The following is a 57,671-nucleotide window of genomic DNA, read 5'->3' on the forward strand; positions in this document are numbered from 1 at the left end:
GAATATCTTCAAGCGTCGCTCCAGCAGATAGCGCAAGCGCGCTTGCCGCTAACGCATTCGCAATATTATGACGACCCGGTAATGGAAGAGTGACTTCCACACAACCTTCTGGTGTGTGTAAGGTGAAGTTTGTGATGAATTGCTTAACTACGATCTCGGTAGGATAAAAATCGGCATTGCGTTGTGCAGATAAAGAGAACGACCATTGTGTTTGGCGAGCATTTAAATGATGTTGCCAAAGAGGTAAGTCATTACTATCAAGATTAATAATGGCTGTACCTTGTTCTTTTAAATGGGTAAAGATTTCACCTTTTGCCTGAGCAATACCTTCCAGTGAACCGAAACCTTCAATGTGTGCAGAAAAGAGGTTATTTACCAATGCACTATCCGGTTTTACCATATTCACGGTATAGGCGATCTCACCGATATGATTTGCGCCTAATTCGATAACTGCAAAACGGTGTTCAGGCGTTAAACGAAAAAGCGTTAAAGGTACGCCAATATCGTTATTTAAATTACCATGGGTATATAAGGTTTCACCACAGTGACGCAAAATAGAAGCTGTCATCTCTTTAACGGAAGTTTTTCCAGAAGAGCCTGTCAGCGCAACAATCTTGGCATGGCTTAGCGAACGAATATGTGCTGCAATTTCACCCATTGCTAGATGGGTATCTTTCACAATGATTTGTGGACAATCGACATCGATTTCACGATTAACTAAAACTGCAACAGCTCCCTTTTCTTTTACATCAGCAATAAAATCATGCGCATCAAAACGCTCACCAGCTAATGCAATAAACAGGCAATCTTCATCAATTTTACGGCTATCTGTTGAAATCGATTTAATGATAAGTTGATCCGCTTGGCTTTGAGCAATATGGCTCAATGTGCCTTTGCTAATTTGTGCAATATTTCCTAAAGACAGAGGGATCACGCTATCACCCCCAATAACCGAGCAACAGTTAATCTGTCTGAATAATCAAGACGACGCGAGCCAACCAACTGATAGTCTTCATGCCCTTTACCTGCGACTAAAATCATATCATTGGTATCTGCTTGCATAATCACGTTAGTAACTGCTTCAGCGCGACCTTCAATAGCAATCGCACGACCAGGATCCATTAAACCCGAAAGAATATCTTGGATAATCGCTTGAGGCTCTTCACTACGAGGGTTGTCATCGGTGATAACAACTTTATCAGCCAGCTCTTCTGCGACTGCTCCCATTAGTGGGCGCTTACCTTTGTCTCTATCTCCACCACAACCAAATACACACCACAGTTTACCTGTGCAGTGTAAACGAGCAGCTTGAAGTGCTTTTTCTAACGCATCAGGAGTATGAGCATAATCAACAATAACTGTAGGGCGATTATCCGCACTAAAGACTTCCATGCGACCACAAACAGGTGTGAGTGCAGATGAAGCATTAATCACGGCATTTAATGGGTATCCTAATGCCAATAATGTGGCTAAAGCACATAAAAGATTACTAACATTAAAAGCGCCCATAAGTGGGCTTTCAATTTCACCATCACCCCAGCTAGAACTAAAGTGAATGGTTGCTCCCGCATCATGATAATTAATTCGGGTTGTTTTAACAAAACGGCCTTGCCAATTTTGTGGCAATTTATTTTCCATTGTCACAGCAACAGCGTCAGGTAAACAAGATAACCATTTTTGACCGACAGCATCATCCGCATTGATGATTTTTTCACCACTAGAATGAGTGGAAAACAGTAACCATTTTGCTTCTTCGTAGTTAGCCATATCACCATGGTAATCAAGATGATCACGGCTTAAATTCGTAAATACACTCGCCACAAAAGGCAATGCACTCACTCGACCTTGAACTAAACCATGAGAAGAAACTTCCATAGCTGTTAATGTCGCGCCTTGATTTAATAATTGCTGTAACTCTAATTGAATATCAACCGCAGATCCTGTGGTGTTCATCGCAGGAACAACATGACCTAAAAGTCCGTTACCTACTGTTCCCATCACAGCACTGTTTTCACCTAAACCTTGTGCCCACTGTGCTAACAATTGTGTTGTTGTCGTTTTTCCGTTAGTCCCAGTAACACCAATCAGTTTCAGCTTTTCCGCAGGTTGATGATAAAAATGTCCCGCTAATTTTGATAACTCTGCATTAAGATTATCAATATAAATCACTGGAATGCCGTGACTTTCACGAATTTCACCATGCGTTGCAACATCTTGTGCTTCCGCTAATACCGCCGAAACACCTTGAGCAATAGCTTGAGGAATATAGCGTCTGCCATCAGTTTCATGACCTTTAATAGCGATAAAAAGATCACCGCTCGCCGCTTTTCGGCTGTCGAGTGTCATGTCTTTGAGCGTCAATGACGGTGCTTGTATCCTGAGTGCCCCTAATAGGTCACTTAAGTTAGGATCGGCCACTTGTATCCTCTTCTTTTTTAATTACAAATTCACTTTTATCGTCTGGCGTCAATGCATCAGGTTCTACGTTCATTGTGCGTAAAACTGCACCCATTATTGTGCCAAACACCGGTGCGGATACTGCGCCCCCATAGTACTTACCTGCTTTAGGTTCATTGATTATCACAACCAACGCAAAGCGAGGACGACTTGCAGGTGCAACACCCGCCGCATAAGAGATATATTGATTGATATATTTTCCGTCTGGCCCTACTTTCTTCGCTGTCCCTGTTTTAATCGCAACACGATAACCTTTAATTGCCGCACTCACACCACCACCACCGGGTAATGCAACGCTTTCCATCATATGTACGACTGTTTTCATCAGAGGTTCTGGGAAAACTCGTGTTCCGGGAACCGGAGGGTCAACTTTCGTAATAGAGAGAGGACGATAAATACCAAAACTACCAATCGTTGCGTAGACACGCGCTAACTGTAACGGCGTTACCATTAGCCCATATCCAAATGAGAAGGTGGCCCTTTCAAGATCGGACCACCGTTGTTTTTTTATTGGAAATATGCCACTACTTTCACCAACTAGCCCCAAGTTAGTTGGCTTCCCGAATCCAAATCGTGAATAAACATCCACAAGTTCAGATGCAGGCATCGCTAACGCCAGTCTTGAAACACCAACGTTACTCGATTTCTGTAATATTCCTGTTATCGACAACTCATGATATAACGCCACATCTTTTATCTGATGCCCGCTAATACGATAAGGAACAGTATTAATAACACTATTTTCTTTAATAATATGATTATGAAGTGCACTCATCACAACCATTGGTTTTACGGTAGAGCCGGGTTCAAAAATATCGGTGATAGCACGATTACGCATCGCATCTTTAGGCGTTCCCGTTAAATTATTTGGGTTGTATGATGGACTGTTAGCCATCGCCAGCACTTCACCAGTATTTACATCAACTAAAACAGCGGTTCCTGACTCTGCTTTATTCTTAATAACCGCATTGGTTAATTCGCGATAAACCACAGATTGCAAACGTTCATCGATACTTAGCATCAGGTTATGAGCTGCTTGGCTATCTGTTTGAGCGATATTCTCGATAACACGGTTAAAACCATCTTTACGAACAACACGCTCACCGGGAGCCCCTGTCAGCCACTGGTTAAAACTTTTTTCAACACCTTCAATGCCATCACCATCAATATTTGTTACACCAATGATGTGAGCAGTTACTTCACCTGATGGATAATAGCGTTTTGATTCTTGACGCATATTAATCCCAGTGATTTTTAGTTTACTAATATAATCACTAATTTCAGGATTCACTTGGCGAGCCAAATAGATAAAACGAGCGGAAGGCGTTGCGACAATTTTTTGCTCGATTTGATTCACTGGCATTTTCAGTGCATCAGCAAGTGCTAACCAACGAGAGTCTGTCATGTCAGGATTAGCATCTAATACAACTTTAGGATCTGCCCAAATAGCAAAAACAGGCACGCTAACAGCAAGAGGGCGGCCCATTCTATCGCTGATCATGCCTCTTGCTGTTGGTACTTTTTGTACCCGTAGAGAACGCATATCCCCTTCACGAATAAGGGGATCGGGATTAATAATTTGTAAATAGGCAACACGGATTAATAGCGCGGCTAAAGCGATACCAATACCACCGCAAAGCAACGCAAAACGCCAACTCACAAATCCTGTTTTTTCTTCAGGCTTGCGTAGTTTGGCATTTGACTTTGTCTTTGCTTTCGCTTTTGCCGAACGTGAAAATTTCATACTTGCCTTAATTATTTAGTAACCACGATGTTCTCTTTTGTTGGGTCAACATGGATCATCCCCAAACTATCACTTGAAAAACGCTCTACTCGGCTATGGTCAGCCAGCGCGTTTTCTTCAAGAATGAGATTGCGCCATTCGATCTCCAATACGTTTTTCTCCAGCACTAAACGCTCTTTCTCTGCCGTCAATAAACGTGTCTTATGTGCTGTCGTCACGACATACACCGCAGAAATAATCACAGCAATCAGTAAAAATACAGGTAGTTTGCCATGACGCAGTAAATCCTGCCCTATAACTCCCGGTAGTGAGTGTCGTTCAGTAGACATTTATTCCTCAATACGTTGTGCTACACGCAATACAGAGCTTCGTGCCCGTGGATTTTCTTCAACTTCTACGCCTGTCGGTTTCATCTTGTGAATACTCGATAAGCGAGCACTTCCTAACTCTTTTATCTGCGCTTGTGTGAGAGGAATACCAGCAGGAACAACAGGTCCCTTACTCTCATCTCGAATAAAACGCTTCACCAATCGGTCTTCCAACGAATGGAAACTAATTACTGACAAACGTCCTTCAGGCGCTAAAACAGAAACCGCACCTTTTAATGCTTTTTCAATTTCATCTAATTCGCTATTAATATAGATGCGAATTGCCTGAAAACTGCGTGTTGCTGGGTGTTTATGCCGCTCTTTTACTGGGCTTGCATCGCTAATTAAATCAGCCAATTGCTTGGTTCGAGTCAAAGGCTCTTCTGTTTTGTTACGTGCAACAATGGCACGAGCAATACGCTTAGCAAAACGTTCTTCACCAAAGGTTTTCAATACCCATGTGATGTCGTCTTCTGCTGCTGTCATCAGCCATTGTGCAGCTGATTGCCCTGACGTTGGGTCCATACGCATATCAAGAGGCCCATCACGCATAAAAGAAAAGCCACGTTCAGGATCATCAAGTTGAGGAGAAGAGACTCCTAGATCCAGTAATACGCCGTCAATTTTTCCCGCTAAACCAAGCTCATTAACATACTGTTCAATATTTGAAAATGGCCCATGAACAATAGAAAATCGAGCATCATCAATTTCATTAGCAACTGCTATGGCTTGTGGATCTCTGTCTATCGCAATCAAGCGACCTTGTTCACCCAATTGCGATAAAATTAGACGAGAGTGCCCCCCGCGACCAAATGTTCCGTCAATATAGATACCTGAAGGTTTAATATTCAGGCCATTCACTGCTTCATCCAGTAATACACTGGTATGGCTAAAATTATTCGTTGTCATTATTTAAAGTGATAAATCCAATAGTCGTGTCGATAACGGTTCCTGTGAGGTTTGCTCGGCTACAATGTCTTTTTCGATCTGTTTGTACCAGACCTGTTCATCCCACAATTCAAATTTATTGAATTGACCGACTAACATGACCTCTTTTGTTAGCCCCGCATGCTGTCTTAGCGTGCTAGCTAACAAAAGACGTCCTGCGCTATCCATTTGGCATTCGCTGGCGTGACCTAATAACAAACGTTGCACTCGACGTTCCGCTGGATTCATAGAGGACAAAGCCGCTAATTTTAACTCAATCTTTTCCCATTCTGGAAGGGTATAAAGCAATAAACACGGCTGATTGAGATCAATGGTACAAACCATTTGACCTTCAGAAATCTCACTCAGCGTTGTTCGATAACGGGAAGGAACTGTTATTCGCCCTTTGCTGTCAAGATTAACGAGTGTTGCTCCACGAAACATCCTCATTACCCCCAGCTTTGTAATTTACACCACATTATCCCACAAATCCCCACAAATAGAGTTTACGGATGGTATGAAAACGTTGTCAAGCCAGATATAGGAAGCTTTATTTATATTTACAGTAAATCGATAAGCACACCGAAATGTTTAAATTATCGACAAAAAGAAAAAGACAAAATTAACCCTATGATTAATAGAGATTATTTTTCAAATTCTATTTTTAATCTCGAAAAGTAATTATTTATAGCGATTACAAGGAAGAAAACCAGATAAAGAAATCATAATAAGTAAATTATGATTTTTATTATAAAAAACTAATTTATTGCAGTTCATTTACCTTTGGCCAGCATAATAATTTGAGGTTTCTTTTATATAAATAAAAATAGCAAGACGAAAAAAAATAATTCAATATCATGAAGATAGTTATTTATTTTTTTCTTCAGTTTCCCAAAATAAAATTAATTACTCATTAAATTTAAGCAATATCATTTATGGGTATGTTAAAAATTAATCTACTAACTTAGCAAAATGCGAGAAATAGTAAAAAAAGTCTTAAGATTAATCTCAAATTTAATATTCTCTAAGCAATTCGACATTCTTAAATCAAATAAAACATCCCCGTTTTAATTTAATAAAACAGGGATGAGTATAAATGCAGATAATTACCAGCAGAGTGACATCAATTAACGTGCACGTCCCAAACTGCCTCGACGACATAAATCACGACGAATACGTGTAATTCCTGCTTGTGGTTTTTGTTCTTCTTCAAGACTCGCAAGAACAAGTTCTAACACACGTTCTGCAATATCACGATGTCGTTGAGCGACAGATAAAACAGGACATTCAAGGAAATCCAATAACTCATGATCACCAAAAGTCGCAATAACCAATTGTGTTGGTAAACGACCACTGCGTTGTAACGTCACATCCATAACCCCTTGTAATAAAGCAAAAGAGGTAGTGAATAACGCATCAGGCATTGGATTGTTATTTAACCATTCAGAAAAAGCAGCCGCAGCAGCTTCTCGTTCATAGCTATTTGCATATAGGTAGGTCACTTCTCTAGGATCATCTTTCCATACATTACGAAAACCTTGTTCACGTAAAAAACTCACAGAGAGTTCAGGAAGTGCGCCTAAATAGAGTACAGATTGCGAAGGGAATGCTTTTAATTCTGTTGCCAGCATTTTGGCGTCTTCTAAGTCATCGCCAACAACACTGATAAAATGTTCACTTTCTAACGCTCGGTCTAACGCAATAATCGGTAATGAGCGATTTGCCCAACGCTGATAGAAAGGATGCTCTGGTGGCAATGCTGTTGAAACAATAATGGCATCAACTTGACGTTGCAGTAAGTGCTCAACACAACGAATTTCGTTGTCTGGTTGGTCTTCTGAACAGGCAATCAGTAATTGATAACCGCGTTGACGCGCTTGTCGTTCAAGGTAATTTGCGATCCTGGTATAACTGGTATTTTCCAAATCAGGAATAACCAAACCAATAGAACGCGTACGACCAGCACGTAATCCCGCGGCAACAGCGTTCGGGTGGTAATTATGCTCTCTGACCACCGCCATCACTTTTTCAACAGTCTTGTCACTTACACGGTACTGTTTCGCTTTACCATTAATGACATAACTTGCTGTTGTTCGTGAAACACCAGCCAAGCGGGCGATTTCATCCAGTTTCACATTAGCCTCTTTTAATTATTAAATGTGTTATTTATTACATATTGCTATGAATTTCAGTCATCATGCTGATCTGAGTTTGTATTTTAACACAATTTACTGATAAAACCGTATGCGTCAACGTTTCCGTTTATGTCTTTTATCAATTATTTCAATCATCGTTATCTATCAATAAGTAATTTCAAAAGAAAAAAGCACCATTTAGGTGCTTTTTCATCAATTAAAATTAATCTTGATACATTAATTCGATTTCATTTCGATAACGTTCAAAAATAATTTTGCGGCGAAGTTTCAATGTTGGTGTTAATTCACCAGACTCCATTGAAAAGCCTTCTGCAAGAAGCGTAAAGCGCTTAACTTGATGAAAACTTGCAAAGTTTTTTTGCATTTCACGTAAACGTTCATCAAATAGCTCTTTAATTTTAGTATGGCGTAATAATTCCATACGATCTTGATATTTTAAATTTAATGCACGCGCATGTTCTTCTAATGCATCAAAACAAGGCACAATAAGTGCAGAAACAAATTTACGTGTATCTGCGATCACCGCAATATGCTCAATAAAGCGGTCTTGCCCTAATGTTCCCTCGATCATTTGTGGCGCAATGTATTTGCCATTTGACGTTTTCATTAAATCTTTTAAACGTTCCGTGATAAATAACATGCCATCACTATCAAGTGCGCCAGCGTCTCCGGTGCGCAACCATCCATCTTCTGTAAAGGCAGCCGCCGTATCTTCAGGCTTATTGAAATATCCTTTCATGACAATGCTGCCACGTACTTGGATTTCGTTTTCTGCGCCAATACGCACTTCGACACCCGGCAATGGGGTACCAATAGAACCTAATTTATATTTGTTCTCTTCCCAGCATGAAACTGTGGCACAGGTTTCTGTCATACCATAGCCATATTTAATATTAATACCGGCTGCCAAGAAGAAGCGGATCACAGCATCATCTAAACGAGCACCTGCCGCTGGTAAAAAGCGAACTCGCCCACCTAAAATTTGACGCACTGGATTTAACACTTTTTTATCTGCAAAGCGATAACATAAGCGGGAAATAAAGCCCTGTTGACGCTGATTCAGTTGTGCTTCACGCTGTTTTTCACCCTGCTTTATTGCCCATTTAAAGATAAATTGACGAAACATTGAAGCTTGAGACACTTTATCTTGAATAGCGCTATACACTTTTTCATAAAAGCGAGGAACGGCACACATCACAGTAGGTTTAACCGCACTCATTGCCTCTCTGACCGCATGAGTGTCTGTTAAATACACGTTAACCGCACCTGTGTGCATCACATAGAAGCTCCACGCGCGTTCAAAAACGTGAGAAAGAGGTAAGAAACAGAGAGAAACATCTTTATCAGATAATGAGAGACGCTCATCATGTAGATAAAGTTGTGATGCCAAACTTGTATAGTCAAGCATAACGCCTTTAGGTTCACCTGTGGTTCCTGATGTATAAATCAGAGTAAACAGATCATCTAAATTGCATTCATTAATACGCTGTTTTAACACATCATCATGCTGAAATTGTAGCTGGTTAATTAAATTTTTCAGATAGCATGAAGGTATATTTTCGTTTAACACAACATCGGAGCTAAACACAATGATATGTTCAAGCTGAGGGCATAATGCTAATAATTCAGAAACAATATCGTATTGCTTTTGGTCGCCAACAAAAAGAATACGAATATTCGCATCATTTAAAATGTAAGCGGCTTGTTCAACACTACTTGTTGCATAAAGAGGAACAGTTACTGCACGTAGCTGCAAAGAAGCAATATCAGCTAAAGACCAATCAATAGTATTTTGAGAAAAGATCCCAATGTTTTCTTGAACATCCACACCCATTTCTAACAATGCATTTGAGAGCGCGCGTGTTTTCTTTTCAACCAACTCCCATGACATTTCGATATTGCGCTTAGCATCCCACTGACGATAAGCAATTTTATTCCCGCTGTGCAAAAATTGCATCTGCAATCTTCTAATTATATGATAATCATGAAGATTATTATTAGTTATCATAATTTTCCTGCTATTTATGGAAAAGCGACCGTGTTATGAAACCGAAATGGAGAAAATGTCTCCCTTACAATTTCAGCTTACACCTGTTCGCTGACTCGAATAAAAGTCTAAGTGATCCGCCAAAATAAAGGAATTCAATTTTACATAAATTTGTAAAATTGTGAGTTATGAAAAGTTTTGTCAAAAAAGGCTATCTCATCACTGTGAGAAAACTAAATATTATGATCTTATTTTTTATGGAAAGCAGAAAAGAAAAGCTGATAAATAACAAGAGGTAATTGTCATAACTTAATCAATGACAATATAAAGGGGGGAATATTATTGAAAAAAAATAGGTTTAATGCCATATAATACGAATAAGAGTCATTATTACAAAGAAAGGGCAAAAATAGTGACAGCAATCCAATTTAGTTTACCTAACTGCATAAACGCCATTTTGGTCATTAGCCGAATAGCTAACGTTATCTGCCACTATTTCTGCATAATTAGTAATAGATACTAATTATGAGTAAAAACACTCTAGTTTTGACAAACTTCACTTAATAAATTTTTCATCCATAAGTGGCCTTTATCGCGTGCGGTTGACTCATGCCAAATCAAGTAACATGGACGCTCTGTTTTTTCCCAAGGTAACGACACAGCTTTAATATCTAATTGCTCAGAATAACTCTCAACTAACCATTTTGGTGCAATAGCGACCAAATAAGTTCTAGATACAATATTTAATACACTATTTAAATCGGTTCCTTGATAAGTGATTAAATCTTCCAACTGAGTATCTTTATAATAAGGTGCACTAAATGAACCAATATCATCTAAAGAAACAATGGAATGTTGCTCATTTAATAACATTTCTTGAGTTACACTCTCTTTAATACGAGGATGTTTATTAGAAACGACCAAAACAACTTCATCATTAAATAGTGGTTGTGAATGAAACTCAGCCTTTTCAAATTCCTTATAGCTAATAAAGAACTCAACTTCTTGATATTTTAATTGGTGTTCTATATTGCTATTTAAATAAGACTTAATATTAACGTTAATATTAGGTGTTTCATTTTTAATTTGCTCAACTATTTTTGGCGCTAGTTTTATATCTAGAGGACTACAAATAGATAAATTAAATATACGATCACTTTGTTCTGGTTCAAATCCTGCTCCGGGAAGCTCATTATGAACCAATTGTAAGGCTTGTCTTACTGGACCAAAAAGTTGTTTAGCTCTTAATGTAGGTTGAATACCGCGTCCATAGCGAACAAATAATTCGTCATTAAACATAACCTTAAGGCGAGAAACAGCATTACTTACTGCGGGTTGTGACATGCCCAGTACTTGTGCAGCACGGGTAACATTTTGCATTTGCATAACAGCATCAAATACCGTTAATAAATTAAGATCAACATTACGTAAATGCATATCTGCTGATTCTCTGCTGGTAACTGTTGCTGATGTGTAATCCGTCATTTCTTACTCCACTATGTTATCATAATAGCCAAAAATATTATTAACTAATATATTATTAATAATAAATAAGCTTTAACTATTACTTAAACTATTTATTAAAATTTATTATTCATCATCCATGCATACAACTAAACACATAAGTTTCATATCAATAAAAAAACACATTTAATATAAAAATAAAATTAATATTAAAATTACATGTATAGAAAATGATTATATCAATATATATTACAACCTGTTTTACTTTCTGCCTTGCAAATAATAAAACAAAGTATGATAAAAATCATAATAAAATAATGTACTTTCATTCCTAAAATAGGTATCAGATATCTATTATCTTTTATAATACAATGATTTTTATTCTTACATTCAAAACGTTGCTCACATTTATCAATCATTCCTCCCCTAACACTTTCTTTTTTCTCTATCAATTAGCTGATTAAAAAAAAAGCAAACAATTGTTTAATTTTTCATTTCACTCTTTTTCAAACAACGTATGGAACATTAACCTAATCAATGAATGCTTGATAGTTATAATCATTAGTAAAAATTTAGATATTAGTCAGAATCACTATGAAAAATTTATAAATAAAACTGACAAATGAATTAATAAATTCCAATGCTTGACATCTTTATTGGTATTAGGTATCAATTAATACAGATTATTGAGAACTTATCTAAGGATGTTTCATGTTAAACGCAATTTTACTATCAAGCCTACTACTACTCGCAACTTTTATGCGCGGTCGGCTTATGGGTAAAAAGTGAAACACACCTGCCCTTAGAGAGAAACCCGCGCTAGTCGCGGGTTTTTTTATACCTGGGAGAGCGCAAACAGCCAATAAAAAGAGAAAGGAACAGATTATGAGCAATGACGTGATTATTTTTGATACCACATTGAGAGATGGTGAACAAGCATTGCAGGCGAGCTTAAGCGTAAAAGAGAAGTTACAAATTGCTTACGCTTTAGAGCGTTTAGGTGTGGATATCATTGAAGCGGGCTTTCCTGTTTCTTCTCCTGGTGATTTTGAATCCGTACAAACCATTGCACGCGAAATCAAAAATAGCCGTATTTGTGCATTAGCTCGCTGCGTTGATAACGATATTGATGTTGCCGCAGAATCTTTAAAAGTCGCAGAGGCTTTTCGTATCCACGTATTTTTGGCAACCTCGGCATTGCATGCTGAACATAAATTGAAGAAATCGTTCGAAGATATTATTGAAATGGGCGTGAACTCAATAAAACGCGCTCGTCGCTATACCGATGATGTGGAATTTTCTTGTGAAGATGCGGGTCGTACTCATATCGATAATTTATGTCGAATTGTTGAAAGCGCAATTAATGCTGGTGCAACCACCATTAATATTCCAGACACCGTAGGTTATACAACGCCTTATCAGTTTGGTGGAATTATCACCAACTTATTTGAGCGTGTTCCCAATATTGATAAAGCCATTATTTCTGTTCACTGTCATGACGATTTGGGCATGGCGGTCGCTAACTCAATTACCGCAGTACAAGCAGGTGCAAGACAAGTAGAAGGGACAATTAATGGCTTAGGCGAGCGTGCAGGTAACTGCGCATTAGAAGAAGTCATTATGGCGATAAAAGTCCGTGAGCAAATGATGAATGTTCAGACACGGATTAATCACAAAGAAATTTATCGTACCAGTCAATTAGTCAGCCAATTATGTAATACGCCAATTCATGCTAATAAATCTGTTGTTGGCTCCAATGCATTCGCGCATTCATCGGGTATTCACCAAGATGGCGTGTTGAAGAACCGCGAAACCTACGAAATCATGACACCGGAATCTATCGGATTAAAAGAGGTACAACTGAATTTAACTTCTCGCTCAGGTCGTGCCGCAGTTAAACATCGTATGGAAGAGATGGGTTATCGTGAAACAGATTATAACTTGGATACTTTATATTCTGCCTTCTTACGTTTGGCTGATAAAAAAGGCCAAGTCTTTGATTACGATTTGGAAGCTTTAGCATTTATGGGACAACAGCAACAAGAGCCTGATGAGTTTGTAATGAATTATTTTAACACTCAATCTGGTTCATCAACCGTTGCTACCGCAAGCGTCAGCATTACTCATGGTGATAAAGAAATTACTGAAGCAGCAACTGGTAATGGTCCTGTCGATGCAGTTTATCAAGCCATCTCTCGTGCAACAGGTTATCCATTGAAATTAGTCACTTACCAATTAACAGCGAAAGGTGAAGGCAGAGACGCCTTAGGGCAAGTTGATATCGTCGTTGAATATCAAGGACGTAAATTTCATGGGATGGGTTTAGAAACTGACATCGTAGGTTCATCAGCAAATGCCATGATCCACGTTATTAATAGTATTTGGCGCTCAGAGCAAGTCGAAATAGAAAAACGCAAACAACACACAACACAAGAAGCGGTTTAATTATGTCAAAAAATTATCATATTGCAGTATTACCCGGAGATGGTATTGGCCCTGAAGTCATGGCTCAAGCACAGAAAGTGATGAAGGCAGTTAGTGAGCGTTTCTCACTCAATATCACAACAAAAGAATACGATATCGGTGGAATTGCCATTGATAATCATGGTAGCCCGTTACCCGCAGATACCTTAGCAGGCTGTGAACAAGCTGATGCGATTTTATTTGGTTCCGTCGGTGGTCCTAAATGGGAACATTTACCCGCAAATGAACAGCCAGAACGTGGTGCTTTATTACCATTACGTAAGCATTTTAAATTGTTCTGCAATTTACGCCCTGCTCGCTTATATGAAGGTTTAGAAGCCTACTGCCCATTACGGGCTGATATCGCACAACGTGGTTTTGATATTTTATGTGTACGCGAATTAACAGGTGGTATTTATTTCGGTCAACCTAAAGGTCGTGAAGGCGAAGGCGCACAAGAGCGTGCTTTTGATACTGAAATTTATCATCGTTATGAAATTGAACGTATTGCACGCTTTGCATTTGAATCGGCACGTAAACGCCGTCATAAAGTAACCTCAATTGATAAAGCTAACGTATTACAAAGCTCTATTTTATGGCGTGAAGTTGTAACTGAGATCGCAAAAGAATACCCAGATGTTGAAATTCAACATATGTATATTGATAACGCAACAATGCAGTTAATTAAAGATCCTTCTCAGTTTGATGTGTTGCTGTGCTCCAATATTTTTGGCGATATTTTATCTGATGAATGCGCAATGATCACCGGCTCTATGGGAATGTTGCCATCTGCCAGTGTTAACGAAGAACGCTTTGGTTTATATGAACCCGCAGGAGGTTCAGCTCCTGATATAGCTGGTAAAAACATCGCTAACCCTATTGCACAAATTCTGTCGGCAGCACTGTTATTACGTTATAGCTTTAATGAAGATAATGCAGCTCAAACCATTGAAGATGCTATCACACAAGTATTAGCAAAAGGCTATCGCACCGCAGATTTAGCGGGTGATGGTAACGCAATCACAACCGCCGAAATGGGTGATCGTATCGCTCAGTATATTCGTGAAGGGGCATAACATGGGTAAAACATTATATCAAAAAATTTATGATGCACATGTTGTCAGAGAAGTGAGTGATGAAACACCCATTTTGTATATCGATAGACATTTAGTGCATGAAGTAACATCGCCTCAAGCCTTTGATGGATTAAGAACAAAAGGTCGCCCTGTTCGTCAACCGAATAAAACCTTTGCAACGATGGATCACAACGTATCAACACAAACTAAAGATATAAATGCTTGTGGTGATATGGCAAGAATTCAAATGCAAGAGTTGATGAAAAACTGCCAAGAATTTGGTGTCACCCTGTATGACTTAAACCATCCTTATCAAGGAATTGTTCACGTAATGGGGCCAGAACAAGGCTTAACCTTACCGGGAATGACCATTGTTTGCGGTGATTCACATACAGCAACTCATGGTGCTTTTGGTTCATTAGCTTTTGGGATTGGTACTTCAGAAGTTGAACATGTTTTAGCAACTCAGACCTTAAAACAGTCTCGTGCCAAAACATTAAAAATTGAAGTTCAGGGTAAAACCGCCATTGGGATCACGGCAAAAGATATCGTATTAGCGATTATTGGCAAATTAGGCAGTGCGGGTGGTACAGGCTATATCGTTGAATTTGCGGGTGAAGCGATTGAAGCCTTAAGCATGGAAGGTCGAATGACCTTATGTAACATGGCGATTGAAATGGGGGCTAAAGCAGGTTTAGTAGCACCTGATGACACCACTTTTGACTACTTAAAAGGACGTCAATTTGCGCCTAAAGATCAGTCATGGGATGAAGCCGTCGCTTATTGGAGAACCTTAAAGTCTGATAATGATGCAACTTTCGATGCCACAGTTACAATTAATGCGGCAGAAATTGCCCCACAAGTTACGTGGGGCACCAACCCGGGGCAGGTTATTGCTATTGATCAAATAGTCCCGTTATTAAACAGCTTTAATGATCCCGTTGAACGAGCTTCTGCTGAAAAAGCCTTGGCTTATATGGGATTAAGTGAAGGCGTCAACTTAACCGATGTCGCTATCGATAAAGTTTTTATTGGCTCTTGTACTAACTCTCGTATTGAAGATTTACGAGCTGCTGCGGAAATTGCAAAAGGCCATAAAGTTGCGTCTCATGTTCAAGCGATTGTAGTTCCAGGATCAGGCCCTGTTAAAGCCCAAGCAGAAGCTGAAGGCTTAGATAAAATCTTTATTGAAGCAGGTTTTGAATGGCGCTTACCGGGCTGTTCAATGTGTTTAGCCATGAATAACGACCGATTAAATCCGGGTGAACGCTGTGCATCCACCAGTAATCGTAACTTTGAAGGCCGCCAAGGTCGTGGAGGTCGGACACATTTAGTCAGTCCTGCAATGGCAGCAGCTGCTGCTATTAATGGTCATTTTGCAGATGTTCGTACATTTGCAGTGGCATCTTAAAGGAGAACATGATGAATAAATTTACTCAACACACGGGTATTGCGGTTCCTTTAGATGCGGCAAATGTGGATACCGACGCCATTATTCCTAAGCAATTTTTGCAGAAAGTGACGCGTACTGGTTTTGGTAAGCACCTGTTTCATGATTGGCGTTTTTTGGATGACGAAGGCACTCAGCCTGATCCTACATTTATTTTAAATCAGCCAATTTACCAAGGGGCTTCTATTTTATTAGCACGAGAAAACTTTGGTTGTGGATCATCTCGTGAACACGCACCTTGGGCATTAACTGATTATGGTTTTCACGCCGTTATCGCCCCCAGTTTTGCTGATATTTTTTACGGAAATTCATTTAACAATCAATTATTACCAATTAAATTAAGTGATGATGAAGTCTCACAATTATTTAATTGGGTAAAAGAACATGCTGGTACACCAATTACCGTAGATTTAGTAGCACAAGAAGTCATAGCGGGTGAATTGCGTTTCTCTTTCGAAATCGACTCATTTCGCCGCCACTGCATGATTGAAGGATTAGACAGCATTGGATTAACGCTACAACACCAAGATGATATTAGTGCTTACGAGGCAAAACAACCCACCTTTATGCGCTAACTAAAGCAATTTTTCACCATCTTCTACTTTCTGTGATGTTTACTTTGTCATTCTTGCCGTAAATTCGTTTACGGCTTTTTTTTGCTCCAACAAAAAATGCCTATAAATAGCCAATAAAAAAGCCAGTGATCAGTATCACTGGCCGGTAATCACCGAATGCTCAAATGGGGGAGTCTGTCAGTATTCGTAATTTGTGATAACTAACATGAGAGCTAACTTTAAACACAGACATTATCGGTCTAATATAAGGAAATTAAAATTGATCACTTTATCAAGGGATTTCCTCTTTTATGACCTCACCCCGCTTAGAGTTACAATTTATTCGCTTATGGCAAGCCTTTCAGGGAAAAGCAACTGAAACAACATTACAAGAATTAGCACAAACCCTGCACTGTACACGTCGTCATGTCCGCTCTTTATTAAATAAGATGCAAGAAATAGGTTGGATAAATTGGCAAGCAGAAGTCGGTCGAGGTAAAAAATCCACGCTTATTTTTCACTCTAATGCACTTGAGATCCAACAAAATCGCGCAGAAAGACTGATAGAAGAGAATGATATTGAAAAGCTTGTCGCACTGATGGGCGATAAAGATTCTGTACGCCAAATGGTGCTCTCACAAATTGAAAAAAGCTTTCATCCCGGTCAACAACTACTGCGTATTATTTACTATCGTCCTTTTAGAAATTTATTACCGGGAACACCATTAAGACGTTCTGAATTACATTTAATGAGTCAGATATTTAACTCATTAGTCCACTTAAAAGAGGAAAATGGGGAAATCGAAGCCGAATTAGCTCATCATTGGCAAATGATCACAGAGCAACATTGGCGATTTTATTTACGTCCTTCTATCTATTTTCATCATGGCCGTGAACTCACTCTTGAAGATATCAGCACTTCTTTAATGAGAATGAAACACTGCAACCCTCTTTATGCACATATAGAACAAATTTCCTCGCCTCAACCTTATGTGCTCGATATTTTCTTAAGCGAAGCAGATAAGCAATTTGCAACGCTATTAGGCAGTCCACAAGCTGTTATTTTGCCACAAGAATGGGCATCACTCCCCTCTTTTGCACAACGCCCTATTGGTACAGGCGCTTATCAAGTTATCGCTAATGATAAACATAAGCTGCAAATCAAAGCGTTTAATCGTTATTTTGGCTTACGGGCATTATTAGATGAAATTGATATTTGGGTAGTTCCTGAATTGAATAACAAGATGGTTTGTTCAACTATTCATTTAACAGATGATGATACCAATAAAGATTCACTAGAAAGTCGTAAAGAGGAAGGATGTTATTTTCTGCTCTATGATAGTCGCTCAAAGCAGTGCCAACAGACTGAAATAAGGGAATGGTTAAGCAGTGTATTAACTCCTGTTAATATGCTGACACATTGTGATCCTTTCTATCAACGCCATTGGTCCCCTGCTTATGGGTTATTACTTCATTGGCATCACAGTAAATTAATACGCCAACATCCTAAACCTACTTCATTAACAAAACTCACTGTCACTCTTTATAAAGAGCATCATGAATACAGCACTATTGCCGATTTAATCAAAAGTATTTTATCTCAGTATGATATTGAACTGACTATTCAAGTACTTGATTATGAACAATGGTATTACGGTGACGCTAATAGTGATATTTGGTTAGCAACAGTAAATTTTTATAAGCCTTTAGAGTTCTCAATTTTTGCTGCACTTTATGAATTACCACTCTTTCACCAATGCTTGGGAGCCTCTTTTTCACAAGAGCTCACATTATGGCACCAAAAATCTTTGCCACTTGAAGAGTGGTGTCGCCAGCTAACACAAGATATTTGGCTTTATCCTCTATTTCACCATTTACTAGAGCTACAAGGGCAGAGAACCATACGAGGTGTCAAAATGAATACTTTTGGCTGGTTTGATTTTAAATCAGCGTGGTTTACACCTGATATCGATACACCAAGGTTAAAATAGGTTATCGTCTCTTTTCAGTGTTCAAATTAGCCATTATTTATGTTAATTCACAGAAACCTTGAAAGTTATAAACACCCACATAAATGCTTAGGGGATTTATTCACTTTTTCTGTGGATATCTATGTGAAAAAGAGTGAGATAATCAGGGTATAGTTTTTGTATTGTTAGAAAGGCTGTTGATACAAATTTTAAAATATCACTTATAATTCAAATTAGTAGACAAATTTTAATGCCTATTTCAGCGATTGGATAAAACAATTAAAACACACACCCGCTTAAATCGAACAAAAAATAGCCACAGGGTGTTTTATCCACAGGTTATGTCGATTAGTTAGACAAAATAGAAGAATTTTGGCAAATATCAGCAAAAGTCAAGGCTGTAAATCAGAACAGTGATCTCACTTTCTGTAAGTTATCCCATAAAGCTGTGGATAACCTAGTGTAAAAGCCTGTTTATGATTTCAGGATAACCGTGCACAACTTAAAATTATAAATTTCAATTGTCGAATTAACTCAAAAAAATGATGATATATCATGCTATTATGATTTAAATAAAATAAAGCTAAATACGTTATCAACAACCTGTTTTTTCTGTCTATTTTTTATACAAGAAGATAATAATTATGTTTACGCCACCAGTAGCCCCCGAAAATGAGCAAGTTTTATTCGAACGAGCAAAAGCGCTTGCGGGTTATACTTTTGGTGAACTTGCCGCTTTTGCACAGCTTCCTATCCCAATTGATCTTAAAAGAGATAAAGGCTGGGTAGGTATGTTGTTGGAATATTATTTAGGTGCAAGTGCAGGTAGCAAACCTGAGCAAGACTTCAGTGAATTGGGCATTGAACTCAAAACAATTCCAATTGATAGATCCGGTATGCCTTTAGAAACTACTTTTGTCTGTGTCGCAGCATTAACCGGAAACAGCGGTATTACATGGGAAAATAGCCATGTAAAACGCAAGCTCTCAAAAGTGTTATGGGTACCTGTTGAAGGAGAGAGGGAAATACCATTAGCACAACGTCGCGTCGCTTCTCCGTTACTTTGGAGCCCTAATAGTACGGAAGAAGAGCTATTACGCCATGATTGGGAAGAGCTAATGGACATGATTGTGTTAGGTAAAGTAGAAAGCATTACTGCACGCCACGGACAAGTCTTGCAAATCCGTCCAAAAGCCGCGAATAGTAAAGCATTAACTGAGGCTATTGGTGAAAATGGACAACGTATTATGACTCTCCCCAGAGGCTTCTATTTGAAAAAGAATTTTACAGCCCCACTGCTTGCCCGTTATTTTCAGCTTTAATTTTTAACTTTCAGAAGTGCTTAGCATATACATAAATAAAATACAAAAAAGCGATATCTGTGAGATATCGCTTTATCTTTATTTTCAGTGAGTTACAGAAATTATTTCTTTGCTGCTTGCAGATATAACATATCAAGCGCAATCGTAGCCCCTGCCAGTGCGGTTATATCTGATTGATCATACGCTGGAGAAACTTCAACTAAATCCATACCGACAATATTTAACGGTTGTAATGCACGTAAGATCTTCAGTGCTTTATCTGTTGTTAATCCACCGACAACCGGTGTTCCTGTTCCTGGTGCAAATGCAGGATCAAGACAATCGATATCAAAAGTCAGGTAAACAGGTAAGTCGCCAACAATACCTTTGATCTGATCGACAAGATCAGTCACACCACGATCATTCACTTGCGCCGCATCCAATACAGTGAAACCATTATCACTGTCATGATCAGTACGAATACCAATTTGAACAGAGTGGTTAGGATCGATTAATCCTTCATTTGGTGCATGGAAGAACATGGTACCATGGTCAAATTTACTGCCGTTACCATAAGTATCGGTATGTGCATCAAAATGAACTAATGCCATTTTACCAAAATGTTTTGCATGGGCACGTAATAAAGGCAATGTGACAAAGTGGTCACCACCAAACGTTAAACATTTTTTACCTGCCGCTAATAACTTCTCTGTATGAGCTTGTAATTTATCGCTCATATCTTGTGCATCACCGAAGTTAAAAACTAAGTCACCACAATCGACAACGCTTAAACGTTCACGCATATCGAAATCCCACGGCCAGCGGTTACCTTCCCACGCTAAATTCGTTGAGATTTGACGAATAGCGCCCGGTCCATGACGAGTACCTGCACGGCCTGATGTTGCCATATCAAAAGGTACACCCGTAATAACCCAATCTGCATCACTGCTGTAAGGCTGAAAATTCAGTGGAAAACGTAAAAAACCAAATGCATTAGAGATCAATGAATTATCAGTCTCATTACCTAACGTACTATTTTTCATGCTATTACCTCTGTTACCTATAAAAAATAAGCAACATACAATCAATATGATAGATAAAGAGTGGTGTTTAAAACATCACTCTTGCATTGGAAAATAAAGAATTACTCTTCTTCTTCCAGATACGTATAACCGTATAAACCACTTTCAAATTCAGTCAGGAATTGCTCTTGTAACGCCTCGTCTAACTGTGCATTTTTTACTTGCGTACGGAAACGCTCTAGTAGCACGGCTGGATTTAACTTAACGTATTGGAGCATATCAGCAACCGTATCACCCTCTTCACTGAGTTGATAAGTCAAATTTCCTTTTTCATCAAGATAAACGTCTACGGCGGCGGTATCACCAAATAAGTTATGCATATTGCCTAAAATTTCCTGATAAGCCCCTACCATAAAGAAACCGATCATTGGTGGATATTCAGGATCATAAGCTGGCATTGGCATTGTTGTTTCAACACCATCACCATCAACATAATGGTCAATAATACCATCTGAGTCACAAGTGATATCGAGTAACACTGCGCGACGATCAAGAGGTTTATCTAATCCTTCAATAGGTAATACAGGGAATAACTGGTCGATACCCCATGCATCAGGTAAAGATTGGAACAGTGAGAAGTTAACATAGAACTTATCTGACATACGTTCTTGTAACTCATCAATAATAGGACGATGAGCACGATTACTTGGATCTAAATCGTACTGAATACGACGACAGATATTCAAATACAGCTCTTCTGCCCATGCACGCTCTGTCAGGCTTAACATGCCGTGAACATATTGAGTATGCACATCGTGTAAATCTAATTGGCTATCGTGTAACCATTCACGTAATGAACGGCTATGCCCCTTAGTTTGCATCTCTTCCCATGTTTCCCAAAGACTTGCAATCGGTCTTGCTGCATCATCTTCAGGTGGTGTAATTGCCGTAAATTCATTACGTTCAACACCAATCACATTAGAAATTAATACGGTATGGTGTGCCGTTAATGCACGACCTGATTCAGTAATAACCGTTGGATGTGGTAAATCATTTTCATCACATGCGTCACCAATTGCCCAAATAACATTATTCGCATATTCATTAAGACCATAGTTAACAGAGCAATCAGATTGTGAGCGTGTCCCTTCATAGTCCACACCTAAACCACCACCCACATCGAAATATTGAATATTAACGCCTAATTTATGCAGTTCGACATAAAAACGGGCTGATTCACGCACACCAGTTGCAATATCACGAATATTTGCCATCTGTGATCCCAGATGGAAATGCAATAACTGTAAGCTATCTATGCGACCCGCTTGGCGTAAGGTATCAATAAGTTGCAATACTTGTGTTGCCGCCAAACCAAATTTTGATTTTTCACCACCACTTGCTTGCCATTTACCTGAACCTTGAGAGGCAAGACGAGCACGAACACCTAAACGAGGAATAACTTCTAAACGCTCAGCTTCTTCTAATACCATTTTTATCTCAGACATTTTCTCAATCACTAAGAAAACTTTATGTCCAAGTTTTTCACCGGTAAGCGCTAAACGAATATATTCACGGTCTTTATAACCATTACAGACAATCACCGAACTTGTCATATTGGCATGTGCAAGCACAGCCATCAGTTCTGCTTTAGAACCTGCTTCTAAGCCTAAAGGTTCACCTGCATTGATCAATGATTCAATAACACGGCGTTGTTGATTAACTTTAATTGGATAAACCAAAAAGTAATCACCTTTATAACCATAAGATTCACGCGCACGATGAAACGCAGCATTAATAGAACGTAAGCGATGTTGTAAAATCTGAGGAAAACAAAAAAGTGCAGGAAGGCGCAAATGTGAATACTCTTCTTGCACTTGCTTAACTAACTCTGTTAAGTCCAAAGTTGCCTCAGGCACATCAGGATTTGGGCAAACACTGATATTTCCCCGATTATTCGCTAAATAGTACCCACCACCCCAATATGTGATGTTATAGGTGTGCTGCATCTTGCGAGCGATGTTATCATTCATGACATTCTCCTTAGGGAGTATGAGTTTATACCTTGCCTGTCACTATAGTAGTCAATTATCTGACAAAAATCTGAAACGACTGATAAATAACAGTTGGAAGTAATGACTCACTATATATTTTTATATGATTATCCAGCTATACGCAGGACATAATAGTAGAAAGTTCTTGAGTTAACCCATAATGAATTAACACAATTACCTATTGGCAAGTAACAGACAACTTCGCTCTAAAGAGAAAGAGCTCAAAGAGGAAATTACTCTAGATATACTACGTGTATAGTATTGGCGAGTACTGTTTTGGTTTTTGAAAAGACTAACCTGTAGACAATGGATCATTACCCATTCACTCCACACATGGCTTAAACCTATAAGCCATTTCCCTAACAGAGAAACAGGATCAGAAATCCTGCGGTTTACACTGTGTTCAGATTTCACAGTAACCGCGAGGTTATACCTTTAGTTAGTTAAAAATGCAAAGCAAAAAGTACAAAAAACTTTTTTTTCTCTACTCCCTATTTTCTCAACACAAAAATAGCGGACAACAAAAAATAAGATTAACTGTTTGATTCTGCTTTATCCCTATATTTGATTAAAAAAAGCTGGAATTAAAGAGAGAAGAGTCATAAAATGGACGTCTAGATGTTAAAACATCCATCCTTAAACCGTTTGTATTAAGGTAACGAGATATAATGACTACACACCTTTTTACTTCTGAATCAGTCTCAGAAGGTCATCCAGATAAAATTGCAGATCAGATTTCTGATGCTGTTCTGGATGCAATTTTAGAACAAGATCCAAAAGCACGCGTTGCCTGCGAAACTTACGTTAAAACAGGCATGGTTATGGTAGGCGGAGAAATTACCACCAAAGCTTGGGTCGATATCGAAGAAATTACACGTAATACTGTTCGTGAAATCGGCTACACCAGTTCCGACATGGGCTTTGATGCTAATTCCTGCGCAGTTATCAGTGCGATTGGTAAACAATCTCCTGATATCAACCAAGGTGTTGACCGTGCAAATCCATTAGAACAAGGCGCTGGCGACCAAGGTTTAATGTTTGGTTATGCAACCAACGAAACTGACGTATTAATGCCTGCTCCAATTACTTATGCTCATCGCTTAGTTCAACGGCAAGCACAAGTCCGCAAAAGTGGAACTTTATCTTGGTTACGTCCTGATGCAAAAAGCCAAATTACCTTCCAATATGACAACAATAAAGTTGTTGGTATTGATGCAGTTGTATTATCAACTCAGCATTCTGAAGATATTTCGCAAAAAGATCTGCATGAAGCTGTGATGGAAGAGATCATTAAACCCGTTCTGCCCGCAGAATGGTTAAATGAACAAACTAAATATTTCATCAACCCAACAGGTCGTTTTGTTATCGGTGGACCAATGGGTGACTGTGGTTTAACCGGTCGTAAAATTATTGTCGATACTTACGGCGGTATGGCTCGTCACGGTGGTGGTGCTTTCTCCGGTAAAGATCCATCAAAAGTTGACCGTTCAGCAGCTTATGCTGCACGTTACGTTGCTAAAAATATCGTGGCAGCAGGTTTAGCAGATCGTTGTGAAATTCAAGTTTCTTATGCAATCGGTGTGGCAGAGCCAACATCAATTATGGTAGAAACATTTGGTACTGAAAAAGTCCCAACAGCACAACTGATCCTGTTAGTGCGTGAATTCTTTGACTTACGTCCTTATGGATTAATTCAAATGTTAGATTTACTGCACCCAATCTACCAAAAAACGGCTGCTTACGGCCACTTTGGTCGCCCTGAGTTCCCTTGGGAAGCAACAGATAAAGCTGAAATCTTACGTGAAGCGGCTGGCTTAAAATAAGTCTATTGCCAATAACGTCACGTTATTGATTTTAATAAGGCCACATCTTTATAGATGTGGTTTTTTATGACTCCTATTTATAAAACCCATAAAAAAACCCCGCAATCATACGGGGATCTCATAAGAGAAAACGAGAACATAGATTTATGATGAAATGATTTTTCTTATAAAAAGCTATAAAAAGTTAGTTAGGATAATTAATCCACTCACCGCCATTTAACTTAATATAAGACTGCCCTTGATAATCAACCACAACCGTAGCTTGGTTTTCCGCAACATTGGCTGTTTGAGGAAGTTCACTAGCTAATGCATCCCAATCAATAGCAGATTGGTTAAAGATATCCCCATTCACATTACGAGAAATAAACTCAGAGATAGCTAAATAGCTACTCGGTTCATCAACAATCACAGGAGGATAAAATGATGCTTGGTCTTTTATTCCAGTGAAACGAATGCCGACAGGTACAGTAGTAATACTTTGGCTTGGAATATCTCTTAACCCTGACATTTGCGTCTTATCACCTTGTAAAGCCGCACCATGCTCAGGCACAATCACCACCATCACTTTTCTTCCTTTTCTATCTAGCTCATTCATAAAGCTATCTAAATTATCAAGTAATGTAGAGGCACGTTTTCCATAATCAGCAGTGCTATTTTCCCCTACATAACGGTTACCATCATGTAGTGATACCAAGTTCACAAAGGTCACAGTGCGATCTTCTTTAGACTGTTCACGCGCTTTCAACCAACGTTGTAATGTTTCCTTATCATTGTAAATTTTGGTGCCATCAAATGCGGTAATTTGATGAGAAAGATTTTCTTGATCTTGTAAGGCGATATTAAGATTACCGAGTTGCTGAACTTCTTTGAGGTAATTACCAAACTTCCCGTTATGGTCGAGTACCAATTTCTTGGTAAATCCTAACGATGATAAATTATCCATTAGCAAGCATTGTGTATCTGCGGGATCGTATAAATCGGAGTGGTGAGTTTGACCACAACTCGAGCGTAATAATCTTAACGATGCAGGACCACTATAAGAAGATACGGTATTAAAGTGGCTAAATAACACATTAAAGTTACCCCAAATCGGGTGTTCTTGTAGCCCAACAGCCGCCGCATCAGCGGTAGAAAGTGAACAAATATTAATAATCAAGATATCAAAAGGCTGAGCATTGGCTGCTAACTGTGCAGGAAATGGTGTTGTACGTTTTTTCTCGTAACCATAAAACTGAGTGAGCCAATCATCCAATACCTGATTATTCACCTTCTGTTTTTGTGGTGGATAAACTGAATTGATTGGTGCAGTTTCTACCTCTTTAGTCGATACAACTTCAGGGGATACTTGCGGTTCGACTGATGCTGGCAACACTTCAGGAGCTTTAACGACTGCGGTGTTTTTTTCAGTATTAATGTTGCTTTCTTGCGTAAAAGTATTCGCTGAAACAGCGGGCACCACGCCTTGAGAAAAATGAGTAAATCCACCAATATTTAGCCACAATACACCTGCAATAATAAAAACAGATACCCTTACCCACTGTTCAATAAAAAGGTAACCGACTAACAAAATAAAGGCGACACCTATCATTTTGATATTGATAAAGTTAACTGTTAACTCAACAAGGTAATCGAAGGAAAACTGTTTAAGCTGCCCACCTTGGGCAAGTACCGTTGAAAAGCTGGGTAACCAAGTATCATGGTAAAATAGAATTATCCCTATTGGGATAGCGACCCAATTACGCATTTTATACCAACTATTTTTGGGTAATGGGAACAATAAAAAGGCAAGAAAAAGTAAATTGCTAAAAGCATCAAAATTTAAATAACCATACCAAAGCAAAACAAACTTTAGTAAAAAATAGAAATTCCATGCTCCCAACCCATGCCAGTAATGTAAAAAATCGAACTGGGTTGTATTAGATTTGTTCATTTTAATTTCCTACTCTTTAGTATAAATAAATCCAATTCGACAGTTATATGATTACTCATATCTGTCTTTTTATTACTTCTGATATTTAATTAACTACTAAATAAACATATAAGAGAATATTTATTTAAAACCAAGTAAAAGTCCTTAAATAAAAATAACGAAAAATAAAATATCGCCAGAAAATACTGACCTCTTATATAAAAGAAAAAACAATTATGCTCGACAACTTATTTAAGCTGGGTTTAAAAATAAAACACTCAACGTTCTATTGATATAATAGCCTCTATTTTTAAAAATGATGCTTTATTTACATTAAATAATGAAACACAGAGTTATCTTATTTTTATATTTCGAAACAAATACAAAACAAAGCACACATTAATAACATTGAATAACAATTAACAAACATAGTTAGCAATAAAAAAACAAGCACCTCAACATAAAAACATAACCAATCAATAAAAGACTATAATTTAATGATTTTTCTATGAAAAATGACATTAATCAAAATACAATAACGATCATCGAATTTGAACAATTTAATATATTGTTATAAACAGCTAATTTACATTTCTTTTTATTGTTTTATTTCTCAGCTAAACTCTTTCAGTTATTATTTAACAAGCGCAATTTGAAAACCAAAAATATAAAAAAGAAAATCAATAGCAACCATTTATAAAAATAAGATAATAAATATCTATTTTATGTGTTTTTACGTAATTGAAATTGTTTATTTTAAAGCATATTCTAAAATAGATATCTTAATTAAAAATAATGCATCATTAATTAACCCACTGTTTTTATCAAAATTTTATTTTTGATAGAGATTTATTTTTCTTTTATCTAGAGGTTATTAAAATGAAAAATGAAAGTTTTATTAACTCAAATATAAAATTAGAAAAAAATAATCTAAATAAGGACATTGATAAACTAAAAAAATTATTTTCATTAAATAACTATCACTATCAGGATATTAATAAAGAAGAAGGAAATAGTGTTCTTATTTATCGCTGGCCATTACTTAATGCATTTCATTACATGACTAAATGAGGCTAACTATGCCACTTATTGTATTAAAAGGGCTCCGAGGTGGAGTGGGTACAACGTCCACGGCAATTGCACTTGCTCGGCAATTTAATCAACAAAATAAAGAAGTGCTTATTATGGATAATTGCACTGAAAATATTTTGTCTTTTTATTTTCCAGCACAGCAAAAAAGTACCACATTAAGTCAGGCATTATTAGCAGAAACGCCAATAGAGGAGTGTATTTTTGACTATCGACCACACTACCAAGTGTTACCTTTTGGTTTGGTTAATATGAAGGATAATTTGCTCTTACAATTGTCATTTTCAGCAAAACAACATCTTACCCATTTTTTAACGACATTTATTCAGCTACATCCTGATGTCATTATTTTAATGGATTTACAGCATACGCAAGACAGCCTTTTCACGCCTTGGATAGAAAAAGCAGATATTTTTTTCATCTTGGCAATGGCAGAAAGCAACTGCCATATTCGCCTTAACCAACACGCATTTATCGAAAATGAATATGTACTGATTAACCAATTTCGTGCCACCAGCCAAATTCACCAAGATTTTTATCAATTTTGGCAAACGACACCATTTCCATTATGCCCTGTTGTTCTTCATCGAGATGAAGCCTCACTAGAGGCCTGTGCCTCACGTTTACCTTTATATGATTACCGAGCTAATTGCATGTTAGTAGAAGAAATATCGCAACTTGCTCAATGGTGTTTTTCGTTATTTAAGAGGAAAGAAGGACAGTCATAATGCCATCATCTTACGATGCCACGAATAAAATCGAAAAGAATGTGACACAACATATTCTTATTCGTTACTACAAGCTTTATCGCCATAACGGTGCATCTCGTAGCGCAGCAATTGTTAGCGAGCTATTTATGGGTATTATGTGGTTTTTTTTACGGATGGAATCTCCTTTTTGGCGAAAAATTGCCAGAAAACAACGAGAACTATATCCTCATATTGATCCCCGTTGCCCTAAAGTTTTCGATCCTCTACGCTATTTGTTACAAAGCATTTGGCTAACTTGCCATTATGTAGCGCATTTACTGATTAAAAAACCCACACAATTTATTTCCTATATTCGAAAAACATACAAAAAACTCTTTGTTCATGTCTCTCCTATCGCGATTGAAATTATTGAACATAAGAAAAAAACCACGCCATTTTGGCAATATACTCTCTATTCTGTCATCGCTATCTTTGCCATTTTCTTTATTTTACTCAGTATCACTCAACCATTTGATCTTACATTTCAGTTTGTTTTTGTGATTGTTCTCTGGTTAGTTGCCTTAGCTATCCGCGATATTCCAGGACGTTTCGCTTCAATCGCAATGGTTATGTTGGCACTGACAATTGCATGTCGATACATTTGGTGGCGTTATCATTCAACCCTTTATTGGATTGATAATTTCAGCCTGTTTTGTGGTTTACTGCTTTTACTGGCTGAAACTTACGCATGGAGTGTGTTATTCCTTAGTTTTATGCAATGTATTTGGCCACTGCATCGAAAACCTGTTTCTATGCCTGAAGACATTACACAATGGCAAAGTGTTGATATTTTCATTCCTACCTATAACGAAGATCTGCAAGTTGTTAAACCCACAATCTATGCCAGCTTAAATTTAGATTGGCCTAAAGATAAGCTCACGATTTATCTACTTGATGATGGCTCCCGACCTGAATTTAAAGCATTTGCTCAAGAAGTGGGTATTCGTTATATCGCACGAGAAAAACATGATTTTGCTAAGGCAGGTAATATCAATCATGCCTTAACACTCGCTTCTGGTGAATTTGTCGCTATCTTTGACTGTGACCATATTCCAACACGTTCATTTCTACAATTTACAATGGGATGGTTTTTAAAAGATGAAAAAATGGCTTTGGTACAAACACCTCACCATTTTTTCTCACCCGATCCTTTTGAACGTAATTTGGGTAATTTTCGTGAAACCCCCAATGAAGGCACGCTCTTTTATGGGTTGGTTCAAGATGGTAATGACACTTGGAATGCGGCGTTTTTCTGTGGCTCGTGCGCAGTTCTACGTCGTACTGCATTGGATGAGATTGGTGGCATTGCCGTTGAAACTGTTACAGAAGATGCGCATACCTCATTACGCTTACACCGCCATGGCTGGAGATCTGCCTATATTCGTATTCCACAAGCCGCGGGTTTAGCGACAGAATCATTATCTGCACATATAGGTCAACGTATTCGGTGGGCAAGAGGAATGGTGCAAATATTCCGACTTGATAATCCACTCTTTGGTAAAGGTTTGAGCGTGCCGCAACGTCTTTGTTACTTAAATGCCATGTTGCACTTTTTTTCTGGCATTCCACGGATGATTTTCTTACTCGCCCCCCTGACGTTTCTTATTTTCCATGCCTATATCATTTATGCACCTGCGATTGCGATAGCTCTCTATGTTATGCCGTATTTGATCCATATTTCACTCGCCAGTGCGAAGTTACAAGGTGCTTATCGCCACTCATTTTGGGGTGAAGTTTATGAAACAATTTTAGCGTGGTACACCACTCGTCCCGTGTTAAGCACCCTTTTCTCTCCTCATAAAGGAACTTTCAACGTGACGGGCAAAGGTGGCGTGATGGAAGAAGGCTTTGTCGATTGGCGAATTAACCGCCCTTACTTACTCTTTCTCAACCTAAACTTGCTAGGCATTTTGTTTGCTTTTTGGCGCATTGCAACGGGTGATCCCGATGAAGCATGGGCTGTTGTCATGTGTTTATTATGGGTTTGTTATAACCTTATCTTACTGGGTGTTGCGATTGCAGTTTCTGTCGAAACAAAGCAACAACGCCGTTTTCCTCGCGTTCGCGTTAAAGTTCCTGCCATGTTGTTGTTAAACAATGGCTCTCTTTATCGCTGTTATCTCTATGATTTTTCTGATAATAGCTGTGCAATTTTATTGCCTGACAATGTCACCCTTTCACTTTCTCCAAATGAAAGCATCACACTATTACTCAGTCAAAATCAGCGTGAACATGCCTTTAAAGCCAATATTTCACGTATTGATGGGCAAATCATTGGATTACAACTCCTTGAAATGACGACACAAAAAGCCATTGAATTTACTGCTTGTACTTTTGAGCGAGCTGATACTTGGGCCGATTGGCAAAATGAGCTCCCAGCCGACAGACCTTTAAGTAGTCTCAAAAACATTATTTTTATCAGCATGCAAGGTTATAACACCTTGTTAAAGCGTGCTCCTTACTTTATTTACGCCACTTTTCGCTTACTCGGCCTATTTTTGTTGTGGCTTTCATCGTTACTCCCTCAACGCGTTAATGTTTCACAAATATTTCATCAGTCTTGAAGGAAAAACTCAGTTTTCTGGGAATTTATTAATAAACAATAAGATCATGGGTAACAATAATGAAAAAACGTTTTCTCATATTTGCCTTATTTATGCTCACTTCTTCAGTTTATGGAGATGAAACACAAGAAGCGCAAGCCAATATTTCAGAACCACCCGTTACAATAGCTGAAGCGGCTCCTGAAGTTATTTCTCAAGTAGAGCCTAGAAATACACAATTGCCTTCTACGGATATCACACCTTCTGCTCGTCAGAAGATATTAAAATTTGCAGAGACAGCACCTAGTTATGGCGCGCTCCATTTGACCGGTGTTAGCCCTGATGGCTATTTAGAATTTGGTGTACGTAGTGATGAATATGTTTCAAAAGCCACTCTCGATTTAGAATTTACACCGTCGCCGTCACTACTTCCTGTAGAATCTCATCTTAATGTCTATTTAAATGATGAATTAATGGGAGTTATTACCTTAAAACAGGAAGATTTAGGTAAGAAAAACCAAATTACGATACCGATTGATCCTTTATTTATTCAAGATTTTAACCATATAAAACTCTCTTTTATTGGTCATTATCGTGAAATTTGTGAAAACCAAGCAAATACAACACTCTGGCTTGATGTGAGTAAAAGCAGTCAACTAAATCTGACCTTTCAATCACTCCGTTTAGGTAATGAATTAGCGCACTTCCCAGAGCCATTTTTTGATAGCCGTGATTTTGGAGCATTAACACTGCCAATGGTTTTCAGCCAGTCGCCTAATTTAGTTCAACAAAAAGCGGCAGCTATCCTCTCTTCTTGGTTTGGTACTCAAGTTGATTGGCGTAAACAAAACTATCCTGTTTATTATGATACTTTGCCAAATCAACACAGTATTGTTTTTGCAACCAACAAACAAAAACCCGCATTTTTAAAACAGCATCCCGATGTAAAAGAGCCAACTATCGAAATGCTGACGCATCCAACCAATCCTTATATTAAGTTACTTCTTATTATGGGACGTGATGATAACGATTTGAGCACTGCCGTAAACGGAATAGCTCGTGGACAAGTTATCTTTAGAGGGAATATTGTCACAATTAATGAAGTAGAAAAATTGATCCCGCGTGAACCTTATGATGCACCAAAATGGGTACAGTTAAATAAACCTATCTACTTTAATACGCTACAAGACTATGAAGGCCAGTTGCAATCTCGCGGATTAAAACCGAATCCTATTACATTAAATATGACGTTACCGCCTGATCTATTTATGTTTAATAATACGGGATTACAAATGCAATTGCGTTATCGCTATACCGCTCCTGCATTTCAAGATGATTCTCGTATGTCTATCTCAGTAAACGACCATTTTATTAAAGCTTATCCTCTTGAGAAAGATAAAAAAGATAATCTTGTTATCGCTTATTTACCGCTTATTCAAGGCTGGATTGAGCATAAGAATTTATTGAATATTCCCGCAGTAAAACTGGGTGAGCGCAACCAAATTACATTTGCCTTTGATTACACTAACCCAATTCTGGGAGGAACAGTTGATCAATGTATTACTTATCAACCTGTTCCAAATACGGTCGCCATTGATGATTTATCTAGTTTTAATTTTACAGGTGATTATCGACACTATATTGCACTGCCTGACTTACGGGTTTACAGCCATGCAGGTTTCCCATTTAGCCGTTATGCGGATCTGTCAGAAACCTTGATTTTTGTTAATCAGCAACCGTCACCAACACAATTATCTACCCTATTAATTTCAATGGGGAATATAGGTGCTCAAACAGGTTATCCTGCGCTAAATGTTTCACTAACTGATTCATTGGATGAAGTACAAAAAAGGGATGCTGATCTACTACTTATCGGAACAATTCCACCTGCATTAAATAATGATAAACAGATGAACGTACTGATTGATAAAGCACGTAGTGAAATCACTCTGCCTTCTCGTGAAATCAGTATCTTTAGCCACACAAGTTATCAACCAACTGATAAACGTCCTGATAGCCGGATCTCTCTGACCTCTAAAGGATCGATGGGGGCGATTATTGGTTTCCAATCTCCTTTCTTTTCACAGCGTAGCGTTGTCGCATTATTAGCTGATAGTACGCAAGGTTACAAGTTGTTAAATGAGGCGATTAGTGACAGCGGTAAGCGTGATGCCATGCATGGTTCAGTGGTATTGGTCAGAGAGTCTGGCGTAAATAGCTTGCGTGTGGGTGATACTTATTTCGTCGGTTATTTACCTTGGTGGGAAGAAGTTTGGTATATGTTTGCTTCTCACCCTATATGGCTTGGTTTAGCGGCAATTGTCGGCATTATTCTTGTCTCTCTTCTTATTTGGCGAGCAATGAAAATAAGAAGCCAACGTCGTTTAGCGACTAAGGACTAAGCTATGTGGCAATTTGGTCACACACATCGCCACTCTGTTATTGCTCTCTTTTTGCTGACAGGCTTTTTGCCTGTCACGCAAGCCAGTGAAGAGACAACGGAAGCCTTTTTACAAGAGCAAGTGAGATTAGGAACATCCACAGGAAATGAGGCTTTAGTGGCTCAGTCGTTGCATCGTTTAGCGTTAATTAAACCTAATGATCCTAATATCCTGTTAATGCAAATTCAGTTTGCTGTAAAACAAAAGGACAATGCAAAAGCACAACTGTTATTTACCCAATTAGGTACTCAATTTCCACAATCAGAGCAATATCAGCGTGCAATAAAAACCTTATCACTGACAACGGATGTTAATCGGCAAAAATTACAGCGAGCCCAGCTTTACCGTACAGCTGGTCGCTATGATGATGCATTAGATTTATACGATGAAATTTATCGTGGAATGCCTCCAGATGAGACGTTAGCGCTAGAATATATCCAAGTGCTTATGCAATCTTCTCACGATGATAAGATAGATAGACTCGCTCATATTTATCGCCAATATCCTCAGAATGCGAAAATAGCGAGCGTCTATCAGCAACAATCCACAATAAAATCAGCAGTTGTAACAAGCACAACCAATACCGCTTCTACTGTAAAACCTAAAACAGATGTTGCCTCATTGCCTATTGCAACTTTAAAACAAAAAGCACGCCAACAACCTGATAATGCTGATGTTGTAGGTACTTTGGGTATACGTTATTCTCGTGCAAATCAACGAGGCGCAGCTATTTTTTATCTGTCACAAGCGCTAAAATTATCACCCAATCATGATAATAGTGATCAATGGCGAGCTATGTTGCAAGCTAACCAATATTGGCATCTCCTTTCAAAAGGTGATGAAGCGCTATTAAAACAAGATTATGAATTAGCTGAACGTTATTTTAACCAACTCAATAAGTTAAGCCCTTATGAAAGCGAGCCTTATATTGGTTTAGGTAACATTGCGGTTGCACAACGCCAATTAGATCTTGCTGAAAGCCATTATTTGCAAGCCTTAAAATACCAACCCAATCACGCTGCGACTTTACATAGCCTCGCAAAACTTTATCGCCAACAGTCACATGATAAAGCACAACAATTTATTAATGGTTTAACGCCAAGACAATATAAAAATTTGGCAGAGGATTACGGGTACATTATTTTAGGTATAAGACAAGATTTAGCCGCGGATGATGAGCATAACGAGCAATATCTTAGTGCGATTGAAAAACGCAAGGCAATTGCTAAAGATTATCCTAATGATGTTTGGAATATTTATCGCCTTACTGATGATTTATTGATCACCCAGCAAGGCTCTGTGGCTGAAGAGTATTTTGATAAGCTTAATCGCCGTCTCCCTAATGATGCATCTCGTCTTTACGCCTACGCGCTATATCTCAATAAAACAGGACGAGAAACTCAAGCACTTGATACGCTAAAAACGATCTCCTTATCTCAACGCAGTGAGAGTATGAAAGCGTTAGATAACCGGTTACGTTTTGGTGAAATATTAGCTCATGTAGAGTCTTTACGAGCAAAAGGACAAGAACAACAAGCTGTTGATTATCTTTTTGCTCATATTCCGCCAGAGCAAAAAATTCAGACTTATTTGCTATTAGCAAACTGGGCGCAAGAGCGAAATAACCTTGAACAAGCCCTCAGTTATTATCATACCGCTCTAAATCTAGAAGCTAACAATGAAACGGCATTATTAGGTGCAATAGATATTGCCTTAACACAAGGACAAGAAGCACAGGCAAAATACTATCTTGCAAAAATAGAAACACTTTCACCCAGCCAGTTTAATAGCAACTCCATTAGACGTGTCGCCAATGCAGAAAAAGAGGTAGGTAATACAGAAAAAGCACAACACTATTTTGCTTACTTAGCACAACAAATTGAAAAAGAGCCAGACAGTGCTGACCCTTTAATATTGCGCGATATTGCTCGTTTTCAGCGTGATGAGCAACATCGTCAGCAAGCTCACTATTATTATCAACAGGCTATGATCAAGGATGGAATAACAGATAGGCTGCCAAAAGATAATATTGAGTACACCACATTAATGCGTAATGACGAAAAAGATAATTGGCTATCTCGAAGTTTACGCGCAGATGCTGAAGCGCTTTATCGTCAACAAGAGTGGCGATTTACGCTTGAACATGATTATTGGGGATCTAGTGGTAGCGAAGGTTATTCAAAACTACGCGCCCACACCACAATGTTACAACTCGATCACCCTGTTTATGATGGTCGTTTCTTCTGGCGTGCAGACTTAGTTAATCTTAATAGTGGCAAACTGGGTACATCGCCTTATGATCCTAAATTTGGGACTTGTTACCGTACTGGTTGTTTCCCGCTAGAACAAAAATCCTTTGGTGTTAGCCCTGCAATTGGCTGGGAAAATGGTCAATGGCAATGGGATCTTGGTACCACACCGTTAGGTTTTGAAGTGACTGATTGGGTCGGTAAAATCGCCTATAGTCATGATCTTTTTAATGTGGGTTGGACACTTGATGTTCACCGTCGCCCTGTGAATAGTTCTATGCTTGCTTTTGGTGGCCAACGCGATATTTGGACTAACCAAATATGGGGTGGTGTTAGAAGAACAGGTATTCGTTTAAGCGGAAGTTATGACTTAGGCGGAAAAGACGGTTATTGGGGCGAGGTTTCCGTTGATAAACTCACAGGTAAAAATGTTGAAGATAATAGCAGTATTCGAGGTATGGGAGGCTATTATTATAAACTTATCAATGAGAATAACCGCCGCGTTTCTGTTGGGTTAAGTACTATGCTTTGGCATTATGATAAAGACTTAAGCGGATACACTTTAGGTCAAGGTGGTTATTATAGCCCTCAAAAATATGTCTCTTTAGGGATCCCGATTAATTATCGTGAACGTACTGAAAATTGGTCATGGGAATTGTCAGGCTCTCTTTCTTGGTCTTACTCTCAAACAGATGACAGAAAACGCTATCCTTTACAAAATCTCGTTTCTCCCGATAAATTCAATCACTATATGAATGAACTTAGCCCTGAAGATCGAGAAGAGATGATGAGGCTTTATTATCAAGAGCGTGATGCTATTGATGAAGGAGACTCCAGCAATGGTTTTGGCTATACCGCGAGAGCATTGGTTGAACATCGTATTACACCGCATTGGTTTATTGGTGCCGCTATTGATATTCAACAAGCAAAAAACTATACCCCAAGCCATGCATTAATGTACCTACGTTATTCATTTGATGGTTGGAATGGTGATTTAGATTTACCGCCAAATCCTCTTATTCCTTATGCTGACTTTAAATAACGTTCAATGCATTAAATACACAAACGGGAAGCACAGGCTTCCCGTTTAACGTTTTCACTAAAATTGTGAGAGTAAATTGCCATTATTGCGCTTTACGGAAAAGCCCAACGAGCAACCAGCCTACAATCATAGCAAGAACAAATAAAATTCCTTGATAAAACCCTGCACCTGCTAATACCAAACCCGGACCAGGGCAAATTCCAGCTAATCCCCAGCCAAGACCAAATAATACACTGCCTAGCACTAATGGTTTATCAATCACTTTATTAGTCGGGATATTTAAAGGACATGCTAATACACTTAGTTGTCTACGGCGTGTTAATTGGTAACCTACCACACTGACAACCAGTCCTGCCCCCATAATTATCAATAAAGAGGGATCCCAGTTTCCGGCAATATCCAGAAAACCTAGAATTTTTTGCGGATTGCTCATTCCACCAACAATCAATCCGGCACTAAATAGAAGACCACAAAGAAAAGCAACAAACTTAGTCATTTTCTTAGCCTCCTATCACATGGCGCTGAATATAAACAGTAACAAATGCAGTCACCATAAAGATCAAAACTGCCACCATTGAGCGGCGTGATAATCGCGCTAATCCACAAATACCATGACCACTAGTGCAACCATTACCTAAACGCGTGCCTGCTCCCACCAGCACTCCGGCAATAATTAACATCCAAGGTGACGCCTCAATCACTGGCGATAAGGGTTTATCAAAAAAATAAAACAGTGTAGGTGCGATTAGCATGCCAAGTAAAAATGCCCAACGCCAGCCATTTCCTTGCTGTTTTGTTGATAAAACACCGCCCAAAATACCGCTTATTCCTGCAATACGGCCATTAAATAACAGTAAAATGGCGGCCGCAGCACCTATCATAAGCCCACCAATTGCCGCACTTAAAGGCGTAAAGTGAACCCAATCTATATTCATAAATTAACCTGCTATAGGGCAATAAAGCTGATAAAGCGTATTAAGTAGTACGAGAACTTTTTCATCAGCAATAGAATAAAAGATACGTTTTCCATCACGACGAGTATTCACTAACCCTTCATTACGCAAAACGGTTAGTTGTTGAGAAAGTGTCGGTTGACGAATACCTAAACTTTCTTCTAATTCACTCACACTTTTTTCGCCCTGACTTAGCTGACACAATAATAAGAGGCGATCGCCATTTCCTAGCGTTTTAAGCATGCTAGAGGCTTCATTAGCCGCCAATTTCATTGCATCTAATAAATCAGGTTGAACTCGTTGTGTCATGGTAAACTCCATAATCAATATACTTTTTAATAATATGTTAATTTATATATTGTGCAAGTTTTCTTTTTATTGCGTGTTTGTATAAGGCGCTATATGCTCTGTAACATGAAAACGGTAAGAATCCCCATCGCCTTAGTGCAAAGCGTTATGCGAACACTGCGCGAAAAATTGCAGCAGGCTAATCTTTATCTTAATACAAATTACCCAGAACCTACTCTACATTATAATCAGAGAGGAACTATTGCAGGCAGTGCCTATTATGCAAATTGGGAAATCCGTATTAATCCTACATTATTGATTGAAAATAAACAGAATTTTATTGAAGAAGTTATTCCTCATGAATTAGCGCATTTATTAGTTAATCGCCATTTTGGTCGTGTAGCGCCTCATGGGAAAGAGTGGAAATGGATGATGGAAACAGTATTGCAAGTTTCAGCTAAACGAACTCATCATTTTGATGTCAGCGCAGTTAAAGCTAAAACCTTTCCTTATGCTTGTCATTGTGAAGAAAAACATCAGCTTACCATTCGTCGTCATAACAAAGTATTACGCGGAGAGACACAATACCGTTGCCGCCATTGTCAGGCTATTTTGCAATTTATCAAGAATGAATAAATACAGGTAAAAATAAAGCCGATGTGTTAATTAATTCACATCGGCTTTATCTTGAGAATGAATATATGGGATAGTCTTAAGCAAACTCGCTCATCACATGAGATGCGATTTCAAAGTAAATAATAAGACCTGTACCATCAATTAACGTCGCGATAAACGGTGCTGAAACAACCGCAGGATCAATACCTAAACGCTTTAATACCATTGGAATAACAGACGAAACAATCGCACTCCAAACCGTGATTGAAATAAGCGTTAAGCCAACAACAATCATCACTTCCATACCTACACCTAAGAACCAAGCACGCACAAAACCAGCAATACCCATAGTCAGTGCAACCATTATCGATGTGGTTATCTCTTTTCTTAATACAGACCAAACATTACGTAAGCTCACTTCCCCTAATGCCATAGCACGTACTAATGTTGAGGTGATCTGTGTACCACTATTTCCACCTGTACCAATCAGCAATGGAATAAAGAAAGCTAATGAAATTGCTGCTTCTAGTCTATCTTCAAAGGCATGTAATACAGTACTGGTATACGCTTCTGCTACAAACAGCATCAGCAACCACACAACACGTTTACGCCATAATGTTACTGGGCTGGTTTCTAAATAAGGCTGCTCTAACGGTGAAGTTGCACCCTGCATTTGTGCATCAAGTGTATTTTCATCTTCAATTAATTCAGCAATATCTTGAGGACGTAAAACACCGACTAATTTTCCAAAATGCATCACCGGTACACTGTCTAAACCGCTATGGCTAATCAGTTGATACACATCATGTCGGTTCTGTTCTGGTGAAACAGAGAAAAAGGTTTGACGCATCACATCAGACACAAACAGATCATTAGCGGCTGTTAATAATGATTTAACGGGCAAAATCCCATTCAGATAATTATCTTTATCCACCACATATAAATAGGTTGGAATTAATTCATCTTTTAAATCATTAACCAATTGAGCTTTCACATTTTCAACAGAATCAGCGACAGAAACTGCAATATAAGACTGGCTCATATAAGCACTAACAGTTGCATCATCTTTTAAACGATTGTATTGGTCTTGAGTTGAGTTGTTTTGTGGTGTGTTTAAGGATGCATCTGCAACTAATACAGCATCCATTTTATTTTGAGTATTGAATTTCATTTTGTGGTTCCCTATTACTGTTTGTGTTTAGCAAATCAGTTCTCCATAGGGGCGAAACCAGAAGCGAGAATGCAAAAGCTATCTACACGTCTCGGTTTTAGCACTATACAACGTATCCAATGAATACTGGAAGTTACATGGGGATATACCTTCGGTCGATATATCCTGTCCTAATCTTGGGCGTCTCTCGACGTCGTCAGATCAGTAACCTGTGTTTGTATAGGAGCCTCGCCTAACGAGATACTGCACTTTTCTTGCGAATGCGGCGCGCATTATAACCACTCACAATATAATGAAAAGCACGATAACGATTTTGTTTAAGTTCTATTGAAAAATAGCTCTCAATATTCATCACACAATTAAAAATTGTAATTGCATTCGAAACCAATATATAAAAAAGAAATGAAGTTTTCCTACGAAAGCTAAAATCGTATAGTAAAAGATAATCTGTTTATTAATTGATTATTTGAATGCTAATTTTTGCACTCTTATTTCTTCTGCTTGCAAAAATATCTCTTTTACCGTTTTGCCATCTAATGATTGGCACATTTTACGAGTGATAATATCCGCATTTTTATGACGACCCGCGATAACTAAATCATTAAAATTAATATCATTAAGGATCGCTAATTCTATTGCTTCATCAAAACGTGATTGTTCATCAAGGGGAAGTGAGTTGCGCATTTCAACAATTGAGATACGTAGTGACTCTACATTAGAGCCATCAAGGGTTTGTTGAGGTTTTTCACAGCCAGATAACATGACACTAAATAAACAAATAACTAACAATTTTTTCATATATCCCCCCTTACCCAGTCAATAGTTTAAATAATAGCAGAATGTTTATAAGGAAACTCCCCACTAACTAAAATATATTTTTAGTTAATCATCATTTCCAATATTTTTATTATTCTGAATAAATAAAAACCTTCTTTAATTTAAAATAAAGGGAAGCATTTTCCAGATTATTCGGTTTTTTAATGGGAAGAATAGACATAAAAAACCCTGTTAATAAATTAACAGGGTAAAAAAACAGGAAAATAGAAGGAAATACTTAATAGAAAGAAGTTAAGCGAGCTCAACATCTCCTTTTAAACGACAGCTACATGCTAAGACATAACCTTGAGCTATCTCTTCAGCCGTTAATGTACTGGTACTACTGACATCATAATCACCACTCGCAATGCGAGTTTTACAACTACCACAAACGCCTGCTCGGCAAGCCGCAAAAACAGGAACTTTATTTTCTTCCATGGCTGATAATAAAGTCACGCCAACAGGAACTTTAATTTGTGATAATGGATGGCGAATAGTCATGGTTAATTGTTCGTTTTCATCAACACAAACAGGCTCATCACCAAAACGTTCCATAAAGATATTCTCAGCAGGTACACCAAGATTTCTTGCAAAACGTCCTGTGTCTTCCATATAACTATTTGGACCACAGCACATGACTATACGACTCGCAATATCAGGTACTAATGCAGCTAATTTTTCTTGAGAAATTCGACCACTAAATAACCCTTTATTATCAGGTAATTTAGGCATCATGATAAAATTAAGATTATATGGATATGCATTTGCTAATTCGATCCATTCTTTCTCAAAAATAAACTGGCTTTGCTCACGAATATTAAAAATAACCGTGATGTCTGCTTTAGGTTGATTATTTAACAACCAACGTGTCATCGACATAACAGGTGTCACACCACAACCTGCTGCCAACATTAAATAGCGCGCACCTTCTTTACCCGCACAAGTAAATTCACCCTGAGCATCAGATAACCAAAGATAATCACCAGGTTTTACTTGTGATGTTAACCAACCTGAACCCACACCATTTTCTAAACGGCGAACGGTTAAAGTGATAAATGGACTTAATCCCGGAGAAGATGAAATGGTATAAGCACGCATTATTTCATCACTATTATTGATACTCACCAGTGCAAATTGACCCGGTTTATAAGAATAAAAGTCATGATTAATTAAATTTAGCGTCCACACTTCAGGTGTTTCCTGATTAATAGAGTGAACTTGCATACGATTAGGACAAAGAGAAGTAGGCATCGTCATGGATATTGATCCCTCACCGAAGCCCGCAGGCTTCGGTAATGATAATGAATTTAAAACATTAAGCAGAAAGAATATCTTTAAGATCTTGTTCTGGTGTAGTAATAGAGCGCATACCAAATTTCTCATTTAGTACCGCCAGCAGATTGTCAGTTAAGAACGCAGGTGCTGTTGGGCCGGTATAAATGTTTTTCACGCCTAATGAAAGCAGAGTCAATAAGATAACAATCGCTTTTTGCTCGAACCAAGAGAGAATTAAAGACAGTGGTAAGTCGTTCACGCCACAACCTAATTTTTCAGCAAGGTTAACTGCTAGCATAATCGCTGAGTAAGCATCGTTACACTGACCCACATCAAGTAAGCGTGGTAAGCCTTCTAAAGTACCGAAATCCAGTTTGTTGAAACGGTATTTACCACACGCTAAGGTCATAATTAAACAATCTTGTGGAATTTCTCTTGCAAGATCGGTGTAGTAACTACGTTCACCACGGCTACCATCACAACCACCCACTAAGAAAACATGACGTAATTTTTTCTGTGAAACTAAATCAATCACAGTATCCGCGGCATTTAATAGTGTTTCACGACCGAAACCAACTGTAATTAAATGCTCAATTTCATTGTATGGGAAACCTTCTAGTGATTGTGCTTGTTCAATCATTTCAGAGAAGTCATCACCCGTAATATGTTTTACACCCGGCCAACCTACAATACTGCGAGTCCAAATACGGTCACCGTAATTACCGACATTAGGATCGATAATACAGTTTGAAGTCATTAATACAGGCCCCGGGAATTTTGCAAACTCAATTTGCTGATTCTGCCAACCACTTCCGTAGTTACCCACTAAATGTTTATATTTTTTAAGTTCTGGATAACCATGAGCAGGTAACATTTCACCATGAGTATAAATGTTGATCCCTTTACCTTCAGTTTGCTCAAGTAACATTTGCAGATCTTTCAGGTCATGACCTGAAATTAAAATCGCTTTACCTGCAACAGGGCGCACGTTAACAGTAACCGGTGTTGGGTTACCGTAAGCCTGAGTTTCTCCTTTATCAAGAATAGCCATAATGCGAAAGTTCATTTGACCAATGCCCATCGCATTTTCTAACAACTCATTCATATCAGAAGGATCAGTACCTAACCACGCCATATAACGGTGATATTCTGCATAAATTTCATTGTCATACTGACCTAAAACATGCGCGTGCTCCATATAAGCAGCCGCTCCTTTTAAGCCATACAGGCACAGCATACGTAATCCATGAAGATCATCGCCGATTTGCGCTTTATCTGCATTTAAAGCAAAAAGCTGAGCTTGTTTTTGTAAGCTGTCTAAATCGTTACCCGCTAATTGGATTTCAGCTCTTGGATTAGTGACTTGAATTGCTGCATTTTTCGCTAAAGTACGAGATTTCAAACTTTCGCGGAAATAGATAGCTTCTTTCGCATAACCGACAATGCGATCAGAATCAAAGTTGACGTTAGTTAACGTAGAGAAAAAAGCACGAGGAGCAAAGCTATCTACATCATGATCAATAATACCAACGCTACGCGCTGCTAAAGCCCACGCGGAAAGCCCTTCTAATACCGCAACAAGTAAATCTTGAAGATCTGAAGTTTCTGCTGTTTTACCACACATACCTTGCGCATAGGCACAACCATTACCTACAGGCGTTTTCATTGTTTGTTCACATTGCACACAATACATATCGTATTCCTTCTAATAAAAGATAACGCTTTATTTTTATAAGTTGCATTCTATATGCAACATAAGAATACGCCATTTTTATAAGAGCGAAAGTGCAATATTGAACAATTTAAATGTTGTTTGATCTAACGCAATTTCTAGCAAACCTTTTAATATTCCTTTTTTTATCCTTTGATTTGGCTTAAGCCAAAAATATTTTTTTTTAAAAAAAGATGAATTGAATAACACCGCAAGCATGTAAATGAGAAGGAATATTTAAGAATTAATGATGGTTATTTTTTGTTTAATCATATAAAGACTGAGAGATGAATCGATTAAGTTTATCCATTTCTGTTAAGTCAGTAATATTCATTATTATTTTTTATAGTTAATATCACCTATTGCATCAATAGCTAATCAAATTATTCCAATTGATATATGTTATTAGCATGAGTATTACGAAATGAAACTACACATTTGAAAGATACTCACCCCTACATTGGAGATTAAAAATGATTAAATTAAATAATGTTCCATCAGAATTTCGCCCTCTAGAAAGCTACAAAATGTTAATTGGAGGAGAATGGGTATCTAGCACATCACAAAAAACAACCAAAACCTATAGCCCAGCTACTGGTGAATTATTAAGTGAATACCAATCTGGTAGTGCTGAAGATGTTGAACGCGCAGTGAGCGCTGCACGTAAGGCATTCAAAACATGGAGTAAAACGTCACCTGCTGAGCGTCAAGCCCTCTTATTAAAAATAGCAGATCGCTTAGAGCAAGAACAAGAACGCTTTGCTTGGATTGAGTCGCTTGATAACGGTAAACCACTCAATGAGTCGAAAAACATAGATTTACCTGCCTCTATTGACCATTTTCGATATTTTGCAGGCGTGATACGCTCTCATACCGATGAAAGTGCCGTCCTAGACGAAAATACCATTAGCCTTGTTATTCGCGAACCTATTGGTGTTGTGGGCCAAATTATTCCATGGAACTTCCCATTATTAATGGCAGCATGGAAATTGGCACCAGCGATTGCAGCAGGTGATACCGTGGTTATTAATCCAGCTACATTGACTTCTCTTTCATTATTAGAATTAGGTCGTATTTTAAATGAAATATTACCAGCTGGTGTGATTAATATTGTTACGGGGCGCGGATCTGTTGTAGGACAAGCTATTTTAGAGCACGAAGATATTGATAAACTGGCGTTTACAGGTTCTACCAATGTGGGTTATACCGTAGCAGAAGCAGCAGCGAAGAAAATGGTTCCAGCAACATTGGAATTAGGCGGTAAATCAGCCAATATTGTGTTCCCTGATGCAAACATGAAAAAAGCAGTCAAATATTCAGCATTAGCAATCTTGATGAACCAAGGACAAGCTTGTGAATCAGGTTCACGTTTGTTCTTACATAAAGATATTCATGATGAATTTTTGAAAGCATTAAAAACTGAATTTGAGAGTATTCGTGTCGGTGATCCACTTGATCCGAATACACAAATGGGTACACAAGTTAGTCAAGATCAAATGGATACCATCTTAGGCTATGTTGAACTCGCTAAAAAAGAAGGTGCGACAGTATTAACTGGTGGTGAACGTATCACTGGTGAAGGTTATGATGATGGTTTCTTTGTTCGCCCTACTATCATTATCAATGCCACAAACCAAATGCGTGTTGCTCGTGAAGAAATTTTTGGACCTGTATTGTGTGTTATCCCATTTGATAATGAAGATGAAGTTATCGACATGGCAAACGACTCTGAATATGGATTAGGTGGTGGTGTTTGGACTCAAGATATCAACCGGGCTTTACGTGTTGCAAAAGCAGTAAGAACCGGTCGTATGTGGGTTAACACTTATCACGAACTCCCAGCTCATGCACCATTTGGGGGTTACAAGAAATCAGGTTTAGGACGTGAAACACATAAAATGATGTTGGATGCTTATAGCCAAGTGAAAAATATCTTCATCAGTATGAAAGAATAAGATTTTCTCTCTTTTCTAAATTCTTATAAATATAATATCTATACTCATCTCTTCGCCTTCTCCCCAGAAGGCTTTTTATTATCATAAAAAAACCGCATCTTTATCACTATAAAGCATGCGGTTTTATGTTGTGTTGTTAGCCAATAAGTAAGAACGAGTTACTCTGCTTCGGCTTCTTTTTTGCTCACTGAGTGAGTTTCTTTATCTAATTCAATATTATCAGCGTTAACATCTTTTATATGATCTCTTGTTAAGCGATAAACAACAGGGCTCAATAAAGCTAATGCGATTAAGTTAGGGATCGCCATCATTGCATTGAGTGTATCGGCCAGTAACCATACAAACTCTAATGATTGTGTTGCCCCAACCGGTAACGCAATCAGCCAAGCAATACGAAATGGCATAATAGCTTTAGGTCCAAACAGGTATTGCACACATTTTTCACCGTAAAAACTCCAGCCTAAAATCGTGGTAAATGCAAAAATAGCTAATGCAATTGCCACAATATAGTTACCACCCGGAATAGCGATAGAGAATGATGCAGCGGTCAATGTTGCGCCGCTTTGCCCTGTTAACCATTGTCCTGTGATAACAATAGTTAATCCTGTAACAGAGCAGACAATGATGGTATCAATAAAAGTCCCCAACATCGCAATCAAACCTTGGCGAACAGGGTTTTGTGTTTTTGCCGTCGCATGGGCAATAGGCGCACTACCCAATCCCGCTTCATTTGAGAAAACACCACGCGCAACACCAAAACGGATCGCGGCCCAAACAGCAGCACCGGCAAAACCACCTTGAGCAGCAACTGGTGTAAATGCAGATTTAACAATAAGGACAATAGCATCTGGGATAGCAGTCACATTCAGTGCTAAAACAACAATACCTGCACCAAAATAGCCAACGGTCATAATAGGAACTAATTTACCAGCAACATCAGCAATACGCTTAATGCCCCCAATAAGTACTGCACCGACTAAAATAACAAGCACAATAGCGGTGATTGTAGTCGAAATACCAAAGTTACTTTCCAGTACATCAGCCACAGAGTTTGCTTGTACTGTATTACCAATACCAAAACCCGCAAAACTACCAAAGACAGCAAAAACAGTACCTAGCCAAACCCAATTTTTGCCTAAGCCATTTTTGATGTAATACATTGGCCCACCGACATAGTTTCCATATTTATCAACTTCACGGAAACGTACAGCAAGCACAGCTTCTGAATATTTGGTTGCCATTCCCACTAATGCGGTCATCCACATCCAGAACAATGCACCGGGACCACCTAAGACAACAGCTGTTGCAACACCAGCAATATTACCCGTTCCAATAGTGGCAGATAGTGCGGTCATCAACGCATTAAATGGTGATATTTGCCCTTCACCTCTTTTATCATTTTTTTCAAATAAAAGCTTAAATCCTGTACCTAATTTCCTAATAGGTAAAAAACCAAGTCGAAACTGCATAAAAAGGCCGATACCGAGAATACCGACAAGCATCGGCACTCCCCATACCACGCCATTTATAGCGCTTAATATATTTGTGATGAAATCCATAATTTACCCTTTTCAGTCCAAATGTTATCTAAATATGTATTTTTTGTTATCAATTACACTAAAGATGAAAAAGTGAAAATATGCTAGAAAAAAAAACGACTAATTCTAAAATTGACTTAGTTATGTGAGAAATATCACTTCATTATTAAATTACGCTATCATTAAGTTCATCGTTACAATACTTCAATCAAAGTTATGCATAATCATAAATCAGTACAAAACACCAAAAATGAACGACGTTTTAATCTGTTCAGAAAAGCGCAAGAAACCAACCTTGCACCACTAAAAATCCTGCTATTATCCGCTGTGGTCGGCTCTCTAGCTGGATTAGTCGGTGTTTTATTTGAAAAAAGCGTTAGTTGGGTAATTCATTTTCGACAAGAAGAATTTATTAAAACCTTTACTAATCCTTATATTCTAGCAATCTGCACATTACTTTTTTCCTCTATTCTGGCAATGCTGGGATATTATTTAGTCAAGAAATTTTCACCCGAATCGGGGGGATCAGGAATACCTGAAATTGAAGGTGCCATGATAGATATTCGCCCTGTTCGTTGGTGGCGAGTATTACCTGTAAAATTTATTGCCAGTATTGGAACTTTAGGTTCTGGTATGGTATTAGGGCGAGAAGGCCCAACGGTTCAATTGGGCGCCAATATCGGTCAGCTCATAAACGATATTTCTCGAGTAAAAGATAAAGAGTCACGCCATACTCTGTTAGCTACAGGAGCAGCAGCAGGATTAACCGCTGCTTTTAATGCACCTCTGGCTGGCATTTTATTTATTATTGAAGAGATGCGGCCTCAATTTAAATACAATCTTATTTCAATTAAAGCGATCTTTATTGGCGTTATTATGTCTTGCATTGTTTTTCGTCTATTTAATGGTGAAGGCAGTGTTATTCATATCGGTAAATTTTCGTCCGCACCACTAAATACACTCTGGTTGTATTTAGTTTTGGGTATGTTATTTGGTATTATTGGCGTTATATTCAGTAAATTACTTTTCTATGTCCAAACCCAATTTCAGCATTTCTATCAAGATAAAACATCACGCTTTGTTTTAACCGGTGGCATTATCGGTGGGCTTTGTGGCTTATTAGCATTAATTATTCCTGAAATAACTGGCGGTGGGTTTAGTATTATTCCGGCACTTAGTACCGGACAATATTCCCTGATTGCACTATTACTTTTCTTTATTTTACGAACGATCACATCCATTATCAGTTTTGCCTCTGGTGCTCCTGGCGGTATATTCGCCCCTACTCTGGCTCTTGGTACTCTATTTGGTAGTGCATTCGGATTAACTGCAACCTTACTTTTCCCTGACTATCAAATTCAAATTGGCACATTTGCTATTGCAGGAATGGGAGCTTTATTTGCAGCAACGGTAAGAGCACCTCTAACGGGGATCGTCCTCGTATTAGAAATGACCGATAATTATCAACTTATTCTGCCGATGATCATTACTTGTTTAGGTGCAACAATGTTGGCACAACTATTAGGTGGTCGCCCTATTTATACGGTTTTATTAGAACGGATATTGCAAAAATCTGAGGAAAAAGAACGAACAGACAAAATCCTCGACATTAAAAGTGATAAATCACCACAACAATAAAACTGGCTTAAACAGATAAAAAATACCCCAATTATTTGGGGTATTTAAAAAGAGATGATAGTTCTTAACTATTTCTATTTTTTGCGTGCGATTAAAGTAGCAAAATTTAAGGCGATACGATTGCCATTTGCATCTGTTTTATGTAAATGCCCTGGATCCTCATTATATTTAATAATTTCCCAGTCTTTATAATAATCAGCTAATTCGTTTGGACGTAAAAAGGTTTTAAATGGAATGTCAGCAGGATCACTATTTGGCGTTTCAACAGGACAAACAATCACATTAATACCGTCAGAGTTGGTACATTCCTGCATATTTTTAATAATATTTTCAATACGTTCCCGTTGACAGAACATCAATACAACGGTTGAAAGAATAATATCGTATTTTTCAGTAAGTGAAGCTTTATTAATATCATATAAGCCACTTTTTACAGCCAATCCTGTTTTGGTTTTCACTGTTTCAATAGCATCAATATGTGAAGCATTAATATCTAACGCTGTTACATCATAACCTTGAGACGCTAAATAAAAGCTGTTTCGACCACGACCGGCACCTAAATCTAACACCTTGCAAGGCTGAGTAAAGGTTGCCATATAGCGTACTTCAGAATGCGGTAATGATAAGTCGTTTTCTTTAAATAGCTTATCTTCTGGGGCACATAAAAAAGAGAGTTGGCAACGTACATCATCACTTGCTTTATCTATTTTATGCCACTGCTGAGGTTGAATTAAAGGTGGCTGATCCTCAGTATTACATTCAACTGAAATTTGTGAACCATCATCATTAAAAACAACAAATGTCATGTTACCTTGCAGTACCCGCATTTGGGCATAAGTGCCTTCCTTTGTATTGTGGCGTTCTAATAACGCTAAAGGAATGGATGTACGAGTCCACTCTGGCATTGTTTTATAACTTACAAGTTCCATAATTCAACCTCTTTTAAGATGCATTTTAAATACATCTTATGGCAATCATTATCATTCGTAAAGAAGGTTTTATCAGAATTATGATTTTAAATATTTGTTTAAAAGCAAATCAGTCACATCTGAGGAAGAAATAGATTCACCACATAAAACTTTCATCATAATTTCTTTGCCTAACGAAGCTAAAGAAAACAACATATCTGGGCGTAATCGGCTAATTTTATCTCTATTTTCATCTTGATTAATAATGGTGATCAACTTGGCATCAACATTAGAACATTCTTGGATAGTCAGCAAAATAAAGGTATTTTCTGCATCACTTTCAGATAAAGTAACAACCCAACTCGCTTTCGCAATATTGGCAGATTGCAATGTTTTAAGATTAGTTGGATCACCTTCAATAAAATTGGCTTGCGCATCATAAGAGGCTTTACTTTTATCGGCACAAATTGCAATAACTGGTTTCCCTTGTTCTCTTAACCCTTTTTCTAATTGAGAAGCTAATGCCGATGAACCAATAATAATAAAATGATTATGCATTTTAGCGATCCTTTTCTTAACAATATCGCGAGTACCGCGCGCAAGAAATCCCATGACATACACAATGGAAGTAGTAAAAACCGTTATTCCCAAGATAACAACAGTGAGAGTAAAAATACGTGCATTCGTGCTAATTGGCACAATATCGCCAAATCCCAGTGTCGTCATGCAGACAATAGAAAAATAGAACGCATCCATCAAGGTTGTAATATGTGGTTTAAATTCATCACCAATATAAAGACTTCCCAGCATTGAGAATAACAGCAAAGAAAGGATACAGATAAAAGCCACAAAGCTCGCGCTAGTTAAACTATGATGTGGAAATGCACGCCAACTCATTAACAACCCAATCGCTAAAATAAAAGAAAAATAGGATTGAAAGTCCATTTGCTGATAAACAGCGACATCAAGAAAAACAATGGTGGCTAATAAAATTAAAGAGACACACCATGCAATTCTGGCACCAAGATACATAAATATTGAAAGCAAAATTAATGCACAACCTAACATCACCTTTGGTATGTCTAGAAGTTTTAACACACCTAAAGATTTAAGCCATGCTGAAAAGCCATGTATCTCCCAATCCAGATAAATACCACGAGATAGTAAAATGGAATAAATGATAAAAATACCATTTAAGATAAGTAATAAAGACATCATTTTTCTTGTCACGCTAGATGTCTCTATCACATTCAGTATTGCGGATAATTTCATATTAGATATGTAGATACTCAGCTAGTTATTATTTAAAGGAATATTATCTAATCCTTGAAATTTAAAAGGCTCAGCAGGTTTAAAATGACTTGTAGCATTAGCTGAATAGATTATCGACTGCTCTTCACCTAATGGTAATGTCATCACTTTCCCACTCTCTTTTGAAAAATCAATTTCCTTTAAATTAACCCAAAAGGTATTTGGTGATAATGCTGATTCGAAAAAATATAATTGGTTTTTATGATCAGCCACGGTTCTCCAGCGTGTGGATGAAATTTCTGGTGATTCAGCTGTACTTAACCCATAAGGTACAGATACATTTCTGATCACACCAAATACGCTAGCGAGAGATTTTTTACTCGATTGAGCTTTAGGAATAGCATTCACATAAAAAGAAGCTCGAGCAAAACGATCTGAAGCACGATTCGTCCCCGGTAACATCACGGTTCCACCGATTTGTTGCCAATAACTATTCAATGCTAATTGTTCTGAAAAAATAGGAGAGTTCGTCATCACTTGATACTCTTTACTGTGATGAATCACTTGTCTACCATTTATATATTCAATAATGGCGCTATCTCCCGTTGCATCTGAAAGCGAAAGATGCAGAGTTGCCATTCTATCTTGTCCGGGAACTTTATCCGTCAATACAATAAAAGGTTCACTGTCTAATGCATTCACGGCTTCTTCGACTGAAGCAAAATTATCTAACACATATTGCGCCCATGCAGAAATCGAAATAGCCGGTTTTTCTTTGGTATATGCTGGATAATCGGATTCCGCCAACCACAATAAATTAGCCACTAAACCTTTTTCATTCATACCATCTGTCGTAGAAATATCATAACCAGATGCAATCACACTTCCATATTTAGATGTCCATTTTATCGAGTTATCACCCGCTTCTCCTGAACGTTGCATTCCTTGTGGAAATATCCATAAATTTGTTCCTATGTCATATTTCCAGTCCATTGAACGAGCCGTAATAATTTGGTTATTGTCGCCTAAATAAACAAGTCGAGTACATGCATCAACATCTGTAATACCTACAGTAAAAAAGCCAGCTATAAGTAGAGTACCCAAAAAAGTATGACGTAATTTTTTCATTATTGACTCTTTCCCGTTAAATAAATGGATGGCTTCTTTATTATGGCCTTTCTTTGGGCTTACTTAAAATCGATAAAGCCTCAAAATAAATATTAGCCCTATTAAAAAAATAAGAATTGATACTTAAGTATAAGGTCATTCAACATAATTGTGCATAAAAAAACCGATACGTTAAGGTATCGGTTTATAAATCGTCTAGGTAATAAGAGACTTTATTGCCTTACAAAAAGCATTTAATTACGCCTTTTTTACACCTTCGACAGAGATAATTAACTCTGCTTCTTGTGATTTTGGTCCTAAGTCTGATTTAAAATTAAACTCTTTCAGATTCACTTTACCTGTTGCTTCAAAACCAGCGCGGTAACCTTTCCAAGGATCAGTACCTTCACCAATTAATTTTGCATTTAATGAAACAGGTTTAGTCACACCATTTAATGTTAAATTACCTGTAACTACATAATTTTCGCCATCACGAGTAACTTGGGTTGAGACGAATCGAGCCTCAGGATATTTGCTTGCATTAAAGAAATCAGCGCTACGTAAATGCTTATCACGTTCTGCGTGATTAGTGTCTAAGCTTCCTGTTTTAATCACAACATCGACTTTGTCTTTTGATGGGTCTTCTTTATCGTAACTAAATGTACCATCGAAATCTTTAAAAGTGCCATATAACCAGCTATAGCCTAAATGTTGGATACGGAACTGTACAAATGCATGTTGGCCTTGTTTATCAATAGCATAATCTGCTGCTAAAGCAGTACTTGCATTAAATAACAACGCACCTGCTGTTAAACCTAATAAAGCTTTCTTAAACATTGTTATCTCCATAATTTCGTTTTATAAGTTTAATTATTTAGTCCGCATTCCTAGCATGCGTTTTAACGTGACATCTTTATCAATAAAGTGATGTTTTAAAGCACCGGCAGCATGTAATAGCGATAATAAAACTACTGCCCAAGCTAAATAAAGATGAATATCGCCAGCTAAATCCGCTTGTTCAGCTTCCCCTGTAAAAATGGCAGGCACAGAAAACCAATCAAATACAGATATAGCTTGTCCATCAGCAGTTGAAATTAAATAACCACTAATCAGAATAGAAAATAAGATTAAATATAAAAGCATATGTGCAATATGAGCACTAATACGTGTCAATTTACTATAACTTGTTAAAGCTTTAGGAGGTGGGGAGATCCAACGCCATATCACACGCACTATCAAAATAATAAATAAAAGAATACCAATGCTCTTATGTATTTCAGGTGCCGAATGATACCAGCTGTCATAATACCCTAGCGTCACCATCCACAGCCCTAAAGCAAACATCCCATAGACAGTAAGCGCCGACCCCCAGTGTAAAAGGAGTGACAAGTGCCCATAGCGAGACGCATTATTTCGCCATTGCATAATAAAAACCCAATAGTTTCTAATTCATTAAAATGATGTTATCTAGTTTAGTGTATTGAGAATAAATTGTTAGTCCATAATTCAACAAATAATTTGCTTATCATTATCAATAATAATCAATAAGTAATAGGCTCTTATTAGTCACTCTGTTGATTATCTAATCAATAACGTTGTTGGATCGGTTTTTCTCAAAATAAGATAGGCGTATTGGCAGGCATTTATATACATAATAAAAAGAATAAAATAGGAATAAAAAAATAATCAGCAAAATAAGATCAATACAACATTTGTATAACTATAAAAACAATTGTACCCTTCACTTATCCTAAATTAGAACTTATTAAGCAAAATACAATAATAATTAGAGGAACCGTAAAAAAAACGGATAACCAGCGCATTTCGCGTACAACACCAAAAATAATACCAACAATACAAACAAAAAATATAACAGGCATCATTTCTGAGTAATGATCATAACAATAGTGCATTAATAAATTAATCCACGAGTGATCGTTTTGCATATAAAAATTTCAACCAATGAAAATAAATTTTAATTAAGATAGTGATAAATTACTATCATTAACAAATAAAACAAGCGTCGTATTATAAATATCAATCATCGCGCACAAAGATATTAAAACACTTCACATTTTAAATAGAGACAATATTGGTAATTAAAAATAACAATCTAAGCTAAATTTTCAACAATATAAAACAAGCAAGGTGAAATAAAACAAAATCACTCAAATAAAACCAATATCATTTTTAATATCACATTAGTTAAATGAAATAATAATTTCATTTAACTTCAAATAAAGAAAATTAATTTCGCAAAGTTATAATAAAATTAATAAAGAATAAATAAAATAGAGTTTTAAACATCAAATAATTACCTTTAGGTCATTCATTTACTTGGAATTAACTCTATATTTCATTTTAATTACTATTAGCTAAAAACATTCAAATACCATGCAAAAAACACTACAATTACAATAGTATTTTTATTGAGGGCACTATGTCTACTGCAACAAATCTGAATGAACTACAGGAACAAGTTCGCTCCCGCTATAATGGATTAAGTAAAAGGCTACAGCAGGTTGCACATTATCTACTTGATAATAAAAACAGTGTGGCATTTGATACAATTGCGATCCTTGCAGATAAAGCAAATGTTCCTCCATCGACATTAATTCGTTTTGCCAATGCATTTCATTTCAATGGCTTCAATGAAATGAAACAATTATTTCAAAATCACTTGATGAATGAAATGGTAAATGAAAATGAAAATTTAACTTATAAACAAAAATATAAAGAGGAGCCTCCTAATCTGAATGAGCCAGCCTATATTTTGCAAGAATTTGCACAAGCAAATAGCCATTCATTGCAACAATTGGCAAATCAGACTCACAGAGAAATGTTAAATAAAACATTACAATTGCTCGAACACGCTGACACAATTTATATTTGTGGCTTTCATCACTCATTCAGTGCTGCAAGTTATTTTTTTCATGCTCTCTCGCATATCCCTTGTGAGACTGTTTTTGTCAACAGCCTAGGTGGGATGTACAAAGAGCAATTAAGAAATATTACACATCGTGATGTGCTCTTTGGGATCCACTTCCACCCGTATTCAGATGAAATGCAAAAAATGTGTGAAATGGCAACTTACAAAGAAGCAAAACAGATTATTGTTACTGATAGTCCAATTAGCCCATTAGCGAGTTTAAGCGATGTTTGTTTAACGGTTAAAGAAGCTCAAATAAAAACCTTTCGTTCTCAAACTTCAACAATGTGTTTGCTACAAGCAATCTCTGTCGCTTTTGCTTTTAGAAAAAAACATTAATAATTTTTTTATCCCAAACTGCATCTTAATTAAGATGCAGTTTTTTATAGACTACAACTATTAACTACATATTAAATAGCTAAGCATTTTATTTAAAACTATTTTTAAGAGTAAATACAGAATGTTTTATTTGTGATGAGAAAAGCAATCATTTAGCATTAATTTATACCGCCAAAGTTAATTAAAGGATCAAGTTAAATGTTATTTAAAAAATTATTTTTAATTATTTTCTTATTCCCAAATTTCTCCTATTCAAATACTCATCCAATAAAAGAAAATAGAGAAGATCCAATAATCGTTAATATTCCTAGTGTTTCGTTAGGCGACCAAAGTAAGGCATCTGGTAATGGTTCAATTGCAATAGGAACAAATAGCCAAGCTAAAAATACACACTCAATTGCTATTGGCGCTAATTCATTAGCAACGGAAGAAAATACAGTATCGTTTGGAAACATTGAAAATAAACATACTTCTCGCTTAGTGAATATTAGTGACGGTAAAAATAATACTGATGCCGTTAACCTTATTCAGGCTAAAAAAATGGTAGATAAAAATAGAATTGCAACAAATAATACCATTAATCAGCTAAAGAGAACTGTCAGTACAGATATCAGTGATCTTAAAACCCATGTTAATGATTTTGATCTTTATTATAGGAAAAGACAGGCTGAAATCACAGATTCAATTGCAAATTTAGATAAAGAAATTATCGCGTTAGAAAAAAAATTATTTGCCGGCATTGCTTCATCAGTTGCAATGACGAGCATACCTTATCTTGCTCATCACACCCTAAGTGGCGGAATTGGCATTAGTAATTATCGAACAGGTACAGCATTTGCTGGAGGAGTGCAATATAAACCAAATAACGATATTGCATTTCGATTAAACTCATCCATTAATAGTGAAAAAGAAATTATTATTGGCGGTGGATTAGCTTATGGTTGGTAAACAACTTTCTTTTCTATAATCAGATTATTAAAAAATAACTTTGTAATTAAAGCAGTAATAACTTGAGTTACATTACTGCTTCTTTATAAAAAAGATTTTCAATTAGTAATAAATAAAAATAAATCATCTAAAAAAAATTGATAAGTTTAACTTTAGTATCTCTAACATATTTTTTGTAATATACATTATTTTTTATATACTAGGATTCTAAGCTAGAACAAAAAGGAATAAAAAAATGAATTATATATTTCAAAAAATGACTGCTAAAGATATAAGTGCAGTAGCACTATTATTACAGGCAAATTCTGAATCTCAACAAGGTGGATTATATGGTGAGTATCCTCTAAATAAAGTTGAGGCGATGTATCAAAATAGCACTAACGCCATTGTTGCACTTTACCAAGAAAATATTATTGCTGTTGTTTTTAGCTTTCCTGTTACCTCTTTTTCGATCCCCCCGATTGCTCAAGCTATTAATCAGCGCTTTCCAGAAATAACACAAAACAATTGGTTTTACGGTCCTGTTTGTATTGATAAATCGCACCGAGGAAAGTCACTATTAAAAAAACTCTACCAACAAATCTGTTCTTTACATGGCGGGTACCCTATCGCATTTGTTAATAGTGAAAATATTCGGTCACTAAAAGCTCATCAAAAATTAGGCATGGAGGTCATTAAAAACTTTGAGTTTGAAGGCACATCTTGGTGGATCATTAAAGGACAATGAAAACAAACGAAAGAAAAATACTTACAATTTTTACTATCCGACTTTTTAGCTAAAAATGGAGGCTTTTAGATATTTTTGCTACCGTCATCACAAAATAAAAAATAATCATAAAAATCAATAATATAAACAAAACAATAAAAAGTTAATCTAATCTTAACAATATTCCAACTCCTATTTTAGCTGTCAAATTGCTTACAATTTGACATCATTCTGTGATCTCCCTTTCAATTCTTGATCTTTCGTTAACTTACTTTTTGATCTTATACAAAAGTATAAATAAGATAAAAGACACCAATTCGAAAGTAAACGTAAAATAGGAGGAAGCAATGACTGTTTCCCGCAGAACTTTTATCAAAGGACTCGCAGCCAGCGGTGCAGCAATGACTGTTTCTACCCCTGTTATTGCTAATTCAGGGAATTCGACTTCTAACACGCGATCGCGCCCAGAGAATGCCCCTAACCTATTAATTGTTTTCCCAGATGAAATGCGTGCTCATGCATTACAGTTTATGGGGGAAGATCCTTCAATTACACCTAATTTGAATAAATTTGCGAAGCAAGCCAAAGTAATGACGCAGATGGCTTCAAACTATCCTCTTTGTTCTCCATTTCGTGGCATGTTTATGACAGGTCAATACCCTGTTCGTAATGGTATTACAGGAAATGC

At 37.5% G+C, this 57,671-nt stretch carries 44 protein-coding genes and 1 riboswitch (2 of these 45 cut by a window edge); of the genes, 19 read left to right on the forward strand and 25 right to left on the reverse strand.

The genetic code is table 11. The features are described 5' to 3' along the window. From murF to leuO, 9 genes are all read right to left on the reverse strand, one after another. Window positions 1-934 carry the 5' portion of a UDP-N-acetylmuramoyl-tripeptide--D-alanyl-D-alanine ligase gene (gene murF, locus CBE70_RS09280; RefSeq protein ID WP_100159122.1) on the reverse strand. Its footprint begins 449 nt before the window's first position, so 934 of the gene's 1,383 nt are visible here — the first part of the coding sequence; the start codon lies at window positions 932-934; its stop codon lies off the left edge, out of view. Further along, complete coding sequence (gene murE, locus CBE70_RS09285) at window positions 931-2,418, reverse strand: UDP-N-acetylmuramoyl-L-alanyl-D-glutamate--2,6-diaminopimelate ligase (RefSeq protein ID WP_100159123.1); 1,488 nt, start codon at window positions 2,416-2,418, stop codon at window positions 931-933. The genes murF and murE overlap by 4 nt, the downstream gene beginning before the upstream one ends. Next, the gene (gene ftsI, locus CBE70_RS09290) at window positions 2,405-4,201 is read right to left on the reverse strand and encodes a peptidoglycan glycosyltransferase FtsI (protein ID WP_100159124.1); all 1,797 of its coding nucleotides are present in this window, start codon (window positions 4,199-4,201) and stop codon (window positions 2,405-2,407) included. The genes murE and ftsI overlap by 14 nt, the downstream gene beginning before the upstream one ends. Window positions 4,202-4,212: 11 nt before the next feature. After that, complete coding sequence (gene ftsL / locus CBE70_RS09295; protein WP_075670773.1) at window positions 4,213-4,530, reverse strand: cell division protein FtsL; 318 nt, start codon at window positions 4,528-4,530, stop codon at window positions 4,213-4,215. Beyond that, window positions 4,531-5,478 (reverse strand): 16S rRNA (cytosine(1402)-N(4))-methyltransferase RsmH, encoded by a 948-nt coding sequence (rsmH, locus tag CBE70_RS09300; protein ID WP_069367687.1) that lies wholly within the window; start codon window positions 5,476-5,478, stop codon window positions 4,531-4,533. A 3-nt stretch (window positions 5,479-5,481) separates the two neighbouring features. After that, window positions 5,482-5,940, reverse strand: a complete 459-nt coding sequence (mraZ, locus tag CBE70_RS09305) for a division/cell wall cluster transcriptional repressor MraZ (RefSeq protein ID WP_075670769.1) — start codon at window positions 5,938-5,940, stop codon at window positions 5,482-5,484. Between the two features lie 683 nt (window positions 5,941-6,623). Continuing rightward, complete coding sequence (gene cra / locus CBE70_RS09310) at window positions 6,624-7,631, reverse strand: catabolite repressor/activator (RefSeq protein WP_075670767.1); 1,008 nt, start codon at window positions 7,629-7,631, stop codon at window positions 6,624-6,626. A 223-nt stretch (window positions 7,632-7,854) separates the two neighbouring features. After that, entirely contained in the window at window positions 7,855-9,660 is a 1,806-nt protein-coding gene (locus CBE70_RS09315) for an AMP-dependent synthetase/ligase (protein ID WP_100159125.1), read from the reverse strand. 519 nt (window positions 9,661-10,179) lie between these two features. After that, window positions 10,180-11,124, reverse strand: a complete 945-nt coding sequence (gene leuO, locus CBE70_RS09320) for a transcriptional regulator LeuO (protein WP_100159126.1) — start codon at window positions 11,122-11,124, stop codon at window positions 10,180-10,182. Between the two features lie 864 nt (window positions 11,125-11,988). On the opposite strand from leuO, the gene leuA reads away from it, so the two are divergent. The 6 genes from leuA (at window position 11,989) to mutH (ending at window position 19,938) form a co-directional block, all read left to right on the forward strand. After that, entirely contained in the window at window positions 11,989-13,548 is a 1,560-nt protein-coding gene (gene leuA / locus CBE70_RS09330) for a 2-isopropylmalate synthase (RefSeq protein ID WP_023581485.1), read from the forward strand. 2 nt (window positions 13,549-13,550) lie between these two features. Beyond that, window positions 13,551-14,642, forward strand: a complete 1,092-nt coding sequence (gene leuB / locus CBE70_RS09335; RefSeq protein WP_100159127.1) for a 3-isopropylmalate dehydrogenase — start codon at window positions 13,551-13,553, stop codon at window positions 14,640-14,642. A 1-nt stretch (window position 14,643) separates the two neighbouring features. Then, window positions 14,644-16,053 (forward strand): 3-isopropylmalate dehydratase large subunit, encoded by a 1,410-nt coding sequence (gene leuC, locus CBE70_RS09340; RefSeq protein WP_100159128.1) that lies wholly within the window; start codon window positions 14,644-14,646, stop codon window positions 16,051-16,053. Between the two features lie 8 nt (window positions 16,054-16,061). Beyond that, entirely contained in the window at window positions 16,062-16,667 is a 606-nt protein-coding gene (leuD, locus tag CBE70_RS09345; RefSeq protein WP_100159129.1) for a 3-isopropylmalate dehydratase small subunit, read from the forward strand. 290 nt (window positions 16,668-16,957) lie between these two features. Beyond that, window positions 16,958-18,637: an HTH-type transcriptional regulator SgrR gene (sgrR, locus tag CBE70_RS09350; RefSeq protein ID WP_100159130.1), complete on the forward strand. Its 1,680-nt coding sequence runs from the start codon at window positions 16,958-16,960 to the stop codon at window positions 18,635-18,637. 623 nt (window positions 18,638-19,260) lie between these two features. Next, window positions 19,261-19,938, forward strand: a complete 678-nt coding sequence (gene mutH, locus CBE70_RS09355; protein ID WP_100159131.1) for a DNA mismatch repair endonuclease MutH — start codon at window positions 19,261-19,263, stop codon at window positions 19,936-19,938. 101 nt (window positions 19,939-20,039) lie between these two features. On the opposite strand, the gene speB is transcribed toward mutH, so the two are convergent. After that, complete coding sequence (speB, locus tag CBE70_RS09360) at window positions 20,040-20,960, reverse strand: agmatinase (protein ID WP_036912424.1); 921 nt, start codon at window positions 20,958-20,960, stop codon at window positions 20,040-20,042. A gap of 101 nt (window positions 20,961-21,061) precedes the next feature. Further along, on the reverse strand, window positions 21,062-22,969 hold the full coding sequence (gene speA, locus CBE70_RS09365; RefSeq protein ID WP_100159132.1) for a biosynthetic arginine decarboxylase: 1,908 nt from the start codon (window positions 22,967-22,969) through the stop codon (window positions 21,062-21,064). A 689-nt stretch (window positions 22,970-23,658) separates the two neighbouring features. Here speA and metK point away from each other — a divergent pair. Next, the gene (gene metK / locus CBE70_RS09370; protein WP_100159133.1) at window positions 23,659-24,813 is read left to right on the forward strand and encodes a methionine adenosyltransferase; all 1,155 of its coding nucleotides are present in this window, start codon (window positions 23,659-23,661) and stop codon (window positions 24,811-24,813) included. Between the two features lie 184 nt (window positions 24,814-24,997). On the opposite strand, the gene bcsG is transcribed toward metK, so the two are convergent. Further along, window positions 24,998-26,743, reverse strand: coding sequence for a cellulose biosynthesis protein BcsG (gene bcsG, locus CBE70_RS09375; RefSeq protein WP_100159134.1), 1,746 nt, complete (start codon window positions 26,741-26,743; stop codon window positions 24,998-25,000). A gap of 858 nt (window positions 26,744-27,601) precedes the next feature. Here bcsG and bcsR point away from each other — a divergent pair. The 5 genes from bcsR to bcsC are packed head-to-tail and all read left to right on the forward strand — an operon-like array spanning window position 27,602 to window position 36,835. Next, on the forward strand, window positions 27,602-27,793 hold the full coding sequence (gene bcsR / locus CBE70_RS09380; RefSeq protein WP_100159135.1) for a cellulose biosynthesis protein BcsR: 192 nt from the start codon (window positions 27,602-27,604) through the stop codon (window positions 27,791-27,793). 8 nt (window positions 27,794-27,801) lie between these two features. Next, on the forward strand, window positions 27,802-28,539 hold the full coding sequence (locus CBE70_RS09385; RefSeq protein ID WP_100159136.1) for a cellulose synthase operon protein YhjQ/BcsQ: 738 nt from the start codon (window positions 27,802-27,804) through the stop codon (window positions 28,537-28,539). Next, window positions 28,539-31,124 carry a UDP-forming cellulose synthase catalytic subunit gene (gene bcsA / locus CBE70_RS09390; protein WP_100159137.1) on the forward strand — a complete coding sequence of 862 codons (2,586 nt, stop codon included), beginning with the start codon at window positions 28,539-28,541 and terminating at the stop codon, window positions 31,122-31,124. The genes CBE70_RS09385 and bcsA overlap by 1 nt, the downstream gene beginning before the upstream one ends. Before the next feature lie 59 nt (window positions 31,125-31,183). Then, window positions 31,184-33,505, forward strand: coding sequence for a cellulose biosynthesis cyclic di-GMP-binding regulatory protein BcsB (gene bcsB / locus CBE70_RS09395; RefSeq protein ID WP_100159138.1), 2,322 nt, complete (start codon window positions 31,184-31,186; stop codon window positions 33,503-33,505). Window positions 33,506-33,508: 3 nt separating this feature from the next. After that, window positions 33,509-36,835, forward strand: coding sequence for a cellulose synthase complex outer membrane protein BcsC (bcsC, locus tag CBE70_RS09400; protein WP_100159139.1), 3,327 nt, complete (start codon window positions 33,509-33,511; stop codon window positions 36,833-36,835). Between the two features lie 82 nt (window positions 36,836-36,917). Here bcsC and CBE70_RS09405 read toward each other — a convergent pair whose 3' ends face one another. The 3 genes from CBE70_RS09405 to CBE70_RS09415 are packed head-to-tail and all read right to left on the reverse strand — an operon-like array spanning window position 36,918 to window position 38,097. Further along, on the reverse strand, window positions 36,918-37,331 hold the full coding sequence (locus CBE70_RS09405; RefSeq protein WP_100159140.1) for a DUF6691 family protein: 414 nt from the start codon (window positions 37,329-37,331) through the stop codon (window positions 36,918-36,920). A gap of 4 nt (window positions 37,332-37,335) precedes the next feature. Further along, window positions 37,336-37,770: a YeeE/YedE family protein gene (locus CBE70_RS09410; protein WP_100159141.1), complete on the reverse strand. Its 435-nt coding sequence runs from the start codon at window positions 37,768-37,770 to the stop codon at window positions 37,336-37,338. 3 nt (window positions 37,771-37,773) lie between these two features. Further along, on the reverse strand, window positions 37,774-38,097 hold the full coding sequence (locus tag CBE70_RS09415; RefSeq protein ID WP_036912417.1) for an ArsR/SmtB family transcription factor: 324 nt from the start codon (window positions 38,095-38,097) through the stop codon (window positions 37,774-37,776). A 105-nt stretch (window positions 38,098-38,202) separates the two neighbouring features. Between CBE70_RS09415 and CBE70_RS09420 the strand changes: the two genes are divergently transcribed. After that, a complete protein-coding gene (locus CBE70_RS09420; protein ID WP_157926000.1) occupies window positions 38,203-38,712 on the forward strand; it encodes a SprT family zinc-dependent metalloprotease in 510 nt (169 codons plus the stop codon). Between the two features lie 76 nt (window positions 38,713-38,788). Here the strand turns inward: CBE70_RS09420 and mgtE are convergent, their stop codons facing one another. From mgtE to hcp, 4 genes are all read right to left on the reverse strand, one after another. Continuing rightward, window positions 38,789-39,862 carry a magnesium transporter gene (mgtE, locus tag CBE70_RS09425; RefSeq protein ID WP_100159143.1) on the reverse strand — a complete coding sequence of 358 codons (1,074 nt, stop codon included), beginning with the start codon at window positions 39,860-39,862 and terminating at the stop codon, window positions 38,789-38,791. A 75-nt stretch (window positions 39,863-39,937) separates the two neighbouring features. Next, window positions 39,938-40,109, reverse strand: a riboswitch (M-box (ykoK) riboswitch). A 215-nt stretch (window positions 40,110-40,324) separates the two neighbouring features. Next, window positions 40,325-40,660: a DUF6694 family lipoprotein gene (locus CBE70_RS09430; protein WP_088494896.1), complete on the reverse strand. Its 336-nt coding sequence runs from the start codon at window positions 40,658-40,660 to the stop codon at window positions 40,325-40,327. A 270-nt stretch (window positions 40,661-40,930) separates the two neighbouring features. Then, window positions 40,931-41,935, reverse strand: coding sequence for an NADH oxidoreductase (gene hcr, locus CBE70_RS09435; protein WP_100159144.1), 1,005 nt, complete (start codon window positions 41,933-41,935; stop codon window positions 40,931-40,933). Between the two features lie 58 nt (window positions 41,936-41,993). Beyond that, window positions 41,994-43,646, reverse strand: a complete 1,653-nt coding sequence (gene hcp / locus CBE70_RS09440) for a hydroxylamine reductase (protein WP_100159145.1) — start codon at window positions 43,644-43,646, stop codon at window positions 41,994-41,996. Window positions 43,647-44,137: 491 nt separating this feature from the next. Here hcp and CBE70_RS09445 point away from each other — a divergent pair, with 491 nt between their 5' ends. After that, complete coding sequence (locus tag CBE70_RS09445) at window positions 44,138-45,619, forward strand: aldehyde dehydrogenase family protein (RefSeq protein ID WP_100159146.1); 1,482 nt, start codon at window positions 44,138-44,140, stop codon at window positions 45,617-45,619. A gap of 158 nt (window positions 45,620-45,777) precedes the next feature. Here the strand turns inward: CBE70_RS09445 and CBE70_RS09450 are convergent, their stop codons facing one another. Beyond that, window positions 45,778-47,178: an alanine/glycine:cation symporter family protein gene (locus tag CBE70_RS09450; RefSeq protein ID WP_100159147.1), complete on the reverse strand. Its 1,401-nt coding sequence runs from the start codon at window positions 47,176-47,178 to the stop codon at window positions 45,778-45,780. A gap of 195 nt (window positions 47,179-47,373) precedes the next feature. On the opposite strand from CBE70_RS09450, the gene clcA reads away from it, so the two are divergent. Then, a complete protein-coding gene (gene clcA / locus CBE70_RS09455) occupies window positions 47,374-48,795 on the forward strand; it encodes a H(+)/Cl(-) exchange transporter ClcA (protein WP_100159148.1) in 1,422 nt (473 codons plus the stop codon). Between the two features lie 74 nt (window positions 48,796-48,869). On the opposite strand, the gene tehB is transcribed toward clcA, so the two are convergent. The 5 genes from tehB to CBE70_RS09480 all read right to left on the reverse strand — a co-directional run bounded on the left by tehB (window position 48,870) and on the right by CBE70_RS09480 (window position 53,486). Further along, entirely contained in the window at window positions 48,870-49,724 is an 855-nt protein-coding gene (tehB, locus tag CBE70_RS09460; protein WP_100159149.1) for an SAM-dependent methyltransferase TehB, read from the reverse strand. Window positions 49,725-49,802: 78 nt separating this feature from the next. Beyond that, complete coding sequence (locus CBE70_RS09465; protein WP_232797385.1) at window positions 49,803-50,918, reverse strand: NAD-binding protein; 1,116 nt, start codon at window positions 50,916-50,918, stop codon at window positions 49,803-49,805. A gap of 78 nt (window positions 50,919-50,996) precedes the next feature. Then, window positions 50,997-52,085, reverse strand: coding sequence for a linear amide C-N hydrolase (locus CBE70_RS09470; RefSeq protein WP_100159151.1), 1,089 nt, complete (start codon window positions 52,083-52,085; stop codon window positions 50,997-50,999). A gap of 234 nt (window positions 52,086-52,319) precedes the next feature. Beyond that, window positions 52,320-52,898, reverse strand: coding sequence for a YceI family protein (locus tag CBE70_RS09475; RefSeq protein WP_100159152.1), 579 nt, complete (start codon window positions 52,896-52,898; stop codon window positions 52,320-52,322). 33 nt (window positions 52,899-52,931) lie between these two features. Further along, the gene (locus CBE70_RS09480; RefSeq protein ID WP_100159153.1) at window positions 52,932-53,486 is read right to left on the reverse strand and encodes a cytochrome b; all 555 of its coding nucleotides are present in this window, start codon (window positions 53,484-53,486) and stop codon (window positions 52,932-52,934) included. A 1,015-nt stretch (window positions 53,487-54,501) separates the two neighbouring features. Here CBE70_RS09480 and CBE70_RS09490 point away from each other — a divergent pair. The 4 genes from CBE70_RS09490 to CBE70_RS09505 all read left to right on the forward strand — a co-directional run. Continuing rightward, window positions 54,502-55,329, forward strand: coding sequence for a MurR/RpiR family transcriptional regulator (locus tag CBE70_RS09490; protein ID WP_069367652.1), 828 nt, complete (start codon window positions 54,502-54,504; stop codon window positions 55,327-55,329). 198 nt (window positions 55,330-55,527) lie between these two features. Beyond that, the gene (locus CBE70_RS09495; RefSeq protein ID WP_100159155.1) at window positions 55,528-56,277 is read left to right on the forward strand and encodes a YadA-like family protein; all 750 of its coding nucleotides are present in this window, start codon (window positions 55,528-55,530) and stop codon (window positions 56,275-56,277) included. A gap of 235 nt (window positions 56,278-56,512) precedes the next feature. Beyond that, window positions 56,513-57,004, forward strand: a complete 492-nt coding sequence (locus CBE70_RS09500; RefSeq protein ID WP_100159156.1) for a GNAT family N-acetyltransferase — start codon at window positions 56,513-56,515, stop codon at window positions 57,002-57,004. A gap of 326 nt (window positions 57,005-57,330) precedes the next feature. Continuing rightward, on the forward strand, window positions 57,331-57,671 hold the 5' portion of the coding sequence (locus tag CBE70_RS09505; protein WP_100159157.1) for a sulfatase-like hydrolase/transferase. Its footprint extends 1,219 nt past the window's final position; 341 of the gene's 1,560 nt are visible here — the first part of the coding sequence; the start codon lies at window positions 57,331-57,333; its stop codon lies beyond the right edge, outside the window.

Source organism: Proteus columbae (assembly GCF_002777965.1).
GTDB lineage: Bacteria > Pseudomonadota > Gammaproteobacteria > Enterobacterales > Enterobacteriaceae > Proteus > Proteus columbae.

Excerpts from the sequence above, each read along its gene's own strand:
- ftsI (WP_100159124.1), bottom strand. The coding sequence starts at position 4,201 with ATGAAATTTTCACGTTCGGCAAAAGCGAAAGCAAAGACAAAGTCAAAT.
- ftsL (WP_075670773.1), bottom strand. The coding sequence starts at position 4,530 with ATGTCTACTGAACGACACTCACTACCGGGAGTTATAGGGCAGGATTTA.
- rsmH (WP_069367687.1), bottom strand. The coding sequence starts at position 5,478 with ATGACAACGAATAATTTTAGCCATACCAGTGTATTACTGGATGAAGCA.
- mraZ (WP_075670769.1), bottom strand. The coding sequence starts at position 5,940 with ATGTTTCGTGGAGCAACACTCGTTAATCTTGACAGCAAAGGGCGAATA.
- CBE70_RS09315 (WP_100159125.1), bottom strand. The coding sequence starts at position 9,660 with ATGATAACTAATAATAATCTTCATGATTATCATATAATTAGAAGATTG.
- leuO (WP_100159126.1), bottom strand. The coding sequence starts at position 11,124 with ATGACGGATTACACATCAGCAACAGTTACCAGCAGAGAATCAGCAGAT.
- leuA (WP_023581485.1), top strand. The coding sequence starts at position 11,989 with ATGAGCAATGACGTGATTATTTTTGATACCACATTGAGAGATGGTGAA.
- leuB (WP_100159127.1), top strand. The coding sequence starts at position 13,551 with ATGTCAAAAAATTATCATATTGCAGTATTACCCGGAGATGGTATTGGC.
- leuC (WP_100159128.1), top strand. The coding sequence starts at position 14,644 with ATGGGTAAAACATTATATCAAAAAATTTATGATGCACATGTTGTCAGA.
- leuD (WP_100159129.1), top strand. The coding sequence starts at position 16,062 with ATGATGAATAAATTTACTCAACACACGGGTATTGCGGTTCCTTTAGAT.
- sgrR (WP_100159130.1), top strand. The coding sequence starts at position 16,958 with ATGACCTCACCCCGCTTAGAGTTACAATTTATTCGCTTATGGCAAGCC.
- mutH (WP_100159131.1), top strand. The coding sequence starts at position 19,261 with ATGTTTACGCCACCAGTAGCCCCCGAAAATGAGCAAGTTTTATTCGAA.
- speB (WP_036912424.1), bottom strand. The coding sequence starts at position 20,960 with ATGAAAAATAGTACGTTAGGTAATGAGACTGATAATTCATTGATCTCT.
- speA (WP_100159132.1), bottom strand. The coding sequence starts at position 22,969 with ATGAATGATAACATCGCTCGCAAGATGCAGCACACCTATAACATCACA.
- metK (WP_100159133.1), top strand. The coding sequence starts at position 23,659 with ATGACTACACACCTTTTTACTTCTGAATCAGTCTCAGAAGGTCATCCA.
- bcsG (WP_100159134.1), bottom strand. The coding sequence starts at position 26,743 with ATGAACAAATCTAATACAACCCAGTTCGATTTTTTACATTACTGGCAT.
- bcsR (WP_100159135.1), top strand. The coding sequence starts at position 27,602 with ATGAAAAATGAAAGTTTTATTAACTCAAATATAAAATTAGAAAAAAAT.
- CBE70_RS09385 (WP_100159136.1), top strand. The coding sequence starts at position 27,802 with ATGCCACTTATTGTATTAAAAGGGCTCCGAGGTGGAGTGGGTACAACG.
- bcsA (WP_100159137.1), top strand. The coding sequence starts at position 28,539 with ATGCCATCATCTTACGATGCCACGAATAAAATCGAAAAGAATGTGACA.
- bcsB (WP_100159138.1), top strand. The coding sequence starts at position 31,184 with ATGAAAAAACGTTTTCTCATATTTGCCTTATTTATGCTCACTTCTTCA.
- bcsC (WP_100159139.1), top strand. The coding sequence starts at position 33,509 with ATGTGGCAATTTGGTCACACACATCGCCACTCTGTTATTGCTCTCTTT.
- CBE70_RS09405 (WP_100159140.1), bottom strand. The coding sequence starts at position 37,331 with ATGACTAAGTTTGTTGCTTTTCTTTGTGGTCTTCTATTTAGTGCCGGA.
- CBE70_RS09410 (WP_100159141.1), bottom strand. The coding sequence starts at position 37,770 with ATGAATATAGATTGGGTTCACTTTACGCCTTTAAGTGCGGCAATTGGT.
- CBE70_RS09415 (WP_036912417.1), bottom strand. The coding sequence starts at position 38,097 with ATGACACAACGAGTTCAACCTGATTTATTAGATGCAATGAAATTGGCG.
- CBE70_RS09420 (WP_157926000.1), top strand. The coding sequence starts at position 38,203 with ATGAAAACGGTAAGAATCCCCATCGCCTTAGTGCAAAGCGTTATGCGA.
- mgtE (WP_100159143.1), bottom strand. The coding sequence starts at position 39,862 with ATGAAATTCAATACTCAAAATAAAATGGATGCTGTATTAGTTGCAGAT.
- CBE70_RS09430 (WP_088494896.1), bottom strand. The coding sequence starts at position 40,660 with ATGAAAAAATTGTTAGTTATTTGTTTATTTAGTGTCATGTTATCTGGC.
- hcr (WP_100159144.1), bottom strand. The coding sequence starts at position 41,935 with ATGACGATGCCTACTTCTCTTTGTCCTAATCGTATGCAAGTTCACTCT.
- hcp (WP_100159145.1), bottom strand. The coding sequence starts at position 43,646 with ATGTATTGTGTGCAATGTGAACAAACAATGAAAACGCCTGTAGGTAAT.
- CBE70_RS09445 (WP_100159146.1), top strand. The coding sequence starts at position 44,138 with ATGATTAAATTAAATAATGTTCCATCAGAATTTCGCCCTCTAGAAAGC.
- CBE70_RS09450 (WP_100159147.1), bottom strand. The coding sequence starts at position 47,178 with ATGGATTTCATCACAAATATATTAAGCGCTATAAATGGCGTGGTATGG.
- clcA (WP_100159148.1), top strand. The coding sequence starts at position 47,374 with ATGCATAATCATAAATCAGTACAAAACACCAAAAATGAACGACGTTTT.
- tehB (WP_100159149.1), bottom strand. The coding sequence starts at position 49,724 with ATGGAACTTGTAAGTTATAAAACAATGCCAGAGTGGACTCGTACATCC.
- CBE70_RS09465 (WP_232797385.1), bottom strand. The coding sequence starts at position 50,918 with ATGTCTTTATTACTTATCTTAAATGGTATTTTTATCATTTATTCCATT.
- CBE70_RS09475 (WP_100159152.1), bottom strand. The coding sequence starts at position 52,898 with ATGTTTAAGAAAGCTTTATTAGGTTTAACAGCAGGTGCGTTGTTATTT.
- CBE70_RS09480 (WP_100159153.1), bottom strand. The coding sequence starts at position 53,486 with ATGCAATGGCGAAATAATGCGTCTCGCTATGGGCACTTGTCACTCCTT.
- CBE70_RS09490 (WP_069367652.1), top strand. The coding sequence starts at position 54,502 with ATGTCTACTGCAACAAATCTGAATGAACTACAGGAACAAGTTCGCTCC.
- CBE70_RS09495 (WP_100159155.1), top strand. The coding sequence starts at position 55,528 with ATGTTATTTAAAAAATTATTTTTAATTATTTTCTTATTCCCAAATTTC.
- CBE70_RS09500 (WP_100159156.1), top strand. The coding sequence starts at position 56,513 with ATGAATTATATATTTCAAAAAATGACTGCTAAAGATATAAGTGCAGTA.